We start from the raw sequence: 45272 nt of genomic DNA on the forward strand, positions 1-45272 counted from the left end.
GGGGCCGGCTCGCCGGCCCCCGACCCCGCCCGAGAATTAGCAGTACAGACGACGACATAGGGGACATAGTGCTCGACGTCAACTTCTTCGACGAGCTGCGCATTGGTCTCGCCACCGCCGACGACATCCGTCAGTGGTCGCACGGCGAGGTCAAGAAGCCTGAGACGATCAACTACCGCACCCTGAAGCCGGAAAAGGACGGGCTCTTCTGCGAGAAGATCTTCGGTCCGCAGCGGGACTGGGAGTGCTACTGCGGTAAGTACAAGCGCGTTCGGTTCAAGGGCATCATCTGTGAGCGCTGCGGCGTCGAGGTGACTCGCTCCAAGGTCCGTCGTGAGCGGATGGGGCACATCGAGCTCGCCGCTCCGGTGACCCACATCTGGTACTTCAAGGGCGTTCCGAGCCGGCTGGGCTACCTGCTGGACCTTGCCCCCAAGGACCTCGAAAAGATCATCTACTTCGCCTCGTACGTCGTGACGAGCGTTGACGCGGAGTCGCGTCACCGTGATCTCTCGACGATCGAGAACGAGATCCTGGCCGAGAAGCGGCAGTCCGAGAACAGCCGCGACTCGGAGATCGAGAAGCGGGCCGCCAAGCTCGAGGCCGACCTGGCCGAGCTGGAGGCCGAGGGTGCCAAGGCGGACGTCCGGCGCAAGGTCAAGGAGGGCGGAGAGCGCGAGATGCGCCAGATCCGCGACCGGGCCCAGCGCGAGATCGACCGCCTGGACGAGGTGCTGGACACCTTCCGCAAGCTGGAGCCGAAGCAGCTCGTCACCGACGAGCTGCTCTACCGCGAGCTGCGCGACCGGTTCGGTGAGTACTTCACCGGTTCCATGGGCGCCGAGGCGATCAAGGCGCTGGTCCAGAACATGGACCTCGACGCCGAGGCCGAGAGCCTGCGGGAGACCATCCGGTCCGGCAAGGGCCAGCGGAAGATCCGGGCGCTCAAGCGACTCAAGGTCGTCGCGGCGTTCCTGAACACCCGCAACTCGCCGCTCGGCATGGTGCTGGACTGCGTCCCGGTCATCCCGCCGGACCTGCGCCCGATGGTGCAGCTCGACGGCGGCCGCTTCGCGACCTCCGACCTGAACGACCTGTACCGCCGCGTGATCAACCGGAACAACCGCCTCAAGCGGCTGATCGACCTCGGCGCGCCCGAGATCATCGTCAACAACGAGAAGCGGATGCTCCAGGAGGCCGTCGACGCGCTGTTCGACAACGGCCGTCGCGGCCGGCCGGTCACCGGCCCGGGTAACCGCCCGCTCAAGTCGCTGTCCGACATGCTCAAGGGCAAGCAGGGCCGGTTCCGCCAGAACCTGCTGGGCAAGCGCGTCGACTACTCCGGCCGTTCGGTCATCGTGGTCGGCCCGAAGCTCAAGCTGCACCAGTGCGGTCTGCCCAAGCAGATGGCGCTGGAGCTGTTCAAGCCCTTCGTGATGAAGCGGCTGGTCGACCTCAACCACGCACAGAACATCAAGTCCGCCAAGCGGATGGTCGAGCGTCAGCGCCCGGTCGTGTGGGACGTGCTGGAAGAGGTCATCGGCGAGCACCCGGTGCTGCTCAACCGGGCGCCGACCCTGCACCGCCTGGGCATCCAGGCCTTCGAGCCGCAGCTGGTCGAGGGCAAGGCGATCCAGATCCACCCGCTGGTCTGCACCGCGTTCAACGCCGACTTCGATGGTGACCAGATGGCGGTGCACGTGCCGCTGTCCGCCGAGGCTCAGGCCGAGGCGCGGATCCTGATGCTGTCGTCGAACAACATCCTCAAGCCGGCCGACGGTAAGCCGGTCACCATGCCTACCCAGGACATGGTCATCGGTCTGTACCACCTCACCCACCTCACCGCCGGTGAGAAGGGCGAGGGCCGGGCGTTCAGCTCGGACGCCGAGGCGCGGATGGCCTTCGACAACGGCGAGCTGCACCTGCAGGCGCCGGTGAAGATCCGCCTGCGTGGCGTGGTCGGTGTCGACAACGGCAACGGCTCCGAGGCGTGGAGCGCCCCGGAGGGCTGGGTCGAGGGTGACCCGCTGACCGTGGAGACCACGCTGGGTCGGGTGCTGTTCAACGAGACGCTGCCGCAGGGCTACCGCTTCGTGAACTACGAGATCCGCAAGGGTCAGCTCTCCGCGATCGTCAACGACCTCGCCGAGCGCTTCCCCAAGGTGGCGCTGGCCGCCACCCTGGACGGGCTCAAGGAGGCCGGTTTCCACTGGGCCACCTGGTCCGGCGTGACGATCGGCATGGAGGACGTCATCGCTCCTCCGCGCAAGGCGGAGATCCTGGCGCGGTACGAGAAGGACGCCGACCAGATCGACAAGCAGTACCAGCGTGGTCTGATGACCGCCGAGGAGCGTCGCGGCGAGCTCATCGAGATCTGGACCAAGGCGACCAACGAGGTCGCCAAGGAGATGGACACCGCGCTGCCGCAGGAGAACCCGCTGTGGAAGATGATCAACTCGGGTGCTCGCGGTAACCTGCTCCAGCTCCGGCAGATCGCGGCGATCCGTGGTCTGGTGGCCAACCCCAAGGGCGAGATCATCCCGCGGCCGATCAAGGCCAGCTACCGGGAGGGTCTGTCCGTGCTGGAGTACTTCATCTCCACGCACGGTGCCCGTAAGGGTCTCGCCGACACCGCGCTGCGGACCGCTGACTCGGGTTACCTGACCCGTCGTCTGGTGGACGTCTCGCAGGACGTCATCATCCGCGAAGAGGACTGCGGCACCGACCGGGCGATCCCGATGCAGATCGGCGAGAAGCTGGACGGCAAGCTCGTCGTCCACACCCACGCCGAGACCAGCGTGCACGCCCGGACCCTCGCCGACGACATCAAGGGGCCGGACGGCACCGTGGTCGCCGAGCGCGGTCAGGACATCAACTCCATCGGGGTCGACAAGATCGTCGCCGCTGGTGTGGAGACGGTCCGGGTGCGCAGCGTGCTCACCTGCGAGTCGAAGCTGGGCGTCTGCGCGGCCTGCTACGGCCGGTCGCTGCCGACCGGTAAGTCGGTCGACATCGGCGAGGCGGTCGGCATCATCGCCGCCCAGTCCATCGGTGAGCCCGGTACGCAGCTGACGATGCGTACCTTCCACACCGGTGGTGTCGCGGGTGAGGACATCACCCAGGGTCTGCCGCGTGTTCAGGAAATCTTCGAGGCTCGGGTCCCGAAGGGTAAGGCGCCCATCGCCGACACCCCCGGTCGGATCCGGATCGAGGATGGCGAGCGTTCGCGCAAGATCATCGTGGTGCCGGACGACGGCAGCGAAGAGATCGTCTACGACAAGATCTCGAAGCGGGTCAAGCTCCGTACCCACGACGGCGGTCACGTGGCGGTCGGCGAGAAGCTGACCGAGGGCACCATCGACCCGCACGAGCTGCTGCGGATCATGGGTCCGCGGGCGGTCCAGGTCCACCTGACCAGTGAGGTCCAGGAGGTCTACCGCTCGCAGGGTGTGCTCATCCACGACAAGCACATCGAGATCATCATCCGCCAGATGCTCAAGCGGGTGACGGTCATCGACTCCGGCTCGACCGAGTTCCTGCCGGGTGTGCTCGTCGACCGGGCGCTGTTCGAGTCGGAGAACCGCCGGCTCGTCTCGGAGGGCGGCGAGCCCGCCGCTGGTCGTCCGGTGCTGATGGGTATCACCAAGGCCTCGCTGGCCACCGACTCCTGGCTCTCGGCGGCCTCCTTCCAGGAGACCACCCGGGTGCTGACCGACGCTGCGATCAACTCGCGCAGCGACTCGCTGGTCGGCCTCAAGGAGAACGTGATCATCGGAAAGCTCATCCCGGCCGGTACCGGCATCAGCAAGTACCGCAACGTCCGGGTCGAGCCGACCGAGGAGGCCAAGGCCAAGGTCTACTCGATGACCGGTTACCCGGAGACCGACTACGGGTTCGGGCCGGCCAGCGGGCAGGCCGTGCCGCTGGACGACTTCGACTTCGGGTCGTACCGCTAAGCACCAGTCACACGACGAGGCCCCCGGTGAAAGCCGGGGGCCTCGTCGTGTCCGTGCCCACCCACCCCCGGGCCGGGTTCGGCATGATGGGGGGATGACGACCGCACCCGGGCAGGTGTCCGTCGCCCCGCAGGGCCTGCGCCACCCGCTGGACCCGGACCCGGCCCGCGCCACGAAGGCGCGGGCGGTCTTCGCGCTGGGCCTGCTCGGCATGCTGACCGGGCTGTTCATCGGTGGCGTGGTGCCGGCCACGGTGGCCCTGCAACTGGCCCGGCAGGCGCGCCGCGAGGCGTACGCCTCGGGGGGTTTCCTGACCGGCGGCGTCTGGCTGCGACGGGGGGAGTGGATGGCCTGGACCGGCCTGGTGCTGGTCGCGGTCAGCGTGGTGGCCGCGGTGGTCGTCGGGGTGGTCCGGTTGGCCGGCGCCCCGTTCGGCCACGACTACCCGGCGAACATGGACTGAGCCACCGGTGGCCGCGCCCGGCGCGGGCGGCGGTACTCGCGGCGGTAGCCTGGCCGGTGTCCGCCGTGTGGCGGTGGCGGCCTTTCGACAGGAGGACCTCGTGACGGAACCGGCGCGGCCCCCTGCGGACGAACCGGCCGACCCGCCGGACCCGCCGGCTCCGCCATCCGAGCCGAGCGACTGGGCGCGACCCGGTCCGAACGGCGAGCCGCACCCACCGGTGTCCACCCCGGGTCCGCCGTCGCCTGCGGCGCCGCCCCCCGGCCCGGGTCCGAACGGCTGGGGCACGACCGAGGCGCCTGGCTCCGGCCAGCCGTACCCGGTCTCCAGCGCGCCGACCTCGACGCCGCAGGGCTGGGGCCCGCCCACCTCCGGACCGGGTGCGCCGCCCGGCTGGGGCCCGCCGGCGGCTGGCCCGGGAGTGCCGTACGGCTGGGGTCCGCCCTCGTCTGCACCGGGCGTGCCGCCTGGGTGGGGTCCGCCCTCGTCTGTGCCGGGTGCGCCGTACGGCTGGGGCCCGCCGCCGTCGTCCGGGCCCGGGGCGCCGTCCGGGTGGGGTCCGCCGCCGCCGGGGCACGGCCCCGGGTGGGGTGGCGCGCCGGGGGGTTCGGTGCCGCCGCCCACCGACGACCAACGCCGGCCACCGAAGCGGGTGGAGGCGGTTTCGGGTACGCCGTTCGGCGTCGTGCACCTGGACGTGGCACCGGTCACCTCCGGGCTGGCCATCGGGGCGCTGGTGGCGGGGATCGCGTCACTTCTGGTCTCACTTCTGGTGATCTGCTTCGGAGTGGCTTTCAAGAACGACGGCGGGGCCTGGGCCTCCGGGGCGTTCGCCGCGCTGGGTGTCCTGGCCGGCGGGGCGGCGGTCGTCATCGGGCTGCTCGCCCGGCGGCAGATCCGGCGGCCGGCCGCGCCCTCCGCGGTCCAGTTCACCGGTCGCGGGCTGGCGATGGCCGGGATCAGCTGCGGCGCGGCGGGAGCACTGCTCAGCCTGCTGGGCCTGGGTCTTGCCCTGCTCCTCGCCCTGACGTGAGGGTCTTCACCGATAGATCCGGCACCTGACGGGCGTTTTCCGCGGAAGGCTTCCGGTCACCCCGGGGGCGATGGGTGCTTCTGCGGGGAAGCCGGTACACTTGTATTCGTAGGTGCCCATCGCGGGCGACAGGGCAGGACGAGATCCGGCCGGCGGGTGTGAGACAGTCGCCGGGCCATTCCGTTTTGACCTGGGCGGTTGTGGTAGGTACTCTTTCCCCTTGTGCCCGGGCATGCCCGGGCAACTCGTGCGTGCGCTGTTTCCGGCTTACGGACGGCGGCACGACAAGCCAAAGATCCGGGGCGGGGCGACCCGCGCGCCGGTGAACAAACCCGGTACGAACGCGAGAGCGTCGCAACGGGGCCGTGACGAGGGCGACACGCCCGACCGCGGGTGCCGGGGTCTCCGCAAGGCGACCCTGGTCGGAATGTAGGAGAGCCGGTCATCAGGCCGGCTAACGAGCAGACGGCGCGGCCGCGGATGCGGCCGAAGGGAGCGGAGAAACCCGGTGCCCACGATCCAGCAGCTGGTCCGAAAGGGCCGCCAGGCGAAGACGACCAAGACCAAGACCCCGGCGCTGAAGGGTTCCCCTCAGCGGCGCGGCGTGTGCACCCGCGTGTACACCACCACCCCGAAGAAGCCGAACTCGGCGCTGCGCAAGGTCGCTCGCGTGAAGCTCAGCAGCCAGATCGAGGTGACCGCCTACATCCCCGGCGTCGGTCACAACCTGCAGGAGCACTCGATCGTGCTCGTTCGCGGTGGCCGGGTGAAGGACCTCCCCGGCGTGCGTTACAAGATCGTCCGCGGCTCGCTGGACACCCAGGGTGTCCGCAACCGCAAGCAGGCGCGCAGCCGTTACGGCGCGAAGAAGGAGAAGAGCTGACATGCCGCGTAAGGGACCCGCTCCGCGGCGGCCACTGGTCGCTGACCCGGTGTACAACTCGCCGCTGGTCACCCAGCTGGTGAACAAGATCCTGCTCCGCGGCAAGCGTCAGCTCGCCGAGTCCATCGTGTACGCGGCCCTCGAGGGCTGCCGCGAGAAGTCCGGCACCGACCCGGTCGTCACCCTCAAGCGGGCGATGGACAACGTCAAGCCGACCCTCGAGGTGCGCAGCCGTCGTGTCGGTGGCGCCACCTACCAGGTTCCGGTCGAGGTCCGCCCGACCCGGGCGACCACCCTGGGCCTGCGCTGGCTGGTCACGTACTCCCGCGCCCGGCGCGAGAAGACCATGGTCGAGCGGCTGATGAACGAGCTGCTGGACGCGAGCAACGGCCTCGGTGCCGCCGTCAAGCGGCGCGAGGACACGCACAAGATGGCCGAGTCCAACAAGGCCTTCGCGCACTACCGCTGGTAACACCCTGGTTCCGGCGCCTCCGGGCGCCGGAACCGCCACCAGTTGAGTCGAGACGACGATAAGTAGGGATTGAAGTGGCCGCCGCAGACGCGCTCGCCAAGGTACGCAACATCGGCATCATGGCGCACATCGATGCCGGTAAGACCACGACCACCGAGCGAATCCTGTTCTACACCGGCATCACGTACAAGATCGGTGAGGTCCACGAGGGCGCTGCCGTCATGGACTGGATGGAGCAGGAGCAGGAGCGTGGTATCACCATCACCTCCGCTGCTACCAAGTGTGAGTGGAAAGACCACACGATCCAGATCATCGACACGCCTGGTCACGTCGACTTCACGGTCGAGGTCGAGCGGTCGTTGCGGGTCCTGGATGGTGCGGTCGCGGTTTACGACGGTGTCGCCGGCGTGGAGCCGCAGACGGAGAACGTCTGGCGGCAGGCCGACAAGTACAACGTCCCGCGTATGTGCTTCGTCAACAAGCTCGACCGGACCGGCGCCGACTTCTTCCGCTGCGTGCAGATGATGATCGACCGGCTGAACGCCACCCCGCTGGTGCTCCAGATCCCGATCGGGCTCGAGGGTGACCACATCGGTGTCGTCGACCTGATCGGCATGCGCGCGCTCACCTGGCGCGGGGAGACCCAGAAGGGTGAGGACTACGCGGTTGAGGAGATCCCGGCCGAGCTGGCCGACTCCGCGGCCGAGTGGCGCGAGAAGCTGATGGAGACCCTGGCCGACGTCGACGACGCGGTGATGGAGAAGTACCTGGAGGGCGAGGAGATCTCCGTCGAGGCGATCAAGGCCGCCATCCGGCGTGCCACCATCGCCGGCAAGGCCAACCCGGTGCTCTGCGGCTCGGCGTTCAAGAACAAGGGCGTCCAGCCCATGCTCGACGCCGTGGTCGACTTCCTGCCGTCGCCGCTGGACGTTCCGGCGATCGAGGGTACGGCCACCGACGGCGAGACCCCGCTGCTGCGTAAGCCGTCCAACTCGGAGCCCTTCTCCGGCCTGGCCTTCAAGATCCAGACGGACAAGCACCTGGGCAAGCTCACCTACGTGCGGGTCTACTCCGGCACGCTCGATTCCGGTTCCCAGGTGGTCAACTCCACCAAGGACCGCAAGGAGCGGATCGGCAAGATCTACCAGATGCACGCCAACAAGCGGGAAGAGCGTCCGTCGGCGCAGGCCGGCGACATCATCGCCGTGCAGGGTCTCAAGCAGACCACCACCGGCGACACTCTCTCCGACCCGGCGAACCCGGTGATCCTGGAGTCGATGACCTTCCCGGAGCCGGTCATCTCGGTGGCGATCGAGCCGAAGACCAAGTCCGACCAGGAGAAGCTGGGCACGGCCATCCAGCGCCTGGCCGAGGAGGACCCGACCTTCCGCGTCCAGCTGGACGAGGAGACCGGTCAGACGGTCATCTCCGGCATGGGTGAGCTGCACCTGGACATCCTGGTCGACCGGATGCGCCGCGAGTTCAACGTCGAGGCGAACGTCGGCAAGCCGCAGGTGGCGTACCGCGAGACCATCCGCCGCAAGGTGGACAAGGTCGAGTACACCCACAAGAAGCAGACCGGTGGTTCCGGCCAGTACGCCCGCGTGATCGTGAGCGTCGAGCCGCTTCCGCTGGACAACGAGTCGCCGACCTACGAGTTCGCCAACGCCGTCAGCGGCGGCCGCATCCCCCGGGAGTTCATCCCCTCGGTGGACGCCGGTGCGCAGGACGCGCTGCAGTACGGCATCCTGGCGGGCTTCCCGCTGGTCGGCGTGAAGCTGACCCTGCTGGACGGCCAGTACCACGAGGTCGACTCGTCGGAAATGGCATTCAAGATCGCCGGCTCGATGGTGATGAAGGACGCGGCCCGCAAGGCCGATCCGGCACTGCTCGAGCCGATGATGGCCGTTGAAGTCACCACTCCTGAGGAGAACATGGGTGACGTCATCGGTGACCTCAACTCCCGCCGCGGCATCATCCAGGCGATGGAGGAGCGCAGTGGCGCCCGCATCGTCCGGGCCCTGGTGCCGTTGTCGGAGATGTTCGGCTACGTCGGCGACCTGCGGTCGAAGACCCAGGGCCGGGCTAGCTACAGCATGCAGTTCGACTCCTACGCCGAGGTTCCGCAGAGCGTCGCGAAGGAGATCATCGCCAAGGCAACGGGCGAGTAGCGCTCTGAGCAGGTGATTCGTGGTTGGTCGCGGGAGGGTTCACCCGCCCGCGGCCACCACGATCGGATCGCGTGAGACCGGGCCTGTAGGCTTCATCGCCGCAGAACCCACAAAGGCTCTCCGGCCGTCAGGCCGGAAAGGCTGTCGACAGAGTCCTAAGCGCCGACCGGCGCGCCGGGCGTACGAACCAAGAAGTCCACAGGAGGACACCAGTGGCGAAGGCTAAGTTCGAGCGGACTAAGCCGCACGTCAACATCGGCACCATTGGTCACATCGACCACGGTAAGACGACGCTGACGGCGGCCATCACCAAGGTCCTGCACGACCAGTACCCGGACCTGAACCCCTACACGCCGTTCGACGAGATCGACAAGGCGCCGGAGGAGAAGGCCCGCGGCATCACGATCTCGATCGCGCACGTCGAGTACCAGACCGAGTCGCGGCACTACGCGCACGTCGACTGCCCTGGGCACGCCGACTACATCAAGAACATGATCACCGGTGCCGCGCAGATGGACGGCGCGATCCTGGTGGTCGCGGCGACTGACGGCCCGATGCCGCAGACCCGCGAGCACGTGCTGCTGGCCCGTCAGGTCGGTGTGCCGTACATCGTCGTGGCGCTCAACAAGAGCGACATGGTCGATGACGAGGAGCTCCTGGAGCTCGTCGAGCTCGAGGTCCGTGAGCTGCTCTCCTCGCAGGAGTACCCGGGTGACGACCTGCCGGTCGTTCGGGTTTCGGCGCTGAAGGCCCTCGAGGGTGACCCCGAGTGGACCGGCAAGCTGCTGGACCTGATGACCGCTGTCGACACCTCGATCCCGCAGCCGGAGCGCGAGGTTGACAAGCCGTTCCTGATGCCGGTTGAGGACGTCTTCACGATCACCGGTCGTGGCACCGTCGTCACCGGTCGCGTGGAGCGCGGCGTTCTCCTGCCGAACGAGGATGTTGAGCTCGTCGGTATCAAGGAGAAGAGCTTCAAGACCAAGGTCACCGCGATCGAGATGTTCCGGAAGACCCTGGACGACGCCCGCGCAGGCGAGAACGTCGGCCTGCTGCTGCGTGGTACCAAGCGCGACGAGGTCGAGCGCGGCATGGTCGTCGTGAAGCCGGGCTCGAACACCCCGCACACGGAGTTCGAGGCGACGGTCTACATCCTCTCCAAGGAGGAGGGTGGCCGTCACACCCCGTTCTTCCAGAACTACCGTCCGCAGTTCTACTTCCGGACCACGGACGTCACCGGTGTCGTCACCCTCCCCGAGGGCACCGAGATGGTCATGCCGGGTGACAACACGTCCATGTCGGTGAAGCTGATCCAGCCCATCGCCATGGAGGAGAACCTCAAGTTCGCGATCCGCGAGGGTGGCCGCACCGTCGGCGCCGGGTTCGTCACCAAGATTAACAAGTGAGCTAGGTAACCCCGATTAGACCCGCCGCCGGTCGTGCGGCATACTAGTCAGGTTGCGTAACGACAGTTCGTCGCCTGTGTTCGGCTTTCGCTGAACCTCCGGGTGGCGATGCGGTCGAGCGTAGGGTGGTTGGCGGCCCAGTCGCCAACCACCCTTGCACGGCGTTCAGGTCGCGGTAATGCGATCGGCGCCTTGACCCACCGTGCGGTCAGCACCACTCCGGTACCTAGGGGCGGAGCTCGGCCCGAGGGCGCGACACGCCCGACCGCGGGGGTCGGCGAAGTGGGCCTGTGCCAGCCGGTACAGGCGCCCGCAACACAGCGGCATCGAGAGAAGGAACAGAAGCCACCATGGCGGGACAGAAGATCCGCATCCGGCTCAAGGCCTATGACCACGAGGTCGTCGACTCCTCGGCTCGGAAGATCGTCGAGACGGTGACGCGCACCGGGGCGCAGGTCGCGGGCCCGGTGCCGCTGCCCACGGAGATCAACCGTTTCTGCGTTATCCGCTCGCCGCACAAGTACAAGGACTCGCGCGAGCACTTCGAGATGCGCACGCACAAGCGGCTGATCGACATCATCGACCCGACCCCGAAGACGGTCGACTCGCTCATGCGCCTCGACCTGCCGGCTGGCGTCGACATCGAGATCAAGCTGTAGGGACCGGACAAATGGACAGGCAAGTCAAGGGGATCCTGGGCGCCAAGCTCGGCATGACCCAGGTCTGGGAGAACAACCGTGTTGTTCCCGTGACCGTGGTCGAGGCCGGCCCGTGCGTCATCAGCCAGGTTCGTAGCGCCGAGAAGGACGGTTACTCCGCGGTCCAGCTCGCGTACGGCACCATCGACCCGCGCAAGGTCAAGAAGCCGATCAGCGGGCACTACGCCAAGGCGGACGTGGCGCCGCGCCGGCACATCGTCGAGCTGCGCACCACTGACGCTGGGGAATACTCGCTCGGCCAGGAAGTCACGGTCGAGGAGTTCCCGGCCGGCGTCACCATCGACGTCACCGGCAAGACCAAGGGCAAGGGCTACGCCGGCCCGATGAAGCGGCACGGCTTCCACGGCCTGGGCGCCGGGCACGGCGTCGAGCGCAAGCACCGCTCGCCCGGCTCCATCGGCGCCTGCGCCACTCCGGGTCGTGTCTTCAAGGGCACCCGGATGGCCGGTCGTATGGGTGGCGTGCGGTACACCGTGCAGAACCTCACCGTCCAGGCGGTCGACACCGAGAACAACCTGCTGCTCGTCCGGGGTGCCATTCCTGGTCCCAAGGGCGCGCTCGTTCTGGTCCGTACCGCGGCCAAGAGCAAGGTGAAGAAGGGCGGTGCGGCCAAGTGACCACCGTTGACGTGCGCACCGTCGAAGGCACCACCAGCGGCTCCGTGGAGCTGCCGGAGGACATCTTCGACGTGCAGGCCAACGTCGCGCTGATGCACCAGGTCGTGGTGGCCCAGCTCGCGGCGGCCCGACAGGGCACGCACAAGGCCAAGACCCGCGGCGAGGTCGCCGGTGGCGGCAAGAAGCCGTACAAGCAGAAGGGCACCGGTCGCGCCCGGCAGGGCTCGATCCGCGCGCCGCAGTTCGCCGGCGGTGGCGTCGTGCACGGTCCCGTGCCGCGCGACTACAGCCAGCGGACCCCGAAGAAGATGAAGGCCGCCGCTCTGCGGGGTGCCCTCTCCGACCGGGCCCGCGCCGGGCAGGTGCACGTCGTCGAGGCGTTCGTCTCGGGCGAGAAGCCGTCGACCAAGGCGGCCCTGGCCACGCTGACCAAGCTCACCGAGGCCCGTCGGGTCCTGGTCGTGCTGAGCAGCACCGACGAGCTGAACTGGGTGTCGCTGCGCAACGAGCCGCGCGTGCACCTGATCGAGTCCGGCCAGCTGAACACGTACGACGTGCTCGTGGCCGACGACGTGGTCTTCACCAAGGACGCCCTGGACGAGTTCCTGGGCGTGCCCGCCGAGACCACCGAGGAGGGTGGCAAGTGAGCACGATCGCCGACCCGCGCGACATCATCGTGGCGCCGGTCGTCTCGGAGAAGAGCTACAGCGAGCTGAACCGGAACTGGTACACCTTCCTGGTGCACCCGGACGCGAACAAGACCGAGATCAAGATCGCTATCCAGCAGATCTTCAACGTCCGCGTCCTGACGGTCAACACGCTCAACCGCCAGGGTAAGCGCAAGCGCACCAAGACCGGCTTCGGTCAGCGCAAGGCGACCAAGCGGGCGATCGTGAAGCTGGCTGACGGTGACCGCATCGAGGCCTTCGGCGGCCCGGTCAGCTGAGGGGTGTAGACAATGGCTATCCGTAAGTACAAGCCGACGACGCCGGGCCGACGTGGCTCGAGTGTCGCTGACTTCGCCGAGATCACCCGGTCCACGCCGGAAAAGTCGCTGCTGGCTCCGTTGCCGAAGAAGGGCGGGCGTAACGCCCACGGCCGGATCACCACGCGGCACCACGGTGGCGGTCACAAGCGTCAGTACCGTCTGATCGACTTCAAGCGGGTCGACAAGGACGGCGTGCCGGCGAAGGTCGCTCACATCGAGTACGACCCGAACCGCACGGCGCGCATCGCGCTGCTGCACTACGCCGACGGCGAGAAGCGGTACATCATCGCGCCGAAGGACATGAAGCAGGGCGACCGCGTCGAGTCCGGCCCGGGCGCCGACATCAAGCCGGGTAACAACCTGCCGCTGCGCAACATCCCGGTCGGTACCACGATCCACAACGTGGAGCTGCGTCCGGGTGGCGGGGCCAAGCTGGCCCGTTCCGCCGGCGTCGGCATCCAGCTGCTCGGCCGCGAGGGCGCGTACGCGACCCTGCGTATGCCGTCCGGCGAGATCCGGCGGGTGGACGTGCGCTGCCGCGCCAGCGTCGGCGAGATCGGCAACGCCGACCAGTCGAACATCAACTGGGGTAAGGCCGGCCGGATGCGGTGGAAGGGCAAGCGCCCGACCGTCCGTGGTGTCGCCATGAACCCGGTCGACCACCCGCACGGTGGTGGTGAGGGTAAGACCTCCGGTGGTCGCCACCCGGTCAACCCGCAGGGTAAGCCCGAGGGCCGCACCCGCCGTAAGGGCCAGCCGAGTGACCGGCTGATCGTCCGCCGCCGCTACGCCACGCGTAAGCGCGGCTGAGGGAGATAAGACATGCCTCGCAGCCTGAAGAAGGGCCCGTTCGTAGACGACCACCTGCTCAAGAAGGTGGAAGTTCAGAACGACAAGGGCTCCAAGAACGTGATCAAGACCTGGTCGCGGCGCTCGACGATCATCCCCGAGATGCTGGGGCACACGATCGCCGTGCATGACGGACGCAAGCACGTCCCGGTGTTCGTGACCGAGGCGATGGTCGGGCACAAGCTCGGCGAGTTCGCGCTGACCCGCACGTTCAAGGGTCACGAGAAGGACGACCGGAAGAGCCGTCGGCGCTGACGCCGCGGGCATACGGATAGAGGGAACAAGGGGTTACAGCGATGCCAGGAAAGGGCGACGCTCCGGTGCTTCCGGGCGCGCGGGCGGTTGCGCGGCACGTGCGCATCTCGCCGATGAAGGCGCGCCGGGTGGTCAACCTCGTCCGCGGCCTGCCCGCGAAGGAGGCGCTCACGGTGCTGCAGTTCGCGCCGCAGGCTGCGAGCGAGCAGGTGTACAAGGTGCTCGCTAGCGCGATCGCCAACGCGGAGAACAACGAGCGGCTGGACCCCGACGCGCTGCTCGTCAGCGAGGCCTTCGTTGACGAGGGCCCGACGATGAAGCGGTTCCAGCCGCGGGCGCAGGGTCGGGCGTACCGAATCCGCAAGCGCACCTGCCACATCACTGTGGCGGTCGAAGCGGTCGCGCCGGCAGCGCCGAGGAAGGCCGCGGCGAAGAAGGCCGCCCCGGCCACGGAGGCCGCACCGGCCGAAGCGCAGAGCAAGACGGAGGACGCCGAGTAATGGGTCAGAAGGTTCACCCCACTGGGTTCCGGCTCGGCATCTCGACCGACTGGAAGTCCCGCTGGTTCGCGGACAAGCTCTACAAGGACTACATCGGCGAGGATGTCAAGATCCGCCGCATGATGTCCAAGGGCCTCGAGCGTGCCGGGATTTCCAAGGTCGACATCGAGCGCACCCGCGACCGGGTCCGGGTCGATATCCACACCGCCCGGCCGGGCATCGTCATCGGCCGTAAGGGTGCGGAGGCCGACCGGATCCGCGGCGAGCTTGAGAAGCTCACCGGCAAGCAGGTTCAGCTGAACATCATCGAGGTGAAGAACCCCGAGTCGGACGCTCAGCTGGTCGCGCAGGGCGTGGCCGAGCAGCTGTCCAGCCGGGTCAGCTTCCGTCGGGCGATGCGCAAGGCCATGCAGTCGGCGATGAAGAACCCGGTCTGCAAGGGCATCCGGGTTCAGGTCTCGGGTCGCCTCGGCGGCGCCGAGATGAGCCGGACCGAGTTCTACCGTGAGGGCCGGGTTCCGCTGCACACGCTGCGGGCCAACATCGAGTACGGCTTCTTCGAGGCGCGTACGACGTTCGGTCGGATCGGTGTGAAGGTCTGGATCTACAAGGGCGACGCCGTCCCGGGCCGGGAAGCTCCGGCCGAGGCCGGTCCGTCCCGCCCGCGTCGTGGTGAGCGCGGCGACCGTCCCGAGCGTCCGCGCCGTGGCCGGTCGGGTTCGTCCGGCACCACGGCTGGTGGCACCGAGGCCGGTCGGGCTGCTGCGACCACCATCGCGCAGCAGGCCGAGACGCCGAGCGGCGAGCCGGTCGACAGCGCAGCTGTCGCCGCCGCTGCTGCTCCGGCAGAAACGCAGCAGGAGGGCTGACAGATGCTGATGCCGCGCAAGCCCCCGAAGGGCTTCCGCAAGCCGCACCACCCGGACCGCAGTGGCGCGTCCAAGGGTGGTAACCGGGTGGTGTTCGGCGAGTTCGGGATCCAGGCTCTCGAGCCGGCGTACGTGACGAACCGGCAGATCGAGTCGGCACGTATCGCGATGACTCGCCACATCAAGCGTGGTGGCAAGGTCTGGATCACGATCTTCCCGGACCAGGCCCTCACCAAGAAGCCTGCCGAGACCCGGATGGGTTCCGGTAAGGGTTCGCCCGAGTGGTGGGTTGCCAACGTCAAGCCGGGGCGGGTTCTCTTCGAGATGTCCTTCCCCAACGAGCAGACCGCGCGAGAGGCCATGCGTCGCGCGATCCACAAGCTCCCGATGAAGTGCCGCATTGTTACGCGCGAAGTGGGTGAATCCTGATGGCAGCGGGCGTTAAGGCGACCGAGCTGCGTGAGCTCTCCGAAGAGGAGCTGGTCACGAAGCTGCGGGAGGCCAAGGCGGAGCTGTTCAACCTCCGCGTGCAGGCCGCAACCGGGCAGCTGGACAACAACCGGCGGTTGCAGGTCATCCGTCGGGAGATCGCCCGGATCTACACGATCATGCGCGAGCGCGAGCTGGGGCTCTCGGCCGCGCCGACTGAGGTGACTGCATCATGACCGAAGACACCGCCACCGCCACCGCGCGGTCCCGCCGCAAGGTCCGTGAGGGCCTGGTGGTCAGCGACAAGATGGACAAGACCGTCGTGGTCGAGGTCGAGGACCGGGTTCGGCACGCTCTGTACGGCAAGATCATGCGCCGTACGAGCAAGCTGAAGGTGCACGACGAGCAGAACGCCGCTGGCACCGGTGACCGGGTTCTCATCATGGAGACCCGGCCGCTGAGCGCCACCAAGCGTTGGCGGATCGTGGAGATCCTGGAAAAGGCCAAGTAGCGAAGGCTCGAGCTCGCCCGGCGTTGCGTCGGGCGTAGGTTCCGCCAGGCTCCGGCCGCTACGGCGGCCGGAGAACCGGCAGACATAGGAGATAGACGTGATTCAGCAGGAGTCGCGACTGCGCGTCGCCGACAACACGGGTGCTCGGGAGATCCTGTGCATCCGGGTTCTCGGTGGCTCGGGTCGGCGCTACGCGAGCATCGGCGACGTCATCGTGGCCACGGTCAAGGACGCGATCCCGGGTGCTGGTGTGAAGAAGGGCGACGTCGTCAAGGCTGTCGTCGTTCGCACCGCCAAGGAGAAGCGGCGTCCGGACGGCTCGTACATCCGCTTCGACGAGAACGCCGCCGTCATCATCAAGGACGGCGGGGACCCGCGTGGAACCCGTATCTTCGGCCCGGTGGGCCGGGAGCTGCGGGACAAGCGGTTCATGAAGATTATTTCCCTCGCGCCGGAGGTGTTGTGACCGTGAAGGTCAAGAAGGGCGACACGGTCGTCGTCATCGCCGGCAAGGACAAGGGTGCCAAGGGCAAGGTCATTCAGGCCTACCCGCGGCAGGACAAGGTCCTGGTCGAGGGCGTGAACCGGGTCAAGAAGCACACCCGCATCAGCACCACCCAGCGTGGCGCCAAGACCGGCGGCATCGTCACTCAGGAGGCCCCGATCCACGTCTCGAACGTGCAGGTCCTGGACTCCGACGGCAAGCCGACCCGCGTCGGTTACCGGATCGACGACAACGGCCAGAAGGTCCGCATCGCGCGTAGCACCGGTAAGGACCTGTGATGACCACGGCTACCGAAAAGACCCTGCCGCGCCTCAAGGAGCGGTACCGCAACGAGATCGTGGCCCAGCTGCGTGAGCAGCGCAGCTACGGCAACCCCATGCAGGTGCCGCGGCTGGTCAAGATCGTCGTCAACATGGGTGTCGGCGAGGCTGCTCGCGACGCCAAGCTGATCGACGGCGCGGTCCGCGACCTCGCCACGATCACCGGCCAGAAGCCGCAGGTGCGGCGGGCGACCAAGTCCATCGCGCAGTTCAAGCTCCGCGAGGGCATGCCGATCGGCGCGAAGGTCACCCTTCGCGGCGACCGGATGTGGGAGTTCATGGACCGGCTGCTCTCCATCGCGCTGCCGCGTATCCGCGACTTCCGCGGCCTGGACGGGCGCAAGCTGGACGGGCACGGCAACTACACGTTCGGTCTGACCGAGCAGTCGGTGTTCCACGAGATCGACCAGGACCGGATCGATCGCCAGCGGGGCATGGACATCACGGTGGTCACGACCGCCACGACCGACGACGAGGGCCGGGCGCTGCTCAAGCTCCTGGGCTTCCCGTTCAAGGAGAACTGAGATGGCCAAGAAGGCGCTGATCATCAAGGCGGCCGCGAAGCCGAAGTTCTCGGTTCGCGCGTACACCCGCTGCCAGCGGTGCGGGCGTCCGAAGGCGGTCTACCGCAAGTTCGGGCTCTGCCGGGTCTGCATCCGGGAGATGGCTCACCGCGGTGAGCTGCCGGGCGTGTCCAAGGCTTCCTGGTAAGGGCGACCGCGTCCCGGCCGTCGGCCGGGAACTCCTGCACCGATTAGGTATTGCTCTTCGCCGTAGGCCCGGGGCTGATGCCCCGGGAACCCCGGCGAGAAAGGCTGACGAAATCCATGACGATGACCGACCCGATCGCAGACATGCTCACGCGTCTGCGTAACGCCAACCAGGCGTACCACGATCAGGTGAAGATGCCCTACTCCAAGATCAAGGCGAACATCGCCGAGGTCTTGAAGGCCGAGGGTTACATCGCCACCTGGTCGGTCGAGGAGCCCGAGGAGGGCGCCGTCGGCAAGCGACTGGTCGTCGAGCTGAAGTACGGCCAGAACCGCGAGCGGAGCCTGGCCGGCATCAAGCGCGTGTCCAAGCCCGGTCTCCGGGTGTACGCCAAGTCGGACGGGCTCCCGCGGGTGCTCGGTGGGCTGGGCGTGGCGATCATTTCGACGTCCCAGGGGCTGCTGACCGACCGGCAGGCCCGCAAGCGGAGTGTTGGCGGGGAAGTCCTCGCCTTCGTCTGGTAACGGGAGACAGGTAGAAATGTCGCGAATTGGACGTAAGTCGATCCCGGTGCCAGCCGGCGTCGACATCACGATCGACGGGCAGACCGTCAAGGTCAAGGGCCCCAAGGGCCAGCTCCAGCACACCCTCGCCGAGCCGATCACGATCGACCGGGACGAGGATGGGCAGCTGAGCGTCAACCGGCCGAACGACGAGCGCAAGGCCAAGGAACTCCACGGCCTGAGCCGTACGCTGGTTGCCAACATGATCGTCGGGGTCACCGAGGGCTACCGCAAGAGCCTGGAGATCGCCGGCACCGGTTACCGGGTCACCGCCAAGGGTTCGGACCTCGAGTTCGCGCTCGGGTTCTCGCACCCGGTGGTCGTCTCCGCCCCGGCGGGCATCACCTTCACGGTGGAGCGGCCGACCCTGTTCCACGTGGCTGGCATCGACAAGCAGCAGGTCGGTGAGGTCGCCGCCAACATCCGGAAGATCCGCCCGCCGGAGCCCTACAAGGGCAAGGGCGTCAAGTACCAGGGCGAGGTCATCCGCCGCAAGGCTGGAAAGGCAGGTAAGAAGTGAGCGCCACGCTGCTCAAGCGCCGCCGCGGTGTCGCCGCCAAGCGCGCCGTTGGGCGTGCGCGTCGACACTTCCGCGTCCGCAAGAACGTCAGCGGTACGGCCGAGCGTCCGCGCCTGGTCGTCACCCGCTCGCTGCGGCACATGGTCGCCCAGGTCGTCGACGACACCAAGGGTCACACCCTGGCGTCGGCGTCGACCCTGGACGCCTCGCTGCGCGGTGCGGAGGGCGACAAGAGCGCCCTGGCTGGCAAGGTGGGCGCGCTGCTCGCCGAGCGGGCCAAGGCCGCCGGCGTCTCCAAGGTCGTCTTCGACCGCGGCGGCAACCGGTACGCGGGGCGAGTCGCCGCGCTTGCCGACGCCGCCCGCGAAGCCGGGCTCGAGTTCTAACAACCCCGTCACGAGAGAGAAGGAAGGCTGCTGATGCCAGGTCAACAGCGCCGTGGCGGCGGGTCCGGTGGCAACGAGGGTGGTCGCCGCGACAACCGCCGTGAGGGCGGCCGCGGAAACGCGCCCGTCGAGAAGACCCCGCACCTTGAGCGGGTCGTCGCGATCAACCGCGTCGCCAAGGTCGTGAAGGGTGGTCGTCGCTTCAGCTTCACCGCCCTGGTGATCGTGGGCGACGGCGACGGCACGGTCGGCGTGGGCTACGGAAAGGCCAAGGAGGTGCCCGCGGCCATCGCCAAGGGTGTCGAGGAGGCCAAGAAGCACTTCTTCAAGGTCCCGCGGATCGGTCAGTCGATTCCGCACCCGGTGACGGGTGAGGACGCCGCTGGTGTGGTGCTGCTCAAGCCGGCCTCGGCCGGTACGGGTGTCATCGCCGGTGGACCGGTGCGTGCCGTGCTGGAGTGCGCTGGGATCCACGACGTGCTCTCCAAGAGCCTCGGTTCGTCGAACCCGATCAACATCGTGCACGCCACCGTGGCGGCCCTGAAGGGGCTTGAGTCCCCCGAGCAGGTCGCGGCGCGTCGTGGTCTGCCGGTGGAGGACGTCGCGCCGGCCGCCATGCTGGCGTCGCGTGCGGGGGTGGCGCACTGATGGCACGCCTGAAGGTCACCCAGCTCCGGTCCGGTATCGGGACCAAGCACAACCAGCGTGAGTCGCTGCGTTCGCTCGGTCTCAAGCGGATCAACGACGTGGTGGTCAAGGAGGACCGGCCCGAGATCCGCGGCATGATCTTCACTGTGAGCCACCTCGTGAAGGTCGAGGAGGTCGAGTAATGACGATCAAGGTGCATCACCTGCGCCCGGCGCCCGGTTCCAAGACCGCGAAGACCCGTGTGGGTCGCGGTGAGGGTTCCAAGGGCAAGACCGCTGGTCGCGGTACCAAGGGTTCCAAGGCCCGCAAGAACATCTCGGCGGCGTTCGAGGGTGGGCAGATGCCCATCCACATGCGCCTGCCGAAGATGAAGGGCTTCAAGAACAAGTTCAAGGTGGTCTTCCAGGTTGTCAACCTGGACCGACTCGCTGAGCTGTTCCCGAATGGTGGTCAGGTCGGCCCGCTGGAGCTCGTCGAGTCCGGCGCGGTCCGCAAGGGTCACCCGGTTAAGGTCCTCGGCACCGGGGATCTCGGCGGTGTGGCGCTCCAGGTGTCCGCGCACGCGTTCAGTGCGTCGGCCAAGGAGAAGATCGCTGCCGCCGGTGGCTCCGCCACCGAGCTGTAAGGCGTACGACCATGGCGCCCGTCCAGTTGAGAGCAACTGGCGGGCGCCATGGTCTGCCTGGGGCCTGAGCGCCCGGTAACATCGGAATCGATTTATGTAGTCGGGCGCATCTGCCCGGACCGGGGTGAGGCTGTTAGAGTCCCATCCCAGCCATGGATTGCGGGCACTCGCCCGTGATCCACCCCGACCCGCCAGGGATCACCGGCGGCCCGCCTCGCGCAGGAGGAAGAAGTTGCTGTCCGCCTTTCTCAGTGCGTTCCGTACGCCTGACCTGCGCAAGAAGCTGCTGTTCACAGTAGGCATCATCGCGGTCTACCGGCTGGGTGCAACGCTCCCCAGCCCGGGCGTCTCGTACGGCAACGTGCAGAAGTGCCTCGACACCATCCAGGGTGACACCACCGGGGTGGTGAACCTTCTCAACCTCTTCTCCGGCGGAGCGCTGCTACAGCTCTCGGTCTTCGCGCTGGGCATCATGCCCTACATCACCGCGTCGATCATCCTGCAGCTGCTGACCGTCGTGATCCCCCGCCTTGAGCAGCTCCGCAAGGAGGGCCAGGCCGGTCAGGCGAAGATCACCCAGTACACCCGCTACCTGACCCTCGGTCTCGGTGTGCTGCAGGCCTCGGCGTTCGTGGCCCTGGCCCGCTCGGGCCAGCTGTTCCAGAACAGGTGCGACCAGTTCCCGATCATCCCGACCGGCACCGGCATCCCGGACTGGCTGACCCTGACCATCCTGGTGATGACGATGACCGCCGGCACCGGCATGGTCATGTGGCTCGGCGAGCTGATCACCGACCGCGGCGTCGGCAACGGCATGTCCGTCCTGATCTTCACCTCGATCGCGGCGCGGCTGCCCAGCGAGGGCTGGCAGATCAAGACCAGCAAGGGCTGGGACATGTTCGCCCTGGTCATCGCGCTGGTCCTGGTGGTCATCACCGCTGTCACCTTCATCGAGCAGGCGCAGCGCCGGATCCCGGTGCAGTACGCCAAGCGGATGATCGGCCGGCGGATGTACGGCGGCACCTCGACCTACATCCCGCTCAAGGTCAACCAGGCGGGTGTGATCCCGGTCATCTTCGGCTCGTCGCTGCTCTACCTGCCGCAGTTGGCGCTGCAGTTCTTCGACCAGACCGACCCGGGCAAGACCCAGTCGTGGATCCAGAACAACCTGGTCAACCCGAGCAGCCCGATCTACATCTCGGTCTACTTCCTGCTGATCATCTTCTTCACGTACTTCTACGTCTCGATCACGTTCAACCCGACCGAGGTCGCGGACAACATGAAGAAGTACGGCGGGTTCGTGCCGGGCATCCGCCCGGGCAAGCCGACCGCCGACTACCTGGACTTCATCCTCAGCCGGATCACCCTGCCGGGCGCGCTCTACCTCGGCGTCATCTCGATCCTGCCGAACTTCTTCTTCATCTGGCTGGACAACCAGCAGTACCAGAACTTCCCGTTCGGCGGCACCGCTGTGCTCATCATGGTCGGCGTCGGTCTGGAGACCGTGAAGCAGATCGAGAGCCAACTCATGCAGCGGAACTACGAAGGGTTCCTGCGGTAGATGAGACTCGTTCTGGTTGGCCCGCCGGGCGCGGGCAAGGGCACGCAGGCCGAGTTCATCGCCGCGCACCTCTCGGTGCCGAAGATTTCGACCGGAGACATCTTCCGGTCGAACGTCACCCAGGGCACGCCGCTCGGTGTCGAGGCGAAGCGGTACATGGACGCGGGCGAGCTGGTTCCGGACGAGGTCACCATCAACATGGTCCGGGACCGGCTGGCCGAGCCCGACGCCAGCGAGGGTTTCCTGCTCGACGGCTTCCCGCGGACGACTCCGCAGGCGGCCGCTCTGGACAAGCTCCTGGCCGATCTGGGCACCGCCCTGGACCTGGTCCTGGAGCTGGTCGTCGACGACGACGAGGTGATCCGGCGGCTCTCCGGCAGGCGTACCTGCCGGGGCTGCGGCAAGATCTGGCACGTCGAGTTCGACGCCACCACCCGGCCCGGCATCTGTGACCGGTGCGGCGCCGAGCTGTTCCAGCGCGACGACGACAAGCCGGAAACGATCGCCACGCGGCTTCGTGAGTACAGCGAGAAGACCGCACCCCTGGTCGACTACTACGGCGCTCAGGGCAAGCTGGTCGGGATCGACGCCACCGGGCCGGTGGAGGACGTCACCACCCGGGCCATCGACGCGTTGCGGTCGTACGGCGGCTGAGGTCCGGCCGGGCCACGGCGGATAGAGTGCGAACAGCGGGGTACGCGTTATGTGCCCCGCTGTTCGGCAACGAAAGGTAACCGCTCCATGCGTCGTCCCCAGCTGGACATCCAGCTGAAGACCCCTGACCAGATCGAGAAGATGCGGGCCGCCGGGCTGGTGGTGGCCGAGGCGCTGCGCCGGATGCGGGAGGCTGTCGCCCCCGGTGTGAGCACCGCCGATCTGGACGCCATCGCCGAGGCGACCATCCGCGAGGCGGGCGGTGTTCCGTCGTTCAAGGGCTACCACGGTTTTCCGGCGTCCATCTGCTCCTCGGTCAACGAGCAGATCGTGCACGCCATCCCGTCGCCGAAGCAGGTGCTTCAGGCCGGTGACCTGATCTCCATCGACTGCGGCGCGGTGCTGGACGGGTGGCACGGCGACTCCGCGATCACGGTCGGGGTCGGTGACGTCGACCCGGCGCTGCTGAAGATGGCCGAGGTGGCCGAGGACGCGATGTGGGCCGGCATCGCCGCCGCTGCGCGTGGCGCGGCCAGCGGCAAGGGCCGGCTCACCGACATCTCGCACGCAGTGGAAACCGCCGTCCGCAAGGGCGGCCGGTACGGCATCGTCGACGGCTACGGCGGGCACGGCATCGGCACCGAGATGCACCAGGACCCACACGTGCTCAACCACGGTCGGCCGGGCAAGGGTCCGCGACTGGTCCCCGGGATGGCCCTGGCCATCGAGCCGATGATCACCATGGCGTCCCCGCGTACCGCCGAGTTGGCCGACGGGTGGACGGTCGTCACCCGGGACGGCTCGGTGGCCGCACACGTCGAGCATTCGATGGCGCTGCTGCCGGACGGCGTCTGGGTGCTCACCGCGTTCGACGGTGGCCGGGCCCGCCTGGGCGACCTGGTGACCGCCCGCCAGCCCGCAGCCACAAGAACGCCCTGATCGACCCCGGCCTCGGCTCCCCGCCGTTGTTCATGAGGTTGCAGCCCTGACCGGCGGGCAACACCTTCATGATCGTCCGGCGTCCGGGGTCGGGCGGGAGTGGCGCGACGGTGGCATGCTTGCCGGCATGGACGGGCGCGACGGGATGCGAGCCGCGGACTCGGACCGTGCGGCGGTGGCCGACCGGTTGCGGGTCGCCCTCGACGAGGGTCGACTGGATCTGCACGAGTACGACGAGCGGTTGCAGCGGGCCTACGCGGCACGTACGTACGCCGACCTTGAGGCCCTGCTCACCGACCTGCCGCCGGTGACGCCGGCGCAGCGGTCGGGCCTGGCGCCGGTTGCCGGGCCGACGGTGAGCCTGCTGGGAGACGAGCTCGACCCGGCCCTCAGCAGGGGCGTCACCGCCCGCTGGATGGCCGAGGTGTGGTTCCCGTACCTGCGGGTGATCGCCATCGTGGTGACCATCTGGGCGGTGGCGTCGCTACTCAGCCAGGACCTGCTCTACTTCTGGCCGGGCTGGGTGGCGGGGCCGTGGGGTGCGGTGCTGGTGGTCCGCACGGTCAGCGGGCTGGCCGCGAAGGAGCCCCAACGCCAGGCCGTCAAGCGCCAACGCCGCCGGGAGCGCAAGCAGGCAAAGCGCGCCCTCAAAACGGACGACCAGCCCCCAGCCTCCTGAACCACCCCGACCACCCCACTCGTTGATCATGAAGTTGTTGCCGCCGTCGTGGTAGCCGCTTCATGATCAACGGGGCTGAGGGCGGGGTCGGACGGGGCGGCGCGCGGGTTGGTGGGTGGTCGGTTTGGCGGGGGACCGCAGGCCGGCGTACACTTTCAGATCGGCGCACAGCGTCCACTCCGGCATGCCCACCCTGCGCTTCGGTGGGAGCTGGAGCCGCGGCTGGCGCGGTCTTCTGATTCTGATCAGATTTCCGTGTAAGACGTTGTGGGCCGCCCGGAGCAATCGACGTCAGGACAGCGGAGGACATGCCGAAAAAAGACGGAGCCATTGAGATCGAGGGTCGGGTCATCGAGCCCCTGCCGAACGCCATGTTCCGGGTGGAGCTCGCGAACGGCCACAAGGTGTTGGCTCACATCAGCGGCAAGATGCGGCAGCACTACATCCGCATCCTTCCGGAGGACCGGGTCGTCGTCGAACTTTCGCCGTACGACCTGACCCGCGGGCGCATCGTCTACCGCTACAAGTAGTCCTGACGACGGCCGGGAAGTCCCGTGTCCGTCTTCGACGTCCGGCGTCGCGCAGAGCGCGTAGCCGGGCCAGATGGGAAGTAAGGCAACCGTGAAGGTCAAGCCGAGCGTCAAGAGGATCTGCAACAAGTGCCGGGTTATCCGCCGGCACGGCCGGGTCATGGTCATCTGCAGCGACCCGCGCCACAAGCAGCGCCAGGGCTGACTCAGCCCGTCCGGCCGGAGCACGGCCGGGTGGCGTTGGTCCAGGCAGATCCCCAGCGACACACACATCACACATGCTCGTCCCAGCCGCGAGCGGTACGCCAGACGTACCTCTGCGTGGCTGACCCCCGGTCGGAGGCCGGGGCCCGCTCGGGCAGCGACCGATCCCGGTCGCCGGCGCTCACCGCGTCGGAAAGACGGGACGGCCGGTAGCGGGGTGGGACGGGTCCACACCTCCGCCACACATCACGAGGAGTACGCCCGCACATGGCACGTCTAGTCGGCGTGGATCTCCCCCGCGAGAAGCGGTTGGAGATCGCGCTCACCTACATCTTCGGGGTCGGTCGCACCCGCGCCCTGGAGACACTCGCCGCCACCGGCATCTCGCCGGACAAGCGCGCTCGGGACCTCACGGACGAGGAGCTCGTGCAGCTCCGCGACCACATCGAGGGCAACTACAAGGTTGAAGGCGACCTGCGCCGCGAGGTCGCCGCTGACATCCGCCGCAAGGTTGAGATCGGCTGCTACGCCGGCATCCGGCACCGCCGGGGCCTGCCCGTGCGTGGCCAGCGGACCAAGACCAACGCCCGGACCCGCAAGGGCCCGAAGCGGACCGTCGCCGGCAAGAAGAAGCCCGGCAAGAAGTAGTTCTTAACCGGATGACGGGGTCGGCCGCCGCCGAGGTGGGTCAGGCCGCAACCCAATCCGGAAAGTCAACTAGGAGCGCACAGACTTATGCCACCGAAGGCTCGTGCCGGAGCCGCTGTAAAGAAGGTCCGGCGCAAGGAACGCAAGAACGTCGCCCACGGGCAGGCGCACATCAAGAGCACGTTCAACAACACCATCGTGTCCATCACGGACCCGACCGGTGCGGTCATCTCCTGGGCCTCCGCTGGCCAGGTCGGCTTCAAGGGCTCCCGCAAGTCGACTCCGTTCGCTGCGCAGCTGGCCGCCGAGGCTGCCGCGCGTCGCGCCATGGAGCACGGCATGCGCAAGGTCGACGTGTTCGTCAAGGGCCCCGGCTCCGGCCGGGAAACCGCCATCCGTTCGCTGCAGGCAGTGGGCCTCGAGGTCGGGCAGATCGCCGACGTCACCCCGCAGCCGCACAACGGATGCCGTCCGCCGAAGCGTCGCCGGGTCTGAGAGGTAGAGAGAGATGGCTCGTTACACCGGTGCAGACTGCCGCCGTTGCCGGCGGGAGAAGATGAAGCTGTTCCTCAAGGGCAGCAAGTGCGATGGTCCGAAGTGCCCGTTCGAGTCCCGGCCGTTCCCGCCCGGGCAGCACGGCCGCGGCCGCACCAAGGAGACGGAGTACCTGCTCCAGCTCCGTGAGAAGCAGAAGGCCCGCCGGGTTTACGGCGTGCTGGAGAAGCAGTTCCGCGGTTACTACGAGGAAGCCGTCGGCAAGCAGGCCAAGACCGGTGAGGTCCTCCTGCAGATCCTCGAGTCGCGGCTGGACAACGTCGTTTACCGGGCCGGCTACGCCCACTCGCGGGACATGGCCCGCCAGCTGGTCAAGCACGGTCACTTCACGGTGAACGGCAAGAAGGTCGACATCCCGTCGTACCGCGTCAAGGAGCACGACATCATCGAGGTTCGGGGCAAGAGCAAGGAGCTCACCCCGTTCATCGTCGCGCAGGCTCAGGCCGGCTCGAAGGCGGTTCCGGCGTGGCTCGAGGCCATCCCGAGCCAGATGAAGGTGCTCGTGCACTCCCTCCCGGCCCGGCAGGTCATCGACACGCAGGTCCAGGAGCAGTTGATCGTCGAGCTCTACTCCAAGTAGTCCGAGCTCGTTCGGTGGCCCGCCCTTCGGGGCGGGCCACCGGAACAGTTTGTGTCGTGGGCGTCAAATAGCGGGCGCCCCGGAAGAGAAGAGAAAAGATGCTCATCAGCCAGCGACCCTCCCTCTCCGAGGAGTCGATCAACGAGACCCGGTCCCGGTTCGCCATCGAGCCGCTGGAGCCGGGCTTCGGCTACACCCTGGGCAACTCGCTGCGGCGTACGCTGCTGTCGTCGATCCCGGGCGCGGCCGTCACCTCGATCAAGATCGACGGTGTGCTGCACGAGTTCACCACGATCCCCGGTGTCAAGGAGGACGTGGTCGAGCTCGTCATGAACATCAAGGAGCTGTGCGTCAGCTCCGAGCACGACGAGCCGGTCAGCATGTACCTGCGTAAGCAGGGCCCGGGCGACGTGACCGCGGGCGACATCCAGCCCCCGGCCGGCGTCTCGGTGCACAACCCGGATCTCAAGCTCGCCACCCTGAACGGCAAGGGCCGGCTCGACATGGAGCTGACCGTCGAGCGGGGCCGGGGCTACGTGACGGCGGCGCAGAACAAGCAGTCCGGCGCCGAGATCGGCCGGATCCCGGTCGACTCGATCTACTCGCCGGTGCTGAAGGTGACCTACCGCGTCGAGGCGACCCGTGTCGAGCAGCGCACCGACTTCGACCGGCTGATCATCGACGTCGAGACCAAGCCGTCGATGGGTCCGCGTACCGCGCTGGCCTCCGCCGGTTCGACGCTGGTGGAGCTGTTCGGGCTCGCCCGGGAGCTGGACGAGACCGCCGAGGGCATCGACATCGGGCCGTCCCCGCAGGACGCCCAGCTGGCGGCGGACCTCGCTCTGCCGATCGAGGAGCTGGACCTCACCGTCCGCTCCTACAACTGCCTCAAGCGCGAGGGCATCAACTCCGTTGGTGAGCTCATCGGGCGTACCGAGGCCGACCTCCTCGACATTCGCAACTTCGGTCAGAAGTCGATCGACGAGGTCAAGATGAAGCTCGCCGGGATGGGTCTCGGGCTGAAGGACTCGGCTCCGAACTTCGACCCGGCGCACGTCGTGGACACCTTCGGCGAGGCCGACTACGACACCGACGACTACCGCGAGACCGAGCAGCTCTAGTCCGCGCTGCCGCCACAACTGAGGAGCACCAAAAATGCCCACGCCCACCAAGGGCCCCCGCCTCGGCGGCAGCCCCTCGCACGAGCGGCTGATGCTGGCCAACCTGGCGACCGCGCTGTTCCAGCACGGGAAGATCCAGACCACCGAGACGAAGGCCCGGCGGCTGCGCCCGCTGGCCGAGCAGCTCATCACCAAGGCCAAGCGCGGTGACCTCGCCTCGCGGCGTCGGGTGCTGGGTGTCGTCAAGGACAAGGACGTGGTCTACGCCCTGTTCGACCAGATCGCGCCCCGGTACTCCAACCGCCCCGGCGGTTACACCCGGATCGTGAAGACCGGTCCGCGCAAGGGTGACAACGCGCCGATGGCCATCATCGAGCTGGTGGAGGAGCTTCAGGTCGCCGAGCCGAAGGTGAACAAGAAGACCGCCGCCCGCAAGGCCGCGCAGCAGGACAAGGTCGAGGCGCTCGCCCCGGCCGACGAGGCCCCGAAGTCGGCTCCGGCCGATCAGGACTCCGAGGCGCCGGTGTCGGCGTCCGGTGACACCGACGCCGCCCGCGAGGACAGCGACGAGGCCACCGAGAACAAGGCCTGATCAAGGGCATTGTCGGGCCCGGCACCCCATCGGGGTGTCGGGCCCGACCCGTAACAGGAGGTACGAGGTGGACGAGCGGATCCGGCTGCGGCTGGACGTCTCGTACGACGGCACCGACTTCTCCGGCTGGGCAGCCCAGCCGACCAGGCGCACCGTCGCGGGGGTGCTCGTCGAGACCCTGGACCTGGTCCTGGGCGCCGGCACGGCCACCGGGCTGACGGTGGCCGGGCGGACCGACGCGGGAGTGCACGCCACGGGGCAGGTGTGCCATGTGGACCTGCCCGTGGACGTGTGGCGGCAGCACGAGGGACGGCTGCTGCGTCGCCTGGCCCGGCTGCTCCCCACCGACGTGCGGGTACGGGCGATGACCGAGGTACCGGCCGACTTCGACGCCCGGTTCTCGGCCACCTTCCGGCGCTACGAGTACCGGGTCACCGACGCCCCCTTCGGTGCCGAGCCGCTGCGCCGTCACGAGGTACTGGCCTGGCCGAAGCCGTTGGACCTGGCCGCGCTGAACGCCGCCGCGACCGGGCTGGTGGGGGAGCACGACTTCGCCGCGTACTGCCGGCGCAAGGAGCACGCCACCACGCTGCGCGAGGTGACCCGGCTGGACTGGCGTCGCGACCCGGACGGCATCCTGGTCGCCACCGTGCAGGCCGACGCGTTCTGCCAGGCGATGGTGCGCAGCCTGGTGGGAGCCATGCTGGTGGCCGGGGACGGCCGCCGCCCGGTCGAGTGGCCGGGCACCCTGCTCACCCAGCGGGAGCGGTCCAGCGAGGTGACGGTGGCCCCGGCACGCGGACTGACCTTGGTCGCCGTCGGCTACCCGGCGGATCCGGCCGAGTACGCCCACCGTGCGACCCTCACCCGCCGGTTGCGGGTCCCGGTCGAGGGTTGACCGTCCGCGGGGTCAGTCGCCCGGCAGATCGCCCTGGTTGGCGTTGCTGCCGGTAGGTGCCGCCGTCGGTTGCGCGGCGGTGCCACCGTCGGCCCGGCTCTGCAGCACGCCCCGGCTGAGGTGCAGCTCGATCATGTCGAACAGGATCTCGCGGACCTTGGCGTCACCCGCCTTGACCGCCGCCCCGTCCTTGCGGACCACCAGCGCGTACGCCAGGTAGTGGCCACGGACCTGCCAGCCGACGCGTGCCGGAGCGCTGGCCAGGACATCGGTGCCGTCGGCGTCGTCGCCGGTGAGGCCACGGAAGCGGCCCTGCCGATCGTCGAGCAGTTGCCGGAGCCGGTCTCGGGCTCGTTCCGCGCTGACCTTGTCGGTGAGGTTGAACAGGCCGGCGGTGACCAGGTGGCTGTCGTCGGGCGTACTCAGCGTCGCCCGGACGACCTGGTTGCAGCCGAGCCGAACCAGCAGGTCGGCGACCTCGTCGGTGGCGGCGACGGCGCAACTGCCGCTGGACTGTGTCTTGAGCACCTGGTAGCTGGGCTGGCCGTCGGTGAGCTTCAGCTCCTTGCCGGGGAAGAGTTCCTTGGCGGTGAGCGGGGCCTGGTCGGTGTCCCGGGAGTCGAGGGCCAGCCGTTCCGCCGGTGCCGACGTCGGGGCGGCGTTCGGCTGGTACGTCGGGTTGCTCTGCGGCTGCTCGCCGCGGTCGACGAGCAGCGCGGCGGCGCCGAGACCGCAGAGGGCGAGCAGCACCAGGACGGCTGCGCCGCCGATCAGTACCTGCCACAGTCGGCCGCCGCCGCGCCGGCCGGGCGGCTCCGCCGACGTCGCCGAGGTGTAGATCTGGCTGCGCGGCGGGGCGGGCGGAATGTCGGCACGTGTCGGCAGTGGCTGCGGCGCATCGGCGCGGGCGGCCGGACCGGGCTGCGGCTCAACGGCACGAGCCGGCGCTGGCTGCGACGAGGGCAGCGAGAGCTGGTTCGGCCGGGGCAGCGACGGCGTGGGGAAGCGCGACGGAGAGGGCCCGGCCGCCGGGGGCGGACCGGCGCCGAGCACCGACAGGTCGGACCCGGGCTCCGGGTACTCCTCGAAAGCGTCCTCATCGGACTGGTACCGATACACCATGTCGCCCAGAGTAGGAGTCATTGTCCCTTTAGGGGGTAATATCGGGGAAATGTGCGTGTGGGCCGTGTCAGGTCCGCCCCGGACCGGTGCGAGAATTGCCGGGTGACCGGCGACCACTACTTCACCGCTCAGCCCACCAGCGACGCCCCGGCGCGCGAGGTCGAGTTCTCCGTCGCCGACCGCGACTACCGGCTCTCCTCGGCCGGCGGGGTGTTCTCCGCCAGCCGGCTCGACCCGGGCACCGCGGTGCTGCTGCGCAAGGCCGAGCTGCCCGCCGCCGACACCACCGGCGATCTGCTCGACCTCGGCTGCGGGTTCGGGCCGATCAGCTGCGTGCTGGCCGACCTCGCACCCACCAGCACCATCTGGGCCGTCGACGTCAACGCCCGGGCCCGCGAGTTGACCGCCGTCAACGCGGCTCGGGTCGGCGCCGCCGACCGGGTCCGGGTCAGCGCTCCGGACGACGTTCCGGACGGGGTCCGCTTCGCCCAGATCTGGTCGAACCCGCCCATCCGGATCGGCAAGGACGGGCTGCACGACCTGTTGCTGCGCTGGCTGCCCCGACTCGCCCCGGACGGCGTCGGATGGTTGGTCGTCGCCCGGCACCTCGGCGGCGACTCGCTGCAACGCTGGCTCACCGAGCAGAGCTGGCAGGTCGAGCGGTACGCCAGCCAAAAGGGCTTCCGGGTGCTGCGCGTCACCCGGTAATTGGATGTACCCCCCGACCCTTGCTGGGGCAGGATCCCGGCGTGGGATACGTGGACGTGGCAGCGGTCGGGCACATCCTCCCCGACGGTCGGGAACTCTTCGCCGACGTGTCGTTCCGGGTCGGGGAGGGCAGCAAGGTCGCCCTGGTCGGGCCGAACGGCGCGGGAAAGACGACGCTGCTGAGGATGGTCGCCGGCGACCTGCCGGTGCGCAGCGGGGTCGTCGCGCGGGCCGGTGGGCTGGGTGTGATGCGCCAGTTCATCGGCATGATCGGTGACGAGTCGACCCTCGCCGACCTGGCGCTGTCGCTGGCCCCGCCGGCGCTTCGCGACGCCGGCCGGCGGCTCGGCGAGACCGAGGCGGCCATGCGGGCGGCCGAGGCCCACGGCAAGTTCAGCAACGCCGCGGGCAAGGCCCAGCTGGCGTACGCCGATGCGCTCGGCGCCTGGGGCGAGGCCGGCGGGTACGACGCCGAGGTGCTCTTCGACACCGTCGCGACCATCGTGCTCGGCCAGCCGTGGGACGCCGTACGGGATCGTCCGGTGCGTACTCTCTCCGGCGGCCAGCAGAAGCGCTTCGCTCTGGAGTTGCTGCTGCGCGGCCCGGACGAGGTGCTGCTGCTCGACGAACCGGACAACTTCCTCGACGTGCCCGGCAAGCGCTGGCTGGAGGCGCGACTGCGCGAGTCGACGAAGTCGGTGCTCTACGTCTCGCACGACCGCGAGCTGCTGGCCCAGAGCGCCGACCGGGTGGTCGCCGTCGAGGGTGGCAGCGCCTGGGTGCACCCGGGCGGCTTCGCCAGCTGGCACGAGGCCCGGGTGGCTCGGCACGCCCGCCTCGACGAGCTGCGCCGGCGCTGGGACGAGGAGCACCAGAAGCTGCGCGAGCTGATGCTGATGTACAAGCAGAAGGCCGCGTACAACGACGGGTTGGCCTCGCGTTACCAGGCCGCGCAGACCCGGTTGCGCAAGTTCGAGGAGGCCGGGCCGCCGCCCGTACCGCCGAAGGACCAGGACATCCGGATGCGGCTCAGCGGCGGGCGGACCGGCAAGCGCGCGGTCGTCTGCGAACAGCTGGAGCTCGACGGCCTGACCTTCCCCTTCGACCTGGAGATCTGGTACGGCGACCGGGTGGCGGTGCTCGGTGCCAACGGCACCGGCAAGTCGCACTTCCTGCGACTGTTGGCCCGCGGCGGCACCGACCCGGACCCGGCCAACGGGCCGGTCGACGGCGCGGGCGCGCTCGCTCCGGTGGCGCACGAGGGCACGGCCCGCCTCGGTGCCCGGGTCCGCCCCGGGCACTTCTCCCAGACCCACGACCGGCCGGAGCTGATGTCGAAGACACTCGTCGAGATCCTCTGGCGGGGTGACGAGCACCGCACCGGGATGGACCGGCACGCGGCGATGGGTGTGCTCAGTCGCTACGAGCTGGCCGCGCAGGGCGACCAGCGCTTCGGCACGCTCTCCGGCGGGCAGCAGGCCCGGTTCCTGGTGCTGCTGTTGGAGCTGTCCGGGGCGACCCTGCTGCTGCTCGACGAGCCCACCGACAACCTCGACCTGGCCAGCGCGGAAGCGCTCGAAGCGGGCCTGAACGCCTTCGAGGGCACCGTGATCGCGGTCACCCACGACCGCTGGTTCACCCGCTCCTTCGACCGGTTCGTGCTGTTCCGAGGCGACAGCGAGGTGGTGGAGACCCCGGAACCGGTCTGGGACGTCGGGTGATCCCCGCCGACCTGCCCGACCGGCTGTGCGGCGTCGACGGGGTGGTCGCCGTGGCACTCGGCGGTAGTCGGGCACGCGGCGAGCAGCGCCCGGACTCCGACTGGGACCTGGGTCTCTACTACCGGGGTGAGCTGGACGTGCCGGCGCTGCGTGCGGTCGCCGCGACGGTCGCCGACGACACCGACGTCGCGCTCACCGCCCCCGGTGGTTGGGGCCCCTGGGTCGACGGGGGTGGTTGGCTGCGGATCGGCGGGGTCGCCGTGGACTGGATCTACCGGGACCTCGACCGGGTGCACCGCGTCTGGGCGGACTGTCGGGCCGGCCGGTACGAGGTCGGGGTGCAGGCCGGGCACCCGCTCGGGTTCTACTCGTCCGCCTACGCCGGCGAGGTGGCGTTGTGCCAGGTGCTGGCGGACCCGACCGGCCAGCTGACCCGCCTGCGGGACCAGACTCGCGAGTATCCGCCCGCGCTGGCCGACGCACTGGTGGCTGGCGGCTGGGAGGCCGGGTTTCTGCTGACCGGCGCGGCCAAGGCCGCCATCGGCGGAGACAGCGGGTACGTCGCCGGCTGCCTGTTCCGGACGGTCGGGGTACTCGCCCAGGTGCTGCACGCCCGGACGGGCCGGTGGCTGGTCAACGAGAAGGGGATGATCGCCGCCGCGGGGCGACTGCCCGGTGCTCCGCCGAACTTCACCCAGCGGGCGCAGGCGTTGCTCGGGGCCATCGGACGTAGCCCCGTCGAGCTGGCCGCGACCATCGACGCCGCCCGCGAGCTGGTCACCGAGGTGGTCGGCTGAGCCGCCGCCGAGGTGGTCCGCGCCGGGCCGGCATAGGGTGGATCTCGTGACTGAGATGACCTATCGCCGGCTGGGCGACTCCGGGCTCGTGGTGTCAGTGGTCGGCATCGGCTGCAACAACTTCGGCCGCAAGCTCGACCTCGACGGCACCCGGGCGGTGGTGGACGCCGCCCTGGACGCCGGGATCACCCTCTTCGACACTGCCGACATCTACGGTGAGCCGCAGGGCGGCTCAGAGGAGCTGCTCGGGCAGGCGCTCAAGGGTCGCCGGGACGACGTGGTGGTGGCCACCAAGTTCGGCATGGACATGAACGGCCTCAACGGGCCGGACTACGGCGCGCGTGGTGCGCGGCGCTACATCGCCCGCGCCGTGGAGGCGTCGCTGCGCCGGCTCGGCACCGACCACATCGACCTGTACCAGATGCACGAGCCCGACCCGGGCACCCCGATCGACGAGACCCTCGCCGCCCTGGACGACCTGGTCCGCGACGGCAAGGTGCGCTACCTGGGCAACTCCAACTTCGCCGGCTGGCAGATCGCCGACGCGGACTGGGTCGCCTCGTCCAACGGTCGGTCCCGCTTCATCAGCGCCCAGAACCACTACAGCCTGCTGGAGCGCTCGGTGGAGGCCGAGGTGATCCCGGCGTGTGAGCGGTTCGGCCTCGGCATGCTGCCGTTCTTCCCGCTCGCCAACGGTCTGCTCACCGGCAAGTACAAGCGCGAGGCTCAGCCGCCGGCCGGCAGCCGTCTCTCCGGCGGCGGCCGGTACGCGGAGCGGCTCGCCGCTGCCGACTGGGACACCATCGAGGCGATCGAGGCGTACGCGACCGAGCGGGGGCTGACGATGCTCCAGGTGGCGATCGGCGGGCTGGCCGCCCAGCCGGCGGTGACCTCGGTGATCGCCGGTGCCACCACGCCGGAGCAGGTGCGCGCCAACGCCGCCGCCGGCACCTGGGAGCCCAGCGACGACGATCTGGCAGCGCTGCGCGCCGTCCTCTGAGGGCCTGATCCACTCGCGTTTCTTGACGTCGGGGTGACCTGCGGTCCGGGAAGCCCCGACGTCAAGGATGCCGAGTCGAGCACAGTCGATCAGACGACGCCGGGCCGGGCCGCTCGTCGCGGCCCGGCCCGGTGTCGTTGCATGCTGTGTGGTCAGTCGGTGCGGCGGCGGCCGAAGAGCATGGCCACCCCCATGGCCGCGGCGACGAGCACGAGACCGGCCGCCGCGAGCGGCCACCAACCGGTGCCCGCCCCGCCGTCCGCTGGCTTGGTCACCGCGACCGGCGCGGGCGCCGGCGGTGACTGCGCCGCCTTAGCCTGGACCGTGGCGGTGGCCTTGCTCTGAAGCGGAGCGGGGGAGTTCACCGACACCTTCCACGTGCCGGTGGAGAGCACCGGGCCGCTGCTGTAGAAACCCTGCCCCTCGGGCTGCGGTTCGAGCTGCACCGGCCCGACCCGCTGCCCGTCCGGGCCGGTGGCGGTCAGGACCAACCGCACCACCTGTTCCAGCCGGCGGCCATCGGCGTAGGTGGCCTGGATGGTGACGCCCTGAGCCCCGTCGCCGGCCACAGTGAGTTTGAGCTTGTCGGCCTGCGCCGCCGGGGCGGCCTGAGCGGCCTGCGCCGCCGGGGCGGCCTGAGCGGCCTGCGCCGCCGGGGCGGCCTGAGCGGCCTGCGCCGCCGGGGCGGCGGCGGACAGGGTCAGGGCCAGCCCGACGAACACGGCGGCCACCACCTTGCGGATACCCGTCACGGACATCTCCTCCCTACCGATGAGGGAGGCCCCTCCCCGACGCCGCAGCGCCGGGAAGGGGCCCCGTCGGATCAGAGCTGGCGACCGGGTGCCAGCCGGGTGGCATCGCCACCGAGCCGCCCGGTGCCCTTGACCGAGTCGCCGCCGTTCGCCTTGACCCCGGCCTTGCTGGCCGCGCCGCCGAGCCGAACGATCATGGCGTCGGCGTCCCGGATCAGAACGTCCCGGACCTCCGCCTCGGGCACCAGCGTGGCGTCGCTGGCGAGCGTCCGGAACGCGGTCAGCTGCCGGACGGCAGCCTTGTCGTCGCCGGCCGCCTCGGACGCGCGAACAGCGTCGAGCTTGTTCGACAGCTGCTTGTGCGCCTTGGTCGAGAGCCGCCCCGTCGCCTTGAACCGGTCCAGCAGACCCTGCATGTCCCGGAACGAGGTGGTGACGAAGAACCGGACCGTCGAGGTGGTCTTGTTGCCCGCCTTGTCGGTCGCGGTAACGGTCAGCTCGTGCAGGCCGAGCGACAGGTCGTACATGGCCTGCAGGGTGCCACTGGTGTACGCCTGGCCGTCGAGCTGACCGACCACGCTGGCGATGCCCGAGGTCGGGTCGACGGCCTGCCAGGCCACCCGGACGTCCTGGCTGTCGCCGTAGAGCTGGCCGTCGGCCAGCCCGGACACCAGCAGCGTCGGCTTGGTGCCGTCGATGCGAAGCACCGCCGACTTCAGCGTCTCGACGTTGCCCGCCTTGTCCGCCGAGCGGAACAGCAGCTCGTGCTGCCCGTCACCGGTCACCTCGATTGGCGTCGAGTACGGCGCCCACGCGCCCCCGTCCAGCGACCACTCCACCGTCTTGACGCCGGAACCGGCATCGGTAGCGGCCAGCACGACCGGGATGGTCCCGTTGTGCCAACCGGCGTCGTTCGCCGGAGCGAACGTCGCCGAGGTCACCGGCGCGGTGGCGTCGATCTTGACCGAGACGGTCTTGGTCGCCTCCACGTTGCCGGCCTTGTCCGTCGAGCGGAACCGGAGCTCGTGCTCGCCGTCCCCGCTGACCGCCACCGGAGCGGTGTACGCCGTCCAGGTGGTGGCCCCGTCCAGCTGGTACTCCGTACCGGCGAGCCCGCTACCGCCGGCCTCGTCGGCACCGGTGAGCGTGATCGTCACCGGCCCGGTGTGCCACCCGTCGGTCGGGGTGCCGGAAACCGCCGCGGTGGTCACCGGCGCCGTCTCGTCGGCCACCTTCGTGCTGAGCCGGAAGTAGTCGAACGAGGCGGTCTTCGACGCCGTCTGGTTGGCGCCGAGGGTGAACAGCCCCACCTTCGGGGTGGCACCCACCGCGGTGTTGGTCAGCGCCTCCAACGCGGTCCAGGTCGTCCCGTCCGCCGAGTACGACGCGGTGAACGTGTTGCCGACACGCGCCAACCGCAGGTGCCACACCGCCGAGGTCAGGTTGGTCACCTCCGGCTGCGGGTTCTGCACCGTACCGGCGATCTCGCTGCGGAACTCGATCCGCCGCGTCACCGCCGAGCCGGCCTGGTTGTCCGCGATGAAGTCGAACTTCAGGTAGTTGTCGTCGTCGGCCTGCACGAGCAGACCGGCCTGCTGGTACTGCTCGTTCAGCAGACTGCCGTCGACCTTCGTCTCCAGGGTCCAGTCGCCCGACGGCGCGGTCTGGAGGATGAAGTTCTTCGGCCCGGTGTTGTCGGTGCCGTAGATGTCACCGTTGGGCACGTCGATCCGCAACGCGCCACCGGTGACCCGGTAACCGGTCGGGTCCTCCCGCAGGATCGCGTCCCACCGGCACTTGTCCAACGTGCTGCCGGTGAACTCGTCCGACGGGTCGACCGGCCCGGCCGGAGCGTCCGGCGTCACCTGGAACGAGTCGAAGGCCGCGTCGACAACCGGTGCCTCGGTGCCACCGTTGAGCGCGAAGACCCCGATCCGCGGGTTGGTGATGCCGGCCAGCGCTGCCGAACGACCGACCGCGGTGAACGTCTGTCCGTCGGCCGAGACGGCCGCGGTCAGGTTCGTCCCGTCGCTGGTGACCCGCAGGTACACGGTGTCACCGGCAGGCGCGTTGGTGGCGTCGGCAGACTCGTTGCGCGGCGTGCCCGCCGTCTCCCGGATGAACTCCACCCGCCGGCTGCCGTTGTACAGCAGGTCCAGCTTGGCGTAGTTGTCGTCGTCGCCGTACACCAGCAGGCCGGCCTGCTGGTAGTTGGCCGTCACCGGCAGGGTGACCTTGGTGGTCATCTCCCACGCGCCGGTCGGGGCCGCCTGGAGCACCAGGTTGGTGGCGTCGTTGCGAGCGCCGTAGAGGTCACCCACGCCGGTGGGCAGTCGCAGCGCCCCGCCACTGAGCGAGTAGAGCTGGTTCTCCCGGACGACGCTGGTCCAGCGCTCCTTGTCGAGGCTGTTGCCGTTGAAGTCGTCCGAACGCGCCCCGAAGCAGGACGTGTCCGGCGCGTCGACCCGCACCGGCACGGTGGCGTACGACTTGGCGCCCTTGCTGTCGGTCACCGTGAGGGTGGCCGTGAAGGTGCCCGGGCTGGTGTAGGTGTGGCTGGCGTCCACTGTGGTCGCCGAGCCTCCGTCACCGAAGTCCCAGGCGTACGTCAACGGGGTGTCGCCCTCGGCGTCGGTGGCCGTGCCGTCGAAGGCGACGGTGACCGGTGCGGTGCCGGTGGCCGGGGTGGCCGTGGCGCTGACCACCGGCGGCCCGTTCTCGGTGACACCGCGGCCGACGAAGTCCATCCAGTTGACGTTGAACAGCGAACCCGTTCCGCCGTTCGGATCGCGGGCCAGGAAGTACAGCGAGCCGCTCGCGGCGCCGGTGACCGGTGCGCTCACGTCCGTGTACGTCTGCCACGCGCCGGTCGACGGTACGACGGCCGTGGCGACCACCGGTCCGTCAACCGCACCCGCGCGAACCTCGATCCGACCGCCGGCGGCGGCGGAGGCGGCCCGGAAGCGGATCTCGGTGATGTTGGTCAGGTCCGCCGGAGCGACCGACCACCAGTCACCGTCCTCGATGAACGCGACGCTCTGGCCGCCACCGGCGGTGTCGGCGCCGGCTTCCCGCTGCACGCCGGGGTCGCCACCGCCGGTGCTCACCGGGGCACGCCCGGTGGCGGTGAAGTACTCGGCCTGCTTCTGCTTCGGCTGAAGGACCTCGATCTGCCGACCGGTCAGGGCACCGGCACCGCCGGCACCACCCTCGTCGGTGTAGGTCGCCTCGAAGACCGCGAAGACGTTCGCCTCGGCGCCGTGCCCGGAGGCGAGCGACGTCTGGACGGTGCCGGTGCAGCCGGTGTGCTGCTCCAGCGGGTGAGCGTGCTCGTCGTGACCGAGCAGCACCTGAAGCTGCACCCGGTCACAGTCGATCTGCCCGTCCTCGGGGTCGGTCACCTTGATCGAGTAGCGGACCTGGTCACCCCAGTTGAAGAAGCCGCCGTCCGGTGGGAACTCGATGGAGACCGTCGGCGCGGTGTTGCCCACGGTGACCGGCACGTTGGCCACCGCGGTCCGGCCCTTGGGGTTGGTGACGGTGAGCTGGGCGGTGTAGTTGCCCGCCGTGGCGTACGTGTGGGTCGGATTGGCCTCGGTCGAGGTCTGCCCGTCGCCGAACGTCCAGGCGTAGGTGAGCGTGCCACCGTCCGGGTCTCGGGAACCGGCGCTGGAGAAGGTCACCGTCAGCGGCGCCGGACCCGAGGTCGGGTTGGCGGACGCCGCGGCGATCGGGGCGCGGTCACCGGCGGTGTAGTCGATCCGGTAGACGCCCGAGTTGTCGTTGTTGCCGCCGAAGCCGCTGCCCCACTCGATCAGGTACAGCGCCCCGTCCGGGCCGAACTCGAAGTCCATCGGCCGGACCATGCTCATGCCGGTGAGCAGCTGGTTGATGTCCACCAACGACTTGCCGTCGGGGGTCAGCTGCATGGTGTACATCTTGTTCTGGTTCCACTCGCCGAGCAGAGCCTTGCCGTCGTAGTACGCCGGCCACTTGCGGTTCGAGTTCAGGTCGGCGTCGTAGCGGTAGACCGGGCCGCCCATCGGGGCGCCGCCGCCACCGATCTCCGGGTAACGCGCGTCACCGGCGTACCCGTAGTCGACGGTCGCCGGGACCACCGGCGGGAGGTTGGTCAGACCGGTGTTGTTGGGCGAGTTGTTCACCGGGGCCGCGCAGTCGAACTTCGGACCGCTCGGGCCGGACGGGAACGTGTAGTCGTTGTACGCCTCGTTCGTGCCCGTGCAGTACGGCCAGCCGTAGTTGCCCGGGGTGACGACGTTCCACTCGACCAGACCGCGGGGGCCCCGGTTCGGGTTGTCCGCGTTGGCGTCCGGGCCGTAGTCCGCGACGTACAGCGTGTTGGTCTTCGGGTCGGTGCCGATCCGGAACGGGTTGCGGAAGCCCATCGCGTAGATCTCGGGACGGGTCTTCTCGGTGCCCGGCGCGAAGAGGTTGCCCGCCGGAACGGTGTACGTCCCGTCGTCCTCCGGGTGGATCCGGATCACCTTGCCGCGCAGGTCGTTGGTGTTGGCGGAGGTGCGCTGCGCGTCGTAGTCCTGGCGGCCCGACCGCTCGTCGAGCGGCGAGTACGAGTTCGACTCGAACGGGTTGGTGTTGTCGCCGGTGGCCAGGTAGAGGTTGCCGTCACCGTCGAAGGCCATGCTGCCGCCGGCGTGGCAGCAGGTGTTGCGCTGCGTGTCGACCCGTAGCACCTGCTTCTCGCTGGCCAGGTCGATGGTGTCGCCGGTCACCGTGAAACGGGACAGCAGGTTGCGGGTGACCCCGTCGTTCGGGGCGTAGTACAGGTACACCCACTTGTTGGTGGCGAAGTCCGGGTCGAGCCGGATGCCGATGAGGCCGTCCTCGTTACCGGTGAAGACGTCCAGGTCGACGGCGGTGACGGTGTTGCCGGTGTCCGGCTTCACGATCTGCACGCGACCGTCGCGTTCGATGTAGAAGACACGCCCGTCGGGGGCGACGTCCAGCTCCATCGGGTTGCTGGTGTTGCTGTCCAGCGTGACCTTCTCGAAGTTCGAGGTCTTCGAGGCGCCGCAGTCGGCGTTCTCGACACCGGCCGCGGTGCGGATGCCGCCGAGCAGGTGGGAGAGGAACTCGGGCTCGGCGTACGACTCCCGGGTGTGCCCGCCGCCGGTGTACCAGGAGCGGCCACCGTCGTAGTCCTGGCACCAGGCGATCGGGTGGTCCGCACCCATCGCGCCGGCACCGGCGGTGTAGCTCTTCTCGTCCAGGCTGGCCAGCACGTGCACGTCCGGCCGGGGGTTGGTCTGGTAGTTGTACCACTCGTCGAACCGGGACCACCGGTCCGGCAACCCGGCCGTGGACGGGTGGGCGTGGTCCTCCACCTTGACCGTGGCCTGCTGGTTCTGCGGGTGGTTGGCGAAGTACGCGCCGACCAGGTCGCCGTACCAGGCCCAGCTGTACTCGGTGTCCGACGCGGCGTGGATGCCGACGTAGCCGCCGCCGGCCTTCACGTAGCGCTCGAACGCCGCCTGCTGGTCGGCGTTGAGCACGTCACCGGTGGTGGAGAGCCAGATCACCGCCTTGTACTTCGCCAGGTTGGCGTCGTTGAATGCGGCGCCGTCCTCGGAGTTGTCCACCGTGAATCCGTTGTCGACGCCGAGTTGCTGGATGGCGGCGATGCCGGTGGGGATGGAGTCGTGCCGGAAGCCGGCGGTCTTGGAGAAGACGAGGACGGAGAAGGGATCGGCCGCGGCCTTTGGCGCCTTCGGCGCCACCTGGCTGACCGGGGCTGCGGCTTTCGCATCCCGTGGGGGAACCTGGGCGGCCGCCTGCGCGGGCGCGCCGAACAGGGTGGTCGAGGCCATGGCCAGGGAGATCAGGGTTGCGGTGATGGGTACGCGGGCACGACGAGAACGGGACACGCCGCCTCCTGTGTCGTAGTGACAGAGCTCGCGGGAGTCGGCTCGCCGAAGGCCGTCCCTGATGGAGCCGGTGGTCACACCGTGCCAGGGTGCCCCCACCGACATTTTGTCGAATCGCTGAACAAATTAATTCGGCTCGCTCGATGTCGGGCAAGATGCAGACGGGTAACGGTTCTGCAACGGGGGGCGACATTCCGAACAGGACCGTATGAAGTGCCCCATTGGATCTCGCTCGTTTTTGACGCGGTCCGGTCAGCCGCCACCGCCGACCCCGCGCCTTGGCAGGCCGGCGGATCTGTCGTACGGTGACACGCAAGTAACCCACGGGAGCCCGGTGTACCGGGCTGAGAGGGGGGCTGACAGCCCCCGACCGTCGAACCTGATCCGGGTAATGCCGGCGCAGGGAGGAGCGTTGCCGTGCCGTCCCTGGGGCGATTGCATCTCATCACCGACACCCGACCCGGTCGCGACCCACTCGTCGTGGTTCGCGCCGCCCTCACCGTGGCCCACGCCGACCTGGTGGTGCAGGTCCGGGTCGAGGATTCCGCCACCGACCGCGAGGCGTACGACCTGACCAGGCGGGTGCTCGCGCTCTGCGCGTCGTACCGGGCGACCTGCCTGGTCAACGACCGGTTGCACGTGGCGCTGGCGGTGGGCGCCGCCGGTGGGCACGTCGGCGCCGACGATCTGCCGGTCGCCGCCGCCCGCCGGGTGCTCGGCCCCACCGGTGTGTTGGGCGCCACCGCTCGCGCGCCGGGCCCGGCGCGCGAGGCCGTCGCGGCGGGCGCCAGCTACCTGGGCGTCGGGCCGTGTCACACCACCAGCACCAAGACCGGCCTGCCGGACCCCATCGGGCCCGCCGGGGTACGCGCCGTCGTCGACGCCGTCGACGTTCCGGTCATCGCGATCGGCGGAGTGACCGCCGCCCGGGTGCCGGCGCTGCGGGCTGCCGGGGCGTACGGGGTGGCGGTGGTCGGTGCCCTCTCCGCCGCAGCCGACCCGGCACGGGCAACCGCCGAGCTGATCGAGGCCCTGACGTGCTGACCGGCCGGTCCCCGTCACCGCCGTCGAGCGACCGGGTCCGGCCGGACGTGGCAGTGGTGGGGGCGGGGCCGATCGGGCTGGCGATCGCCTGGCGTTGCGCCGCGCGTGGACTGCGGGTGGCGGTGCACGATCCGGTGCCCGGCTCGGGTGCGTCGGCGGTGGCCGCCGGCATGCTCTCCCCGGTCGCCGAGGCGTACTTCGGTGAGCGGCAGCTGACCGGGTTGCTGCTGGCGTCCGCCGCCCGCTGGCCGGCGTTCGCCGCCGAGTTGACCGAGACGACCGGGGTCGAGATCGGCTACCGGACCGAGGGCACCCTGATGGTCGGGCTCACCGGCGACGACCTGGCCGAGGCGCGCCGGCTGTGGGCGTACCAGCAGGGGTTGGGTCTGCCCGTGACGCCGCTGCGCCCCAGTGAGCTGCGCGACCGCGAACCGGCGCTCGCCCCACGGGTGCGCGGCGGCGCGCTCGCGCCCACCGACCATCAGGTCGACCCCCGGCTGCTGGTGCCGGCGCTGCGCACGGCCGCACAGCGGGCCGGCGCGGTGCTCGTGCCGCAGCCGGTCCGATCCCTGTCCGATGTGGACGCACCGGTCACCGTGGTCGCCGCCGGCTGCGGGGCGGCCGCGCTCACCGGCCTGCCCGTGCGGCCGGTGAAGGGTCAGATCCTCCGGCTACGCGCGCCCGACGGCGTCGCGCCGGGCTTCCGGCACGTGATCCGGGGGTACGCCGACGGCGAGCACGTCTACCTGGTGCCCCGCGCCGACGGTGAGGTCGTGCTCGGCGCGACGGTCGAGGAGCGCTCGGACACCACTGTCACCGCCGGTGCTGTGCAACGGCTGCTGCGCGCCGGGGTCGACCTGATGCCCGAGCTGGCCGAGTACGACCTGGTCGAGGCGGTCGCCGGGCTGCGCCCGGGCACCCCGGACAACGCGCCGATCCTCGGGCCGCTGCCCGACCGACCGGACGTCCTGGCCGCCACCGGGCACCACCGGCACGGCATCGTGCTCACCCCGATCACCGCCGACCTGATCGCCGACCTGGTGCTCGGCGGCGTACCCGACCCGCTGCTCGCGCCCTTCCGGGCCGACCGCTTCGGCGGCGCCACCGCGGTGGCCGCGTCGGGCGGAGCTGAACCGACGTTGGAGGGGGACCTGTGGAGTTGACGGTGAACGGGGCCGGGCGCAGCGTCGCCGCCGGTGCGTCGGTGGCGGACCTGGTCCGCGACATCGTGGCGCAGCCGCGTGGGGTGGCGGTCGCGGTCAACGGCGAGGTGGTGCCCCGGGCCGGCTGGCCGGCGCGGGCACTGCACGACGGTGACCGGGTCGAGGTGCTCACCGCGGCGCAGGGCGGGTGAGCGGCGTGCCCTTCGAGCTGGGTGGGGAGACCTTCACCTCACGGCTGATCCTCGGCACCGGCGGTGCCGCGAACCTGCACGTCCTGGAGCAGGCGATCCGGGCGTCCGGCACCGAGCTGGTCACCCTGGCGCTGCGCCGGGTGGGCACGGCACCGGGCTCCACGGGTGGGCTGCTGGAACTACTGGACCGGTGCGGCGTACGCCTGCTGCCGAACACCGCCGGCTGTCACACCGCCACCGAGGCGGTGAAGGTGGCCCGGTTGGCCCGGGACGCGTTCGACACCGACTGGGTCAAGCTGGAGGTGATCGGCGACGAGCGGACGCTGCTGCCCGACGGGGTGGAGCTGCTCCGCGCCGCCGAGGAGTTGGTCGCCGACGGCTTCACCGTGCTGCCGTACACCAGCGACGATCCGGTCCTCGCCCGCCGCCTCGCCGACGTGGGCTGCGCCGCGGTGATGCCGGCCGGCTCCCCGATCGGTTCGGGGCTCGGCATCGGCAACCCGCACCACATTCGACTGATCCGGCAGGGTGTGGACGTGCCGGTGATCCTCGACGCTGGCATCGGCACCGCGTCCGACGCGGCGCTGGCCATGGAGCTGGGCTGTGACGGGGTGCTGCTGGCGAGCGCGGTCACCCGCGCGGCCGACCCGATGGCGATGGCCACGGCGATGCGGTACGCGGTCGAGGCGGGCCGACTGGCGGCCCGGGCCGGCCGGATCGAGCGCCGCTTCCACGCGCTCGCCTCCACCCCCGACGAGGGAAGACCCGAGCTGTGACCGCGCCGTCCGGGGTTGTCGTGTTGACCGACCGGCTCGTCGCGCGCAGCGGGCTCGACCGGGTGGTGGCGGGAGCCGTGGCCGGGGGAGTGCGCTGGGTGGTGCTGCGGGAAAAGGACCTGCCACGCGCCGAACGTGCCGCCCTCGCCGCCGACCTGCGCGCGATCCTCGCCGACGTCGGCGGAACCCTCATCGTGGCCGGCCCCGACCCGCTCGGCGGTGACGCCGTGCACCTGCCCGCCGCAGGCCCGTACCCGCCGCCGGCCCACGGCCTGGTCGGCCGCTCCTGCCACAACGAGAACGAGCTGACCCGCCTGACCACCGAGCACTACGCCACCATCTCCCCGGTCTGGCCCACGAGAACGAAACCGGGCTACGGCCCACCCCTGGGCCCGGACGGCCTCGGAAAGCTGATCGAGGTCAGCCCCGTGCCCCTGCTGGCCCTCGGCGGAGTCGAAACCCCAGACCAGGTATCCGCCTGCGCCGAGGCGGGAGCCGTCGGAGTAGCCGTCCTGGGCGCGCTAATGCGAGCCGAAGACCCCACCGACACAGCGGCGAGTCTGACCAGCGCCTATGTCGAAGCGGTCACCCCTGAGCCGACCCAAACCCGGCGCGGGGTCACCAAGGTCTCCACGTCAGGGCTGCGGCCGACCGTGCCCACGCAGGGATCAAGCCTGACCGCCCGGAGTGGGCCGACCTGGACGGCACCCACGACACCGACCCCGGCCAGCATCG

The 45272-nt window shown here is 69.4% G+C and carries 51 protein-coding genes, 1 pseudogene and 1 riboswitch; of the genes and pseudogenes, 49 read left to right on the forward strand and 3 right to left on the reverse strand.

Annotation, left to right across the window (positions count from 1 at the left end):
- Window positions 1–68: 68 nt before the first annotated feature.
- From ABTW72_RS31880 to truA, 40 genes are all read left to right on the forward strand, one after another.
- Window positions 69–3956: a DNA-directed RNA polymerase subunit beta' gene (locus ABTW72_RS31880; protein WP_124858781.1), complete on the forward strand. Its 3888-nt coding sequence runs from the start codon at window positions 69–71 to the stop codon at window positions 3954–3956.
- A gap of 94 nt (window positions 3957–4050) precedes the next feature.
- The gene (locus ABTW72_RS31885) at window positions 4051–4419 is read left to right on the forward strand and encodes a hypothetical protein (protein ID WP_350865444.1); all 369 of its coding nucleotides are present in this window, start codon (window positions 4051–4053) and stop codon (window positions 4417–4419) included.
- A 652-nt stretch (window positions 4420–5071) separates the two neighbouring features.
- Window positions 5072–5452: a hypothetical protein gene (locus ABTW72_RS31890; protein ID WP_350865504.1), complete on the forward strand. Its 381-nt coding sequence runs from the start codon at window positions 5072–5074 to the stop codon at window positions 5450–5452.
- Between the two features lie 508 nt (window positions 5453–5960).
- Entirely contained in the window at window positions 5961–6335 is a 375-nt protein-coding gene (gene rpsL / locus ABTW72_RS31895; protein ID WP_007465318.1) for a 30S ribosomal protein S12, read from the forward strand.
- Between the two features lies 1 nt (window position 6336).
- Window positions 6337–6807, forward strand: coding sequence for a 30S ribosomal protein S7 (rpsG, locus tag ABTW72_RS31900; RefSeq protein ID WP_007465317.1), 471 nt, complete (start codon window positions 6337–6339; stop codon window positions 6805–6807).
- Window positions 6808–6881: 74 nt separating this feature from the next.
- Window positions 6882–8978, forward strand: coding sequence for an elongation factor G (fusA, locus tag ABTW72_RS31905; RefSeq protein WP_350865447.1), 2097 nt, complete (start codon window positions 6882–6884; stop codon window positions 8976–8978).
- Between the two features lie 212 nt (window positions 8979–9190).
- On the forward strand, window positions 9191–10384 hold the full coding sequence (tuf, locus tag ABTW72_RS31910) for an elongation factor Tu (RefSeq protein ID WP_030489585.1): 1194 nt from the start codon (window positions 9191–9193) through the stop codon (window positions 10382–10384).
- A 350-nt stretch (window positions 10385–10734) separates the two neighbouring features.
- Window positions 10735–11043, forward strand: a complete 309-nt coding sequence (gene rpsJ / locus ABTW72_RS31915; protein WP_007073037.1) for a 30S ribosomal protein S10 — start codon at window positions 10735–10737, stop codon at window positions 11041–11043.
- 11 nt (window positions 11044–11054) lie between these two features.
- Window positions 11055–11720 carry a 50S ribosomal protein L3 gene (gene rplC, locus ABTW72_RS31920; RefSeq protein ID WP_091402403.1) on the forward strand — a complete coding sequence of 222 codons (666 nt, stop codon included), beginning with the start codon at window positions 11055–11057 and terminating at the stop codon, window positions 11718–11720.
- Window positions 11717–12367, forward strand: a complete 651-nt coding sequence (gene rplD, locus ABTW72_RS31925) for a 50S ribosomal protein L4 (RefSeq protein WP_030489587.1) — start codon at window positions 11717–11719, stop codon at window positions 12365–12367. The genes rplC and rplD overlap by 4 nt, the downstream gene beginning before the upstream one ends.
- Entirely contained in the window at window positions 12364–12666 is a 303-nt protein-coding gene (gene rplW, locus ABTW72_RS31930; protein WP_007465304.1) for a 50S ribosomal protein L23, read from the forward strand. The genes rplD and rplW overlap by 4 nt, the downstream gene beginning before the upstream one ends.
- Before the next feature lie 12 nt (window positions 12667–12678).
- A complete protein-coding gene (gene rplB, locus ABTW72_RS31935; protein ID WP_088950237.1) occupies window positions 12679–13518 on the forward strand; it encodes a 50S ribosomal protein L2 in 840 nt (279 codons plus the stop codon).
- A gap of 12 nt (window positions 13519–13530) precedes the next feature.
- Window positions 13531–13812 (forward strand): 30S ribosomal protein S19, encoded by a 282-nt coding sequence (gene rpsS, locus ABTW72_RS31940; RefSeq protein ID WP_007465299.1) that lies wholly within the window; start codon window positions 13531–13533, stop codon window positions 13810–13812.
- A gap of 41 nt (window positions 13813–13853) precedes the next feature.
- Window positions 13854–14312, forward strand: a complete 459-nt coding sequence (rplV, locus tag ABTW72_RS31945; protein ID WP_007465297.1) for a 50S ribosomal protein L22 — start codon at window positions 13854–13856, stop codon at window positions 14310–14312.
- Window positions 14312–15181: a 30S ribosomal protein S3 gene (rpsC, locus tag ABTW72_RS31950; protein ID WP_007465294.1), complete on the forward strand. Its 870-nt coding sequence runs from the start codon at window positions 14312–14314 to the stop codon at window positions 15179–15181. Before rplV ends, rpsC begins: the two co-directional genes overlap by 1 nt.
- Window positions 15182–15184: 3 nt before the next feature.
- The gene (rplP, locus tag ABTW72_RS31955; protein ID WP_053653940.1) at window positions 15185–15610 is read left to right on the forward strand and encodes a 50S ribosomal protein L16; all 426 of its coding nucleotides are present in this window, start codon (window positions 15185–15187) and stop codon (window positions 15608–15610) included.
- Window positions 15610–15846, forward strand: coding sequence for a 50S ribosomal protein L29 (gene rpmC, locus ABTW72_RS31960; protein WP_007465283.1), 237 nt, complete (start codon window positions 15610–15612; stop codon window positions 15844–15846). Before rplP ends, rpmC begins: the two co-directional genes overlap by 1 nt.
- Window positions 15843–16121, forward strand: a complete 279-nt coding sequence (gene rpsQ / locus ABTW72_RS31965; RefSeq protein WP_112584814.1) for a 30S ribosomal protein S17 — start codon at window positions 15843–15845, stop codon at window positions 16119–16121. Before rpmC ends, rpsQ begins: the two co-directional genes overlap by 4 nt.
- A gap of 97 nt (window positions 16122–16218) precedes the next feature.
- On the forward strand, window positions 16219–16587 hold the full coding sequence (rplN, locus tag ABTW72_RS31970) for a 50S ribosomal protein L14 (protein ID WP_007073026.1): 369 nt from the start codon (window positions 16219–16221) through the stop codon (window positions 16585–16587).
- On the forward strand, window positions 16584–16904 hold the full coding sequence (gene rplX, locus ABTW72_RS31975; protein ID WP_172899047.1) for a 50S ribosomal protein L24: 321 nt from the start codon (window positions 16584–16586) through the stop codon (window positions 16902–16904). The genes rplN and rplX overlap by 4 nt, the downstream gene beginning before the upstream one ends.
- The gene (gene rplE, locus ABTW72_RS31980) at window positions 16904–17470 is read left to right on the forward strand and encodes a 50S ribosomal protein L5 (protein WP_091402385.1); all 567 of its coding nucleotides are present in this window, start codon (window positions 16904–16906) and stop codon (window positions 17468–17470) included. Before rplX ends, rplE begins: the two co-directional genes overlap by 1 nt.
- Window position 17471: 1 nt before the next feature.
- A complete protein-coding gene (locus ABTW72_RS31985) occupies window positions 17472–17657 on the forward strand; it encodes a type Z 30S ribosomal protein S14 (protein WP_007465272.1) in 186 nt (61 codons plus the stop codon).
- Window positions 17658–17773: 116 nt separating this feature from the next.
- Window positions 17774–18181 carry a 30S ribosomal protein S8 gene (gene rpsH / locus ABTW72_RS31990; protein WP_007465270.1) on the forward strand — a complete coding sequence of 136 codons (408 nt, stop codon included), beginning with the start codon at window positions 17774–17776 and terminating at the stop codon, window positions 18179–18181.
- A 16-nt stretch (window positions 18182–18197) separates the two neighbouring features.
- Window positions 18198–18740 carry a 50S ribosomal protein L6 gene (gene rplF, locus ABTW72_RS31995; protein WP_350865457.1) on the forward strand — a complete coding sequence of 181 codons (543 nt, stop codon included), beginning with the start codon at window positions 18198–18200 and terminating at the stop codon, window positions 18738–18740.
- The gene (rplR, locus tag ABTW72_RS32000) at window positions 18737–19126 is read left to right on the forward strand and encodes a 50S ribosomal protein L18 (protein WP_091402381.1); all 390 of its coding nucleotides are present in this window, start codon (window positions 18737–18739) and stop codon (window positions 19124–19126) included. Before rplF ends, rplR begins: the two co-directional genes overlap by 4 nt.
- A 33-nt stretch (window positions 19127–19159) precedes the next feature.
- Window positions 19160–19774 carry a 30S ribosomal protein S5 gene (rpsE, locus tag ABTW72_RS32005; protein ID WP_074314587.1) on the forward strand — a complete coding sequence of 205 codons (615 nt, stop codon included), beginning with the start codon at window positions 19160–19162 and terminating at the stop codon, window positions 19772–19774.
- Window positions 19774–19956 (forward strand): 50S ribosomal protein L30, encoded by a 183-nt coding sequence (rpmD, locus tag ABTW72_RS32010; protein ID WP_007465262.1) that lies wholly within the window; start codon window positions 19774–19776, stop codon window positions 19954–19956. Before rpsE ends, rpmD begins: the two co-directional genes overlap by 1 nt.
- The gene (gene rplO, locus ABTW72_RS32015) at window positions 19956–20399 is read left to right on the forward strand and encodes a 50S ribosomal protein L15 (protein ID WP_088950230.1); all 444 of its coding nucleotides are present in this window, start codon (window positions 19956–19958) and stop codon (window positions 20397–20399) included. Before rpmD ends, rplO begins: the two co-directional genes overlap by 1 nt.
- A gap of 232 nt (window positions 20400–20631) precedes the next feature.
- Window positions 20632–21960: a preprotein translocase subunit SecY gene (secY, locus tag ABTW72_RS32020; RefSeq protein WP_112726476.1), complete on the forward strand. Its 1329-nt coding sequence runs from the start codon at window positions 20632–20634 to the stop codon at window positions 21958–21960.
- Window positions 21961–22614, forward strand: a complete 654-nt coding sequence (locus ABTW72_RS32025) for an adenylate kinase (protein ID WP_088950228.1) — start codon at window positions 21961–21963, stop codon at window positions 22612–22614. It abuts the gene before it with no gap.
- An 87-nt stretch (window positions 22615–22701) separates the two neighbouring features.
- Complete coding sequence (gene map / locus ABTW72_RS32030) at window positions 22702–23553, forward strand: type I methionyl aminopeptidase (protein WP_350865463.1); 852 nt, start codon at window positions 22702–22704, stop codon at window positions 23551–23553.
- Between the two features lie 127 nt (window positions 23554–23680).
- On the forward strand, window positions 23681–24232 hold the full coding sequence (locus ABTW72_RS32035; RefSeq protein ID WP_350865466.1) for a DUF1707 SHOCT-like domain-containing protein: 552 nt from the start codon (window positions 23681–23683) through the stop codon (window positions 24230–24232).
- A gap of 308 nt (window positions 24233–24540) precedes the next feature.
- Entirely contained in the window at window positions 24541–24762 is a 222-nt protein-coding gene (infA, locus tag ABTW72_RS32040; protein WP_007073013.1) for a translation initiation factor IF-1, read from the forward strand.
- 91 nt (window positions 24763–24853) lie between these two features.
- Window positions 24854–24967, forward strand: a complete 114-nt coding sequence (gene rpmJ, locus ABTW72_RS32045; protein ID WP_043965539.1) for a 50S ribosomal protein L36 — start codon at window positions 24854–24856, stop codon at window positions 24965–24967.
- 266 nt (window positions 24968–25233) lie between these two features.
- Window positions 25234–25614: a 30S ribosomal protein S13 gene (rpsM, locus tag ABTW72_RS32050; RefSeq protein ID WP_030329917.1), complete on the forward strand. Its 381-nt coding sequence runs from the start codon at window positions 25234–25236 to the stop codon at window positions 25612–25614.
- A gap of 87 nt (window positions 25615–25701) precedes the next feature.
- On the forward strand, window positions 25702–26109 hold the full coding sequence (gene rpsK, locus ABTW72_RS32055; protein ID WP_030329919.1) for a 30S ribosomal protein S11: 408 nt from the start codon (window positions 25702–25704) through the stop codon (window positions 26107–26109).
- A gap of 13 nt (window positions 26110–26122) precedes the next feature.
- Window positions 26123–26749 carry a 30S ribosomal protein S4 gene (rpsD, locus tag ABTW72_RS32060; RefSeq protein WP_350865469.1) on the forward strand — a complete coding sequence of 209 codons (627 nt, stop codon included), beginning with the start codon at window positions 26123–26125 and terminating at the stop codon, window positions 26747–26749.
- A gap of 98 nt (window positions 26750–26847) precedes the next feature.
- Window positions 26848–27870, forward strand: a complete 1023-nt coding sequence (locus tag ABTW72_RS32065) for a DNA-directed RNA polymerase subunit alpha (RefSeq protein WP_007465227.1) — start codon at window positions 26848–26850, stop codon at window positions 27868–27870.
- 34 nt (window positions 27871–27904) lie between these two features.
- Complete coding sequence (gene rplQ, locus ABTW72_RS32070) at window positions 27905–28462, forward strand: 50S ribosomal protein L17 (RefSeq protein ID WP_053653920.1); 558 nt, start codon at window positions 27905–27907, stop codon at window positions 28460–28462.
- 67 nt (window positions 28463–28529) lie between these two features.
- Complete coding sequence (gene truA, locus ABTW72_RS32075; RefSeq protein ID WP_112622863.1) at window positions 28530–29360, forward strand: tRNA pseudouridine(38-40) synthase TruA; 831 nt, start codon at window positions 28530–28532, stop codon at window positions 29358–29360.
- 12 nt (window positions 29361–29372) lie between these two features.
- Here truA and ABTW72_RS32080 read toward each other — a convergent pair whose 3' ends face one another.
- Complete coding sequence (locus tag ABTW72_RS32080) at window positions 29373–30482, reverse strand: hypothetical protein (protein WP_350865474.1); 1110 nt, start codon at window positions 30480–30482, stop codon at window positions 29373–29375.
- 102 nt (window positions 30483–30584) lie between these two features.
- Between ABTW72_RS32080 and ABTW72_RS32085 the strand changes: the two genes are divergently transcribed.
- The 4 genes from ABTW72_RS32085 to ABTW72_RS32100 are packed head-to-tail and all read left to right on the forward strand — an operon-like array spanning window position 30585 to window position 34708.
- Entirely contained in the window at window positions 30585–31190 is a 606-nt protein-coding gene (locus tag ABTW72_RS32085; RefSeq protein ID WP_350865477.1) for a class I SAM-dependent methyltransferase, read from the forward strand.
- A gap of 41 nt (window positions 31191–31231) precedes the next feature.
- Window positions 31232–32911, forward strand: coding sequence for an ABC-F family ATP-binding cassette domain-containing protein (locus tag ABTW72_RS32090; RefSeq protein ID WP_350865480.1), 1680 nt, complete (start codon window positions 31232–31234; stop codon window positions 32909–32911).
- Complete coding sequence (locus ABTW72_RS32095) at window positions 32908–33708, forward strand: nucleotidyltransferase domain-containing protein (RefSeq protein ID WP_350865483.1); 801 nt, start codon at window positions 32908–32910, stop codon at window positions 33706–33708. The genes ABTW72_RS32090 and ABTW72_RS32095 overlap by 4 nt, the downstream gene beginning before the upstream one ends.
- Before the next feature lie 37 nt (window positions 33709–33745).
- Window positions 33746–34708, forward strand: a complete 963-nt coding sequence (locus tag ABTW72_RS32100) for an aldo/keto reductase (protein WP_350865486.1) — start codon at window positions 33746–33748, stop codon at window positions 34706–34708.
- Between the two features lie 152 nt (window positions 34709–34860).
- Here the strand turns inward: ABTW72_RS32100 and ABTW72_RS32105 are convergent, their stop codons facing one another.
- Together ABTW72_RS32105 and ABTW72_RS32110 are read right to left on the reverse strand one after the other, a co-directional pair.
- Window positions 34861–35460, reverse strand: a complete 600-nt coding sequence (locus tag ABTW72_RS32105) for a hypothetical protein (protein ID WP_502892275.1) — start codon at window positions 35458–35460, stop codon at window positions 34861–34863.
- Between the two features lie 71 nt (window positions 35461–35531).
- Window positions 35532–41363, reverse strand: coding sequence for a ThuA domain-containing protein (locus tag ABTW72_RS32110; protein ID WP_350865490.1), 5832 nt, complete (start codon window positions 41361–41363; stop codon window positions 35532–35534).
- A gap of 313 nt (window positions 41364–41676) precedes the next feature.
- A riboswitch (TPP riboswitch) is annotated at window positions 41677–41786 on the forward strand.
- Here ABTW72_RS32110 and thiE point away from each other — a divergent pair.
- The 5 genes and pseudogenes from thiE to ABTW72_RS32135 all read left to right on the forward strand — a co-directional run bounded on the left by thiE (window position 41781) and on the right by ABTW72_RS32135 (window position 45215).
- Window positions 41781–42407 (forward strand): thiamine phosphate synthase, encoded by a 627-nt coding sequence (gene thiE, locus ABTW72_RS32115; RefSeq protein ID WP_350865493.1) that lies wholly within the window; start codon window positions 41781–41783, stop codon window positions 42405–42407. It overlaps the preceding riboswitch by 6 nt.
- Window positions 42404–43570 (forward strand): glycine oxidase ThiO, encoded by a 1167-nt coding sequence (gene thiO / locus ABTW72_RS32120; protein WP_350865507.1) that lies wholly within the window; start codon window positions 42404–42406, stop codon window positions 43568–43570. The genes thiE and thiO overlap by 4 nt, the downstream gene beginning before the upstream one ends.
- Window positions 43561–43761, forward strand: a complete 201-nt coding sequence (thiS, locus tag ABTW72_RS32125) for a sulfur carrier protein ThiS (protein ID WP_350865496.1) — start codon at window positions 43561–43563, stop codon at window positions 43759–43761. Before thiO ends, thiS begins: the two co-directional genes overlap by 10 nt.
- Window positions 43758–44537 (forward strand): thiazole synthase, encoded by a 780-nt coding sequence (locus ABTW72_RS32130; RefSeq protein ID WP_350865499.1) that lies wholly within the window; start codon window positions 43758–43760, stop codon window positions 44535–44537. The genes thiS and ABTW72_RS32130 overlap by 4 nt, the downstream gene beginning before the upstream one ends.
- Window positions 44534–45215: pseudogene (locus tag ABTW72_RS32135) on the forward strand (thiamine phosphate synthase). Before ABTW72_RS32130 ends, ABTW72_RS32135 begins: the two are co-directional and overlap by 4 nt.
- Window positions 45216–45272 lie beyond the last annotated feature (57 nt).

The organism is Micromonospora sp. NPDC127501 (assembly GCF_040302185.1).
Classification (GTDB): Bacteria; Actinomycetota; Actinomycetes; order Mycobacteriales; family Micromonosporaceae; genus Micromonospora.

What these genes read in the sequence shown, in the direction of transcription:
- ABTW72_RS31885 (WP_350865444.1), top strand. Translation starts at nt 4,051, where the DNA reads ATGACGACCGCACCCGGGCAGGTGTCCGTCGCCCCGCAGGGCCTGCGC.
- rpsG (WP_007465317.1), top strand. Translation starts at nt 6,337, where the DNA reads ATGCCGCGTAAGGGACCCGCTCCGCGGCGGCCACTGGTCGCTGACCCG.
- rpsJ (WP_007073037.1), top strand. Translation starts at nt 10,735, where the DNA reads ATGGCGGGACAGAAGATCCGCATCCGGCTCAAGGCCTATGACCACGAG.
- rplC (WP_091402403.1), top strand. Translation starts at nt 11,055, where the DNA reads ATGGACAGGCAAGTCAAGGGGATCCTGGGCGCCAAGCTCGGCATGACC.
- rplB (WP_088950237.1), top strand. Translation starts at nt 12,679, where the DNA reads ATGGCTATCCGTAAGTACAAGCCGACGACGCCGGGCCGACGTGGCTCG.
- rpsS (WP_007465299.1), top strand. Translation starts at nt 13,531, where the DNA reads ATGCCTCGCAGCCTGAAGAAGGGCCCGTTCGTAGACGACCACCTGCTC.
- rplV (WP_007465297.1), top strand. Translation starts at nt 13,854, where the DNA reads ATGCCAGGAAAGGGCGACGCTCCGGTGCTTCCGGGCGCGCGGGCGGTT.
- rpsC (WP_007465294.1), top strand. Translation starts at nt 14,312, where the DNA reads ATGGGTCAGAAGGTTCACCCCACTGGGTTCCGGCTCGGCATCTCGACC.
- rplP (WP_053653940.1), top strand. Translation starts at nt 15,185, where the DNA reads ATGCTGATGCCGCGCAAGCCCCCGAAGGGCTTCCGCAAGCCGCACCAC.
- rpmC (WP_007465283.1), top strand. Translation starts at nt 15,610, where the DNA reads ATGGCAGCGGGCGTTAAGGCGACCGAGCTGCGTGAGCTCTCCGAAGAG.
- rpsQ (WP_112584814.1), top strand. Translation starts at nt 15,843, where the DNA reads ATGACCGAAGACACCGCCACCGCCACCGCGCGGTCCCGCCGCAAGGTC.
- rplE (WP_091402385.1), top strand. Translation starts at nt 16,904, where the DNA reads ATGACCACGGCTACCGAAAAGACCCTGCCGCGCCTCAAGGAGCGGTAC.
- ABTW72_RS31985 (WP_007465272.1), top strand. Translation starts at nt 17,472, where the DNA reads ATGGCCAAGAAGGCGCTGATCATCAAGGCGGCCGCGAAGCCGAAGTTC.
- rpsH (WP_007465270.1), top strand. Translation starts at nt 17,774, where the DNA reads ATGACGATGACCGACCCGATCGCAGACATGCTCACGCGTCTGCGTAAC.
- rplF (WP_350865457.1), top strand. Translation starts at nt 18,198, where the DNA reads ATGTCGCGAATTGGACGTAAGTCGATCCCGGTGCCAGCCGGCGTCGAC.
- rpsE (WP_074314587.1), top strand. Translation starts at nt 19,160, where the DNA reads ATGCCAGGTCAACAGCGCCGTGGCGGCGGGTCCGGTGGCAACGAGGGT.
- rpmD (WP_007465262.1), top strand. Translation starts at nt 19,774, where the DNA reads ATGGCACGCCTGAAGGTCACCCAGCTCCGGTCCGGTATCGGGACCAAG.
- rplO (WP_088950230.1), top strand. Translation starts at nt 19,956, where the DNA reads ATGACGATCAAGGTGCATCACCTGCGCCCGGCGCCCGGTTCCAAGACC.
- ABTW72_RS32025 (WP_088950228.1), top strand. Translation starts at nt 21,961, where the DNA reads ATGAGACTCGTTCTGGTTGGCCCGCCGGGCGCGGGCAAGGGCACGCAG.
- map (WP_350865463.1), top strand. Translation starts at nt 22,702, where the DNA reads ATGCGTCGTCCCCAGCTGGACATCCAGCTGAAGACCCCTGACCAGATC.
- ABTW72_RS32035 (WP_350865466.1), top strand. Translation starts at nt 23,681, where the DNA reads ATGGACGGGCGCGACGGGATGCGAGCCGCGGACTCGGACCGTGCGGCG.
- infA (WP_007073013.1), top strand. Translation starts at nt 24,541, where the DNA reads ATGCCGAAAAAAGACGGAGCCATTGAGATCGAGGGTCGGGTCATCGAG.
- rpsM (WP_030329917.1), top strand. Translation starts at nt 25,234, where the DNA reads ATGGCACGTCTAGTCGGCGTGGATCTCCCCCGCGAGAAGCGGTTGGAG.
- rpsK (WP_030329919.1), top strand. Translation starts at nt 25,702, where the DNA reads ATGCCACCGAAGGCTCGTGCCGGAGCCGCTGTAAAGAAGGTCCGGCGC.
- rpsD (WP_350865469.1), top strand. Translation starts at nt 26,123, where the DNA reads ATGGCTCGTTACACCGGTGCAGACTGCCGCCGTTGCCGGCGGGAGAAG.
- ABTW72_RS32065 (WP_007465227.1), top strand. Translation starts at nt 26,848, where the DNA reads ATGCTCATCAGCCAGCGACCCTCCCTCTCCGAGGAGTCGATCAACGAG.
- rplQ (WP_053653920.1), top strand. Translation starts at nt 27,905, where the DNA reads ATGCCCACGCCCACCAAGGGCCCCCGCCTCGGCGGCAGCCCCTCGCAC.
- ABTW72_RS32080 (WP_350865474.1), bottom strand. Translation starts at nt 30,482, where the DNA reads ATGGTGTATCGGTACCAGTCCGATGAGGACGCTTTCGAGGAGTACCCG.